This window comes from Bradyrhizobium sp. USDA 4341 (genome assembly GCF_054063755.1).
The window spans coordinates 6127982-6184057 of record NZ_JBSSGO010000002.1 but is presented as its reverse complement, the minus strand read 5'-3'; the positions used below and the strand labels follow the sequence as shown (position 1 = coordinate 6184057).

54 protein-coding genes and 1 tRNA gene (1 of these 55 running past the window's edge) are annotated in these 56076 nt (G+C 65.5%); 20 read left to right on the top strand and 35 right to left on the bottom strand.

The features are described from left to right. Positions 1 to 61: 61 nt before the first annotated feature. Entirely contained in the window at positions 62 to 1162 is a 1101-nt protein-coding gene (locus ACVIGB_RS35360) for an LLM class flavin-dependent oxidoreductase (protein ID WP_092122775.1), read from the bottom strand. Between the two features lie 223 nt (positions 1163 to 1385). Continuing rightward, entirely contained in the window at positions 1386 to 3725 is a 2340-nt protein-coding gene (locus ACVIGB_RS35355; RefSeq protein WP_456719190.1) for a mechanosensitive ion channel domain-containing protein, read from the bottom strand. Positions 3726 to 4052: 327 nt separating this feature from the next. Between ACVIGB_RS35355 and ACVIGB_RS35350 the strand changes: the two genes are divergently transcribed. The 4 genes from ACVIGB_RS35350 to ACVIGB_RS35335 all read left to right on the top strand — a co-directional run bounded on the left by ACVIGB_RS35350 (position 4053) and on the right by ACVIGB_RS35335 (position 6379). Next, entirely contained in the window at positions 4053 to 5783 is a 1731-nt protein-coding gene (locus tag ACVIGB_RS35350) for an ATP-dependent Clp protease adaptor ClpS (RefSeq protein WP_456749259.1), read from the top strand. A 67-nt stretch (positions 5784 to 5850) separates the two neighbouring features. Beyond that, positions 5851 to 6033, top strand: coding sequence for a type II toxin-antitoxin system RelE/ParE family toxin (locus ACVIGB_RS35345; RefSeq protein WP_456719192.1), 183 nt, complete (start codon positions 5851 to 5853; stop codon positions 6031 to 6033). Next, entirely contained in the window at positions 6012 to 6101 is a 90-nt protein-coding gene (locus ACVIGB_RS35340) for a type II toxin-antitoxin system RelE/ParE family toxin (protein WP_456749258.1), read from the top strand. The genes ACVIGB_RS35345 and ACVIGB_RS35340 overlap by 22 nt, the downstream gene beginning before the upstream one ends. After that, a complete protein-coding gene (locus tag ACVIGB_RS35335) occupies positions 6098 to 6379 on the top strand; it encodes a helix-turn-helix domain-containing protein (protein ID WP_456719193.1) in 282 nt (93 codons plus the stop codon). Before ACVIGB_RS35340 ends, ACVIGB_RS35335 begins: the two co-directional genes overlap by 4 nt. Before the next feature lie 43 nt (positions 6380 to 6422). Here ACVIGB_RS35335 and ACVIGB_RS35330 read toward each other — a convergent pair whose 3' ends face one another. Continuing rightward, entirely contained in the window at positions 6423 to 8501 is a 2079-nt protein-coding gene (locus ACVIGB_RS35330) for a tetratricopeptide repeat protein (protein WP_456725001.1), read from the bottom strand. 298 nt (positions 8502 to 8799) lie between these two features. Here ACVIGB_RS35330 and ACVIGB_RS35325 point away from each other — a divergent pair, with 298 nt between their 5' ends. The 3 genes from ACVIGB_RS35325 to ACVIGB_RS35315 all read left to right on the top strand — a co-directional run bounded on the left by ACVIGB_RS35325 (position 8800) and on the right by ACVIGB_RS35315 (position 12451). Next, positions 8800 to 9264 (top strand): Rrf2 family transcriptional regulator, encoded by a 465-nt coding sequence (locus ACVIGB_RS35325; protein WP_097674443.1) that lies wholly within the window; start codon positions 8800 to 8802, stop codon positions 9262 to 9264. After that, on the top strand, positions 9251 to 10069 hold the full coding sequence (locus ACVIGB_RS35320) for a class I SAM-dependent methyltransferase (protein ID WP_456719194.1): 819 nt from the start codon (positions 9251 to 9253) through the stop codon (positions 10067 to 10069). Before ACVIGB_RS35325 ends, ACVIGB_RS35320 begins: the two co-directional genes overlap by 14 nt. Positions 10070 to 10351: 282 nt before the next feature. Then, positions 10352 to 12451: an Ig-like domain repeat protein gene (locus ACVIGB_RS35315; RefSeq protein ID WP_456719195.1), complete on the top strand. Its 2100-nt coding sequence runs from the start codon at positions 10352 to 10354 to the stop codon at positions 12449 to 12451. 58 nt (positions 12452 to 12509) lie between these two features. Here ACVIGB_RS35315 and ACVIGB_RS35310 read toward each other — a convergent pair whose 3' ends face one another. The 8 genes from ACVIGB_RS35310 to ACVIGB_RS35275 all read right to left on the bottom strand — a co-directional run bounded on the left by ACVIGB_RS35310 (position 12510) and on the right by ACVIGB_RS35275 (position 18396). Continuing rightward, entirely contained in the window at positions 12510 to 12686 is a 177-nt protein-coding gene (locus ACVIGB_RS35310) for a hypothetical protein (protein WP_342708355.1), read from the bottom strand. Between the two features lie 90 nt (positions 12687 to 12776). After that, the gene (locus ACVIGB_RS35305) at positions 12777 to 13061 is read right to left on the bottom strand and encodes a hypothetical protein (RefSeq protein ID WP_456719196.1); all 285 of its coding nucleotides are present in this window, start codon (positions 13059 to 13061) and stop codon (positions 12777 to 12779) included. 77 nt (positions 13062 to 13138) lie between these two features. After that, positions 13139 to 13567: a DUF3597 domain-containing protein gene (locus tag ACVIGB_RS35300; protein ID WP_171947961.1), complete on the bottom strand. Its 429-nt coding sequence runs from the start codon at positions 13565 to 13567 to the stop codon at positions 13139 to 13141. 281 nt (positions 13568 to 13848) lie between these two features. Next, entirely contained in the window at positions 13849 to 14349 is a 501-nt protein-coding gene (locus tag ACVIGB_RS35295; RefSeq protein ID WP_456719197.1) for a Rab family GTPase, read from the bottom strand. Beyond that, a complete protein-coding gene (locus ACVIGB_RS35290; protein ID WP_456719198.1) occupies positions 14349 to 16100 on the bottom strand; it encodes an OmpA family protein in 1752 nt (583 codons plus the stop codon). The genes ACVIGB_RS35295 and ACVIGB_RS35290 overlap by 1 nt, the downstream gene beginning before the upstream one ends. 1 nt (position 16101) lies before the next feature. Then, complete coding sequence (locus ACVIGB_RS35285) at positions 16102 to 16464, bottom strand: hypothetical protein (RefSeq protein WP_231168749.1); 363 nt, start codon at positions 16462 to 16464, stop codon at positions 16102 to 16104. Between the two features lie 158 nt (positions 16465 to 16622). Next, entirely contained in the window at positions 16623 to 17279 is a 657-nt protein-coding gene (locus ACVIGB_RS35280) for a response regulator transcription factor (RefSeq protein WP_050406118.1), read from the bottom strand. Between the two features lie 46 nt (positions 17280 to 17325). Continuing rightward, entirely contained in the window at positions 17326 to 18396 is a 1071-nt protein-coding gene (locus ACVIGB_RS35275; RefSeq protein WP_456719199.1) for a sensor histidine kinase, read from the bottom strand. 248 nt (positions 18397 to 18644) lie between these two features. Here ACVIGB_RS35275 and ACVIGB_RS35270 point away from each other — a divergent pair, with 248 nt between their 5' ends. The 5 genes from ACVIGB_RS35270 to ACVIGB_RS35250 all read left to right on the top strand — a co-directional run bounded on the left by ACVIGB_RS35270 (position 18645) and on the right by ACVIGB_RS35250 (position 21792). Further along, a complete protein-coding gene (locus tag ACVIGB_RS35270) occupies positions 18645 to 18950 on the top strand; it encodes a hypothetical protein (protein WP_244549755.1) in 306 nt (101 codons plus the stop codon). Between the two features lie 225 nt (positions 18951 to 19175). Beyond that, entirely contained in the window at positions 19176 to 19628 is a 453-nt protein-coding gene (locus ACVIGB_RS35265) for a MarR family winged helix-turn-helix transcriptional regulator (protein WP_456719200.1), read from the top strand. 40 nt (positions 19629 to 19668) lie between these two features. Beyond that, the gene (locus ACVIGB_RS35260) at positions 19669 to 20244 is read left to right on the top strand and encodes an isochorismatase family protein (protein ID WP_456719201.1); all 576 of its coding nucleotides are present in this window, start codon (positions 19669 to 19671) and stop codon (positions 20242 to 20244) included. Then, positions 20231 to 20560 (top strand): hypothetical protein, encoded by a 330-nt coding sequence (locus tag ACVIGB_RS35255; RefSeq protein ID WP_212316957.1) that lies wholly within the window; start codon positions 20231 to 20233, stop codon positions 20558 to 20560. Before ACVIGB_RS35260 ends, ACVIGB_RS35255 begins: the two co-directional genes overlap by 14 nt. Further along, a complete protein-coding gene (locus ACVIGB_RS35250) occupies positions 20557 to 21792 on the top strand; it encodes an MFS transporter (RefSeq protein ID WP_456719202.1) in 1236 nt (411 codons plus the stop codon). Before ACVIGB_RS35255 ends, ACVIGB_RS35250 begins: the two co-directional genes overlap by 4 nt. A gap of 158 nt (positions 21793 to 21950) precedes the next feature. On the opposite strand, the gene ACVIGB_RS35245 is transcribed toward ACVIGB_RS35250, so the two are convergent. The 6 genes from ACVIGB_RS35245 to ACVIGB_RS35220 all read right to left on the bottom strand — a co-directional run bounded on the left by ACVIGB_RS35245 (position 21951) and on the right by ACVIGB_RS35220 (position 28525). Then, entirely contained in the window at positions 21951 to 23168 is a 1218-nt protein-coding gene (locus tag ACVIGB_RS35245) for an acyl-CoA dehydrogenase family protein (protein ID WP_092122728.1), read from the bottom strand. A 90-nt stretch (positions 23169 to 23258) separates the two neighbouring features. Continuing rightward, entirely contained in the window at positions 23259 to 23687 is a 429-nt protein-coding gene (locus ACVIGB_RS35240) for a phasin family protein (RefSeq protein ID WP_143046799.1), read from the bottom strand. 23 nt (positions 23688 to 23710) lie between these two features. Continuing rightward, positions 23711 to 24661: a poly(3-hydroxyalkanoate) depolymerase gene (phaZ, locus tag ACVIGB_RS35235; RefSeq protein ID WP_456719203.1), complete on the bottom strand. Its 951-nt coding sequence runs from the start codon at positions 24659 to 24661 to the stop codon at positions 23711 to 23713. Next, positions 24654 to 26357: an alpha/beta fold hydrolase gene (locus ACVIGB_RS35230; RefSeq protein ID WP_456719204.1), complete on the bottom strand. Its 1704-nt coding sequence runs from the start codon at positions 26355 to 26357 to the stop codon at positions 24654 to 24656. Before ACVIGB_RS35230 ends, phaZ begins: the two co-directional genes overlap by 8 nt. Beyond that, a complete protein-coding gene (locus ACVIGB_RS35225; protein WP_456719205.1) occupies positions 26354 to 26830 on the bottom strand; it encodes a MaoC family dehydratase in 477 nt (158 codons plus the stop codon). Before ACVIGB_RS35225 ends, ACVIGB_RS35230 begins: the two co-directional genes overlap by 4 nt. A gap of 42 nt (positions 26831 to 26872) precedes the next feature. Next, complete coding sequence (locus ACVIGB_RS35220; protein ID WP_456719206.1) at positions 26873 to 28525, bottom strand: fatty acid--CoA ligase; 1653 nt, start codon at positions 28523 to 28525, stop codon at positions 26873 to 26875. Positions 28526 to 28909: 384 nt separating this feature from the next. On the opposite strand from ACVIGB_RS35220, the gene ACVIGB_RS35215 reads away from it, so the two are divergent. Then, the gene (locus ACVIGB_RS35215; protein ID WP_456719207.1) at positions 28910 to 29950 is read left to right on the top strand and encodes an AraC family transcriptional regulator; all 1041 of its coding nucleotides are present in this window, start codon (positions 28910 to 28912) and stop codon (positions 29948 to 29950) included. A 46-nt stretch (positions 29951 to 29996) separates the two neighbouring features. Here the strand turns inward: ACVIGB_RS35215 and ACVIGB_RS35210 are convergent, their stop codons facing one another. From ACVIGB_RS35210 to ACVIGB_RS35135, 16 genes are all read right to left on the bottom strand, one after another. Then, a complete protein-coding gene (locus ACVIGB_RS35210) occupies positions 29997 to 30173 on the bottom strand; it encodes a hypothetical protein (RefSeq protein ID WP_224924689.1) in 177 nt (58 codons plus the stop codon). A 115-nt stretch (positions 30174 to 30288) separates the two neighbouring features. Further along, positions 30289 to 30705 (bottom strand): hypothetical protein, encoded by a 417-nt coding sequence (locus ACVIGB_RS35205; protein ID WP_456719208.1) that lies wholly within the window; start codon positions 30703 to 30705, stop codon positions 30289 to 30291. A 109-nt stretch (positions 30706 to 30814) separates the two neighbouring features. Next, a complete protein-coding gene (locus ACVIGB_RS35200; RefSeq protein WP_456749257.1) occupies positions 30815 to 31687 on the bottom strand; it encodes a lytic transglycosylase domain-containing protein in 873 nt (290 codons plus the stop codon). A 60-nt stretch (positions 31688 to 31747) separates the two neighbouring features. Further along, positions 31748 to 32278 (bottom strand): YbjN domain-containing protein, encoded by a 531-nt coding sequence (locus ACVIGB_RS35195; protein ID WP_456719210.1) that lies wholly within the window; start codon positions 32276 to 32278, stop codon positions 31748 to 31750. Between the two features lie 13 nt (positions 32279 to 32291). Continuing rightward, positions 32292 to 33347 (bottom strand): peptidylprolyl isomerase, encoded by a 1056-nt coding sequence (locus ACVIGB_RS35190; protein WP_456719211.1) that lies wholly within the window; start codon positions 33345 to 33347, stop codon positions 32292 to 32294. Then, entirely contained in the window at positions 33344 to 33937 is a 594-nt protein-coding gene (locus tag ACVIGB_RS35185) for a hypothetical protein (RefSeq protein ID WP_456719212.1), read from the bottom strand. Before ACVIGB_RS35185 ends, ACVIGB_RS35190 begins: the two co-directional genes overlap by 4 nt. Positions 33938 to 33939: 2 nt before the next feature. Then, on the bottom strand, positions 33940 to 35838 hold the full coding sequence (locus ACVIGB_RS35180; RefSeq protein WP_456719213.1) for a putative porin: 1899 nt from the start codon (positions 35836 to 35838) through the stop codon (positions 33940 to 33942). 62 nt (positions 35839 to 35900) lie between these two features. Further along, a complete protein-coding gene (locus ACVIGB_RS35175) occupies positions 35901 to 36710 on the bottom strand; it encodes a TonB C-terminal domain-containing protein (RefSeq protein ID WP_456719214.1) in 810 nt (269 codons plus the stop codon). Next, complete coding sequence (locus ACVIGB_RS35170) at positions 36707 to 37240, bottom strand: hypothetical protein (protein WP_456719215.1); 534 nt, start codon at positions 37238 to 37240, stop codon at positions 36707 to 36709. Before ACVIGB_RS35170 ends, ACVIGB_RS35175 begins: the two co-directional genes overlap by 4 nt. A gap of 20 nt (positions 37241 to 37260) precedes the next feature. After that, positions 37261 to 37665, bottom strand: a complete 405-nt coding sequence (locus ACVIGB_RS35165; RefSeq protein ID WP_092122695.1) for an ExbD/TolR family protein — start codon at positions 37663 to 37665, stop codon at positions 37261 to 37263. 5 nt (positions 37666 to 37670) lie between these two features. After that, entirely contained in the window at positions 37671 to 39704 is a 2034-nt protein-coding gene (locus ACVIGB_RS35160) for a DUF2341 domain-containing protein (RefSeq protein ID WP_456719216.1), read from the bottom strand. Next, positions 39704 to 41407: a ShlB/FhaC/HecB family hemolysin secretion/activation protein gene (locus ACVIGB_RS35155; protein ID WP_456719217.1), complete on the bottom strand. Its 1704-nt coding sequence runs from the start codon at positions 41405 to 41407 to the stop codon at positions 39704 to 39706. Before ACVIGB_RS35155 ends, ACVIGB_RS35160 begins: the two co-directional genes overlap by 1 nt. 353 nt (positions 41408 to 41760) lie before the next feature. After that, positions 41761 to 42747 (bottom strand): FecR family protein, encoded by a 987-nt coding sequence (locus ACVIGB_RS35150; RefSeq protein ID WP_456749256.1) that lies wholly within the window; start codon positions 42745 to 42747, stop codon positions 41761 to 41763. Between the two features lie 463 nt (positions 42748 to 43210). Continuing rightward, positions 43211 to 43753 carry an RNA polymerase sigma factor gene (locus tag ACVIGB_RS35145; RefSeq protein WP_229171442.1) on the bottom strand — a complete coding sequence of 181 codons (543 nt, stop codon included), beginning with the start codon at positions 43751 to 43753 and terminating at the stop codon, positions 43211 to 43213. A gap of 200 nt (positions 43754 to 43953) precedes the next feature. Continuing rightward, on the bottom strand, positions 43954 to 44682 hold the full coding sequence (locus ACVIGB_RS35140; RefSeq protein ID WP_456719219.1) for a TonB family protein: 729 nt from the start codon (positions 44680 to 44682) through the stop codon (positions 43954 to 43956). Further along, positions 44679 to 45449 carry an STN domain-containing protein gene (locus ACVIGB_RS35135; RefSeq protein WP_456719220.1) on the bottom strand — a complete coding sequence of 257 codons (771 nt, stop codon included), beginning with the start codon at positions 45447 to 45449 and terminating at the stop codon, positions 44679 to 44681. The genes ACVIGB_RS35140 and ACVIGB_RS35135 overlap by 4 nt, the downstream gene beginning before the upstream one ends. 418 nt (positions 45450 to 45867) lie before the next feature. On the opposite strand from ACVIGB_RS35135, the gene ACVIGB_RS35130 reads away from it, so the two are divergent. From ACVIGB_RS35130 to ACVIGB_RS35105, 6 genes are all read left to right on the top strand, one after another. Then, positions 45868 to 46575 (top strand): TetR/AcrR family transcriptional regulator, encoded by a 708-nt coding sequence (locus tag ACVIGB_RS35130; RefSeq protein WP_456725002.1) that lies wholly within the window; start codon positions 45868 to 45870, stop codon positions 46573 to 46575. Positions 46576 to 46593: 18 nt separating this feature from the next. Continuing rightward, positions 46594 to 47565 carry an ABC transporter permease gene (locus ACVIGB_RS35125; protein WP_207833677.1) on the top strand — a complete coding sequence of 324 codons (972 nt, stop codon included), beginning with the start codon at positions 46594 to 46596 and terminating at the stop codon, positions 47563 to 47565. A 40-nt stretch (positions 47566 to 47605) separates the two neighbouring features. Then, on the top strand, positions 47606 to 48622 hold the full coding sequence (locus ACVIGB_RS35120; RefSeq protein ID WP_092122674.1) for a sugar ABC transporter substrate-binding protein: 1017 nt from the start codon (positions 47606 to 47608) through the stop codon (positions 48620 to 48622). A gap of 78 nt (positions 48623 to 48700) precedes the next feature. Next, the gene (locus ACVIGB_RS35115) at positions 48701 to 50824 is read left to right on the top strand and encodes an ABC transporter permease (protein WP_456719221.1); all 2124 of its coding nucleotides are present in this window, start codon (positions 48701 to 48703) and stop codon (positions 50822 to 50824) included. Continuing rightward, positions 50821 to 51918, top strand: a complete 1098-nt coding sequence (locus ACVIGB_RS35110) for a hypothetical protein (RefSeq protein WP_456719222.1) — start codon at positions 50821 to 50823, stop codon at positions 51916 to 51918. The genes ACVIGB_RS35115 and ACVIGB_RS35110 overlap by 4 nt, the downstream gene beginning before the upstream one ends. Continuing rightward, positions 51915 to 53411: a sugar ABC transporter ATP-binding protein gene (locus tag ACVIGB_RS35105; RefSeq protein ID WP_456719223.1), complete on the top strand. Its 1497-nt coding sequence runs from the start codon at positions 51915 to 51917 to the stop codon at positions 53409 to 53411. The genes ACVIGB_RS35110 and ACVIGB_RS35105 overlap by 4 nt, the downstream gene beginning before the upstream one ends. 553 nt (positions 53412 to 53964) lie before the next feature. Here the strand turns inward: ACVIGB_RS35105 and ACVIGB_RS35100 are convergent. Continuing rightward, positions 53965 to 54041 (bottom strand) — tRNA-Arg (locus ACVIGB_RS35100). 152 nt (positions 54042 to 54193) lie between these two features. Beyond that, on the bottom strand, positions 54194 to 55672 hold the full coding sequence (locus ACVIGB_RS35095; RefSeq protein WP_176534089.1) for a sensor histidine kinase: 1479 nt from the start codon (positions 55670 to 55672) through the stop codon (positions 54194 to 54196). 364 nt (positions 55673 to 56036) lie between these two features. Between ACVIGB_RS35095 and rpmH the strand changes: the two genes are divergently transcribed. Next, a protein-coding gene (gene rpmH / locus ACVIGB_RS35090) for a 50S ribosomal protein L34 (RefSeq protein ID WP_008542748.1) crosses the window boundary here: on the top strand, positions 56037 to 56076 show its beginning. 95 nt of this gene lie beyond the right edge of the window; the window shows 40 of its 135 coding nt (coding positions 1-40); the start codon lies at positions 56037 to 56039; the stop codon falls past the right edge of the window.

The window sequence follows — 56076 nt, the reverse complement described above, 5'->3', positions numbered from 1 at the left end:
ATCCTTCCGCTAAAGATATGCGAGGCAGGGTGCGAGGCAAGCCCCGCACCCCGCCTATCTGTCATGCAGCTTTCTCGAACTCGGCGCCGAGGTGCTTGAGCCGCGGCATCACCTCGTTCTTGAGCAGATCCAGCGAGTGCCGCCAGGCCTCCGGCTTGTGCTTGTAGTCGAAGCCGAACACGCAGAGCACGCCGAAGCCGCCGACCTCCCGGTAGATCTTCTCGATCTTCTCGGTGACCGTCGCGGGCGAGCCGACGACCCAATTCCGGCGCGCGCAATATTCGACGGTGACGTCGCTGTCGGGCACGTCGGGCGCGTGCTTCAGATAGTCCTTGAAGCCGAAATGGCCGAGCAGCGGCAGGAAATACTCGCCCATCATCCGACCCATCATGTCGCCGGTCGACAGCCTCCACGCCTCCTCATCGGTATCAGCCACGAACACCTCGCGCACCAGCCGCCAATCCCTGCGGCTCGGCTTGCGGCCGGTCTTGGCCGCGCCGGCTTCCACCGAGTCCCAGTGGCTGCCGACATAGGCCGGGTTGAGGTTGAGGCTCATCGGGATGAAGCCGCGCTCGCCTGCGAGCTTGAGCGTGTCGGAATTCTTCGACAGGCCGGCGACGCCGATCGGCGGATGCGGGCCCTGTAACGGCTTGATGTGGGGCTTGAGGAAGTCGAACATCGTGTCCGGCTTCGACACCGTCCAATACTTGCCCTTGTGCGTCCAGGGGCCCGGCTCCGACCACATCTTCAGGATGATCTCGAGCGCCTCGCGGGTCATGTCGCGGTTCTGGCCGGACATGCCGTCGACATTGAACATCGCCCAGTCGCTCGGCAGGCCCGAGGCGGCGACGCCGAAGTTCAGGCGGCCGTTCGAGAGATGATCGAGCATCGCCACGCGGTTCGCGAGCTCCGCCGGGTGATGATACGGCAGCAGGAAGCCGCCGGGCCCGATGCGGATGTTCTTGGTCTGCAGCAGCGCCTGCGCGACCAACAGGTCGGGCGACGGATGCGGCTCCCACGGCGCGGTGTGATGCTCGCCGATCCAGGCTTCCTGATAGCCGAGCTCGTCGAGCCAGCGCAGCGTCTGCAGGTCCCAGTCGTGGCCCTCTTTCAATCCGCACTCCGGCGGGTGCGAGGGCATGGTGAAGTAGCCAAGCTCCATGTGCGTTTCCTTCCTTCGCTTGTGTTTCAGTCATGCAATGCGTCTTGCCGCGCATTCGAAGATGCGTTGAGCAAGCGCTGTGCCAGCGTGGAAATCGCAGGAGAGCAGGAGAAAGGCGGCGTTTTCGGCCAGGTGCAAGCCATGCCTCGGGCCCAGCGAGGCCCTTGCCGTCTCACCGTCGCGAGACGGTGTCGCAGCGATGAGACGGACGCGGCGTCGGAAATCAACCGGCCGCGCGGCGCGGCAGCTTGTTGGAATCCGGCTCCGACGGCGCGGGAAGCTGCATCAGGATGGTCTGGCCCATCGAGGCGATCTCGATGCCCTCCTCCTGGAAGCGCCGCTTCATGCGGCGGTTGAATTCGCGCTGCACCGACCAGCGCCCGCCGTCGGTGCAGCGGATCTGGCCGACGATGGTCACGACCGAGCCGTCGACCTTATCGACGCCCCACAATTCGAGATCGCCGCGGATCAGCGCGCGATACGCCGTCTCCTGGCGCATCCCGGCGACGATGTCCTTCAGCACCTCGCCGGCGCGATCGGTGTCCTCCTTGTAGGACACGTTGACGCTGACCGCGGCATTGCCGGCGCCGCGGCTGGCATTGGTGATCGTCGTCACCGCGCTGAACGGCACGATATGCACCGAGCCGTCGCCGGCACGCAGCCGCATGGTGCGGATCGAAACGTTCTCGACCACGCCCGACAGGCCCGACACCGTGACGGTGTCGCCGACCTGCACGGTGTTCTCGAGCAGCAGGAACAGCCCGGTGATCAGGTCCTGCACCAGCTTCTGCGAACCGAAGCCGATCGCGATGCCGACGATGCCGGCGCCGGCGAGCAGCGGCGCGACATTGACGCCGATCTCGCTGAGCGCGGTGAGCCCGACCACCGCGACGATGATGCAGAACAGCGCGGTGCGCAGCATCGGCTGGAAGGTGCGCAGGCGCGCGGCGCGGGCGAAATGCCCCTCGCGCGACAGCGTGTCGATCTGCCGGTCCATCAGCGCATTGGCGACTTCCCAGATCACGGCCGCGGCGAGCGCGGCAATGCCGATCGTCACCAACGCCGAGATCAGGCGAGAGCCGATCTGGCCGCCATAGAACCAGACGATGGCATCGACGCCCCACACCTCGAGCAGCGCGACGAAGCCGACCAGGGCGATCACCGCCGTGACCACCTTGCGCAGCAGCGGCAGATAGCGGTTGGCGCGGGTCTCGAGCCCCGGGAAGCGCTGCATCAGGTCCGGACTGATGCGGAAGCCGCGATCGATCAGGCTCAGCACCACCATGGTGACGAGCCGGGTGACCAGCAGCACCGCGACGGTGCCGACGAAATATTGCAGCAGCAGCGAATAGCCGTTGCGGATGTTCAGCGCCCACACCGCCCACAGCGCGAGATCGAGCGCGATCGCCAGCACATGCCAGAGCGAAGCGAGACGATTGCGCGTCCGCGCCGCGAGGCCGGTGCGATCGGCCGGCGCGCGGATGACGTCGGCTACCTGGCGGCGGCACTGCAGGATGATGACGACGACGAAGAGGTGCACCACCAGCATCACGAGCCGGAGCAGCGCGGCGTAGCCGGCGTGGGACAGCCCAAGCAGCAATGCGACATTGGCCAAGCAGATCCCCGAGACCCCGACGGCGACGATGCGCCGCGCCCATATCTCGATATAGGCTGCGGTCTCGGCACGGACGCGGACCAGGCCGAACGGGCCGGCCAGCGCGCGCACCGCACAGATCAGCGCGCGCGAGAAGGCATAGGCGTTGATCACCGCGAGGATCACGAGCCGCGTGGTCGACTGATTGCCGATCTCGGTGCTGAGCAGCGCGGCGGCCACGCTGAGAAACACGACCACCGGCAGCAGCTCGAGCACGAGGCGCCCGAGCACGAAAGGCAGCCGGACCAGCGACTGCCAGGCCCGTGCAAGGCTGAGCCGGCGGCGATGCAGATCGCCCTCCGGCGTGACGTCGGCAACCGACGACGGCGGATCGGCGCTGGCGAGCGCCTGCACCGGCACGCGCGCGGTCTGCGGCAGCCGCGCTTCAAGGAACGCGACCGGCCGCTTGATCAGGCGGAACACCACCCATTCGGCCGCCAGCGCGCAGCCGAGCACCAGTGCCAGCTTCCAGGCGATGTCGATCATGAGGCCATAGGCGGTCGGATCGTTGGCGGTGCGCAGGAACCAGTAATAGAACGCCGGGAAATGCGTCAGCGTGCGCGCCACGTCGGCGACCTCGCGCGACATCTCGCCGACCTGTTCCGACACCATCAGCAGAAGCTGGGCACCAAGGCTGTCCGCGCTGAGCGGGATCGGCGAATGCTGCTCGGGCGCCGGCTGCGCGGCCGCCTGCGGCGAGGCATTGGCGATGGCGCGCAGCGTGTTGATGATCTCGCCGCGCTTCTTGTCGTCCTGCAGCGTCTCGAGCGCGCGCTTCGCCTGCTCGGGCGTCAGCGCGTCGCCGGTAGCGGGTTGCGGCGGCGCCGGCTTGGCAGCGGGCTGCGCCAGCGCGGGCGAGACGAACAGGCTGAGGACGAGAAGGATCGCAAAGCGAAGTTTGTGCGACACGAGGGCCTCTTATTAAAATAATTGCGCGACCGCAGATCCCCGGGGGGACTCTGCTCTCGCGCTCGCGCCATGTCGGATCGCCCCTTTTCGCCTTGATGATGTGTCGGAAGTTTGCTGCTGCGACGACCATCTCTTGGCATTTGCCGCAACACGATCGTCACAAGTGTTGAGCGCCGTTTACGCATGGCGGGCGGGGCAAGCCGAGCCGGCCAAATCGGCTCGCCACACGCCAGGGCTGAGGCCGGACAATCTTTCGCTTGACGCACAGCCGCCGCCATGATGTTCTTATTTTGTTCTTTCTGTTTCCAGTTGCGTTTCGGAGGCCTCATGCACGACGTCTTTGCCGATGACGGTCCGGTCCAGCTCTTCATTCACGACGACGGCGAGACGCCGCTGGAATTCGTGCAGGACCTGCTGCGCACGGTATTCGGGAAATCCCAGCAGGAAGCCATCGCTACCGCTGCACTGATCGAGGCCAGGGGCGCTGTTCCGTGCGGCCCCTATCCGGGCGCCGTCGCTCGGGCAATGTTCAACAGCGCCAAGTGGCTGATCCGCTCCAACGGCCACCCGTTGATGATCACGAGCGAGTCCGCCGATGCCAGCCGCCCCTGCGATCTGTGCGAAGCCCCGAAGGCCGTGACGGAGATTATTCTCTCCGGCACGACGGCCTCGCTATGTACGGACTGCCTGCTCGCCGCGCGTCGCAGCTCGGAAGAATTGCCGAGCCACGAGTTTCGATACGCCTTTGTTGCGCTCGACTGGCATTTCACCGGCGTGTCGCGCAACCTGATCGTGACGCGGGCACGCCAGTTTCCAGGCCACATGCGTGCCGACGTTCAGGTCGCGATCGACAAGCTGCTCACCGACCCGATCCACTTCTTCGGGATCCATGAGGAATACCGTTACGAGACGATTGGATTTGCGTCCCTGATGAAGGACAGCCGCAATGCGCCGGCGATCGCGCCTCCTCAGTATCAGGACGTCGATATCGGCGAGCCCGAGCCGGTGAAATGTCTCGTCAACGGTTTGTGGCTGTGCCGGTCAGGCACGTTACGCTACGCCGTTCTGCTGACCTATCATCGTGAATATGACCGCGAACCCGCCGTTCGGATCGAGATCGCATTGCCGGCAGGCACGGCCGGCGATGCCTTCGTACAGCCGACCTTTGCCGCGCTGGAAGCCGCTGTCCACGCCGCGCGATCCTACCGCGGCAAGATACTCTCGCTCGAGGGTGGTTCGGACTATCGCGGCCGTTCACGCGGCGTGACCGTGCATCGCCTGCCGACGGTTGCCCGCGATGACGTGATCCTGCCGGAGCGGACACTGCGGCTGCTCGACCGCAACGTGCTCGGCTTTGTCCAAAGCCGCGATCTGCTGCGCAAGCTCGGGCAGTCGACCCGCAAGGGCATCCTGCTCTACGGCCCGCCCGGCACCGGCAAGACCCACACCATTCGCTATCTCGCCACCAATCTGCCTGATCACACCACGCTGATCATCACTGCCGAACAGGTCGGCCTGCTCGGCGCCTACATGAACCTCGCCCGCCTGCTGCAGCCGGCCATGGTCGTGATCGAGGATGTCGACCTGATCGCGCGCGACCGCGAGGACATGGGCGGGCCGTGCGAGGAATCCCTGCTCAACAAGCTGCTCAACGAGATGGACGGCCTGAAGGAGGATTGCGACATCCTGTTCCTGCTGACCACCAACCGCCCCGAAGAGCTCGAGGGCGCGCTGGCCGGCCGGCCGGGCCGCATCGACCAGGCGATCGAAGTGCCGCTGCCCGACGAGACCGGCCGCGGCAAGCTGGTCCGGCTCTACGGCAAGGGCCTGCCGCTCGAACAGCCCGTCATCGACGAAGCCGTACGACGCACCGAAGGCGTCAGCGCCGCCTTCATCAAGGAGCTGATGCGCCGTCTCGCCCAGGCCAGCATCATCCGCGACGGCGGCGGGCGGGTCACGACCTCCGACCTCGACGGCGCGGTCAGCGAAATGCTGTTCGACGGCGGCCGGCTCAACGCCAAGCTGCTCGGCGGCGCGCAGGGAATGAGTGCGGGGTGACGAAGGCACAGCGCATCCAAGGCGGATTGCCGCTTTCCCCTATCTCAAAAATGAGATATCCTCCGCGATGTCCTGGAGCGTCGAAATCCTCAACGAGGTCGTCGTGGAAGAGATCGCGGCGCTGCCAGCCGACATGCAGGCGCGTTTCATCCGCCTTTCGGAGCGCATTGCTGCCGCTGGGCTGGAAAGTCTGGGTGAACCGCATGTGAAGCATTTGGCCGGCGCGTTGTGGTCGTCCGCGCGTTCGTGAAGAAGTCCCAGAAGACGCCACCGGGTGAGATCGAGTTGGCGCTGCGGCGGGCAAAGGAAATCACATGACGATACCGTTCGAAAAACTCAAGGCGCGCCTGTTGGCCAATCCGAAGGTTCGGGCGGAATACGATGCGCTCGCGCCTGAGTTCGAAATCGCTGCCGAGTTGCTCAAGGCGCGTCGGCGCGCCGGACTGTCGCAGTCCGAGCTGGCGGCCAAGATGGGCACTAGTCAGTCAACTATCGCTCGCCTCGAAAGCGGCCAGACGCTTCCAAGTACCAAGACGTTGTTGCGATTTGCCAAGGCAACCGGCAGCAAGTTCCAGATCCGGCTCTCAGCCGCATAGGGTCTGCTAAGGCCGCACACAGCGCGGGCAACCGGTCGATCCGTCACCGCGGCAGCAGCAGGTCCCGCTCCCCCCGCGCGACGCGTGCAAGCTCGTCGGACATCCGCGTCAGCACGCCCTCCCAGGCCTGCGGTCTGTCCTGGCGGAACAGCCGCATGGTCGGATACCACGGCGTGTCGGCGCGGCCGCGCAGCCAGCGCCAGTCGAGCGCATAGGGACACAGCATCCAGACCGGGCGGCCCAGCGCGCCGGCGAGATGCGCCACCGAGGTGTCGACGGCGATCACGAGATCGAGCGCACAGACGGCCGCGGCGGTATCGGCAAAATCGCCGAGCATCGGTGCAAGGTCGACGATATCGGCACCAAGGCCGCGCAGCACCGGGGCATCGTCCGGCCGCGGCTCCTTCTGCAGGCTGTAGAGCTGGACGCTAGGTGTGACCAGCCGCGGCAGCACGGCATCGGCCGGCAGCGAGCGCTGGCGGTCGCCCTTGTGCCTGGCATTGCCGGCCCAGACCACGCCGACCTTCAGCGCGGGCTCGCCGGCGAGCGCCTCGCACCAGCGCGCGAGCTTGGTGGCGTCCGCCTGCAGATAGGACACGGCAGCGGGAATGGTCTCGACGGTGGTGCGGAAGATCCGCGGCAGGCTCAGCAGCGGCAGTTGCAGGTCGAACGGCGGCAAGGGCTCGCCGCGCGCGAACATCGCGACATCGGGCAGCATCGGCCGCAGCAGCGCGACCAGCGCCGGCTGCACCTGCAGAATGATCCGGCCGCCTTTGCCCGCCAGCATCGGCACATAGCGGACGAAATTGATGGCGTCGCCGAGCCCGTATTCGGCAAACAGCAGCAGCGTGCGTCCCGCCAGCGGCTCACCCTGCCATTCCGGCTCGTCGAACACGGGATCGCCTTCGCTGAGCATCTTGGTCTTGCGGCGCCACTGATACTCCTCAAAACCCTCCTCGAACTCGCCGTTCATCAGGAGGAAATGCGCGTGGTTGTAATGCGCCAGCGGCTGTTCGGGATCGAGCGCGATGGCCCGGCGCGAGGCCACGAGAGCCGCATCGATCTCGCCGGCATTGCGCAGCGCGACCGCAAGATTGGCGTGGCCCTTGGCGTAATTGGGTTCGAGCTCGATGGCCCGCCGATGCGCGGCGACCGCCGCCTCGACCAGATTTTGCGCCTCGAAGATGATTCCAAGATTGGCGTGCGCGGCGGCGTAGTCCGGCTTGAGCGCCAGCGCCAGCTCGGCGCAGGCGATGGCGTCATCGACCTGTCCGAGCTCGAACAGGCAGGCGCCGAGATTGTTGAGGATGACGTGGTCGGACGGATCGCGGGCCGAGACCTGCCGATAGATGCGGACCGCCTCCTCGCGCTCGCCCAGCTCGTGCAGCACCATGGCGAGCAGGCGCCGCGGCGCGAAATTGTCGGGCTCGAGCGCGATCGCGCGGCGATAGTGCAGGACCGCGTCCTCCAGCCGACCCAGGCGGTAGAGGGCCGCACCGAGGCCACTATGCAGCCCGGGATGATCGGGATCCGCGCCGAGCCCGCGGCGATAAGCGGTGGCGGCGGCGGCGTGCTTCTTCTGATCGGTCAAGGCATTGCCAAGGTTGAGCCAGACGCCGCGATAGGCCGGATCGCGCGCGATCACCTCGCGATAGGCCTGCTCCGCCTCGACCGGCCGCTGCTGCCCGGCCAGCGCAACCGCGAGGTTGAACCGCGCCCGCGTCAGGCCGCCATCGAGGGCGATCGCGCGGCGAAACGCCGCCTCGGCCTCGTCGAAGCGTGACAACTCGCACAGCGCAACGCCGAGCTTGATGTGCAGGCCGGCATCCTTCGGCCGCAATGTGATGCCGCGCTGGAACGCCGCCACCGCGCCCTCGTGCTCGCCCTTCACGGCGAGCGCATCACCGAGCGTGGCGAACGCCGGTCCGTGATGCGGATCGAGGCTGAACACCCGGTTCAGCAGCACCGCGCCTTCGGCGGCGCGATCGGTCACGAAGGCGATGACGGCGGACAGATGCAGCGCCGGAATATGGTCGGGATCGGCAGTGAGGATATCGCCGCACAACGTGCCGGCCTCCGTCGCGCGGCCCGCGCCATAATGCGCCACCGCATCCAGCAACATCCGATCAACAGCCACACTGCCCACGATACTGCCCCCGCCTCTCAAGACCCCGATGGGGATTAAACGGGCGGTGGCGAGAATTCCGGCACGCGAATCCCGATTGCTCTCTTACCTCCCCTTGAAAAGGGGAGGTCGCTTTGCTCGGCAGAGCAAAGCGGGTGGGGATCAGCTCTCTCCGCGAACAGCGGTGCCTGTTGGCTGGACCCCCATCCCGACCTTTCCCCTTTCAGGGGGAAGGAGAAGAGATCAGGGCCTGCACCTCTTGACGTTCACTCCATCATGTAACATATGAAGTTACATGATACGCGATAGCCGTCTATCCGGGGTGCTGCACGGCCTGCTCCACATGATCGGAGCGGGCGAACCGGTCACGTCGGAGCAACTTGCACAGGCGATGGCCACCAACCCGGTGGTCGTGCGCCGCGTGATGGCGGGCTTGCGCGAGCAAGGCCTGGTCCGCTCCGAGAAGGGCCATGGCGGCGGCTGGACGCTCGCCCGCGATCCCGCCGACATCACGCTGGCCGACATCTATCGCGCGGTCGGCGCGCCTACGATCGTCGCGATGGGCCATCGCTCGGAAAATCCCGGCTGCCTGGTCGAACAGGCCGTCAACGACGCGCTGTCGGGCACGTTTCGCGAGGTCGAGGCGATCTTCCTGAAGCGGCTCGGCGCGGTGACGCTCGACGCGCTCGCGAAGGATTTCAAGCGCCGGCTCGCCAAACACAAACAAAGTCTCGAGGACCAGATTCATGCAGCAAAGTGAACCGGCGAGCCGCCTTCCGTTCAACGATCCCGCGCACTGGGACAAGATGGTCGCGACCTACGAGGCGCAGTCGCAGCCGTTCACGACACACTTCGCCGAGGCCGCGGTCGCGATGCTCCCGATCGGCCCGTCATCGAAGGTACTCGACGTCGCCACCGGCACGGGGGCCGCGGCGCTTGCGGCCGCGCGCAGGGGCGCTGACGTCACCGCGATCGACTTCTCGGCCGGCATGGTGGCACGGGTCCGCGCGCATGATGTGGCGAATATCGCGGCACGGCAGATGGACGGCCAGGCGCTCGACTTGCCGGATGCCGCCTTCGATGCAGCGGTGTCCATTTTCGGCGTGATGCTGTTTCCGGATTGGCGCGCGGGACTGCGCGAGATGGCGCGGGTGACGCGGCCAGGCGGATCGGCGGCGATTGCGGTCTGGAGGAGCGCCGACGGCGCCGCCGTGTATCTGCTGCTCTCCCAGATCATCCGGCGGCTCTACCCCGATGACGTCACGCCGATGCCGTGCACGGGCCTCGCCGAACTCGCCGATCCCGGCCGCCTCAGTGCGGCGATCGCCGCGGCCGGCTTCTGCGATCCTGTCGTCGCCGAGATCACCCACGATTTCCAGCTCAATGTCGTCAATCCCGCCGACGTCGACAAACTGTTCGAGTTCATGCCGCATTGGAGCGGGCTCGATGCGGACCAGAGCGCGGCAGTCGCGCGCGCCTTCCGCAGCGAGATCGAGCGCGGGCGGGTCGGAGACACCTTCGCGATTCCCTCGACCGCACTGATCGCGACAGCCCTGCGTCCCTAACCATCATCTGCTTTGCTGCGCCGAATGAGAAAGGCCGCCGCGCGATCGCCAGATCGCAACCACGGCACGCGCTAACGCCTTCTCAGATTGTGCAATGACGTAGCGGCCCGGCAACGGCGCGTCACAAAAGCAGATGCACGCGGAGATTCCGCGACGCGCCTGCCGAGCCTCGTACTACAGTGAACCCGTATTTTTTGGGATATGCGCCGGCCCTGCTGCGGACCGGCGCGACGGGGGTTACCTTTGTTGCCGATTGCAAACCTTGCGCGGGCTCGTTTCCGCTTGGCCACCTCGCGTCTTGCATCCGAGCTTCGCAACAGACTGCCGTCGAAGGCGATCGCGCGACGCGCCGGATGGCGTCTCGTCCTGATCGCCGCCGCGCTGTTCGGCTCGGTCGCCGCGGCCAGCGCGCAGGCACCGGCGGTGGCCTCGATCTCCCCGACATCAGGTCCCGCCGCGGGCGGCACCACGGTCATCATCTCGGGCGGCAGTTTCAGCACTGCCACCGCGGTGCGCTTCGGCGCCGTCAACGCAACGAGCTTCGTCGTCAATTCGAGCGAGCGGATCACCGCAGTCGCGCCGGCAGGGACCGGCACGGTCGATGTCACCGTGACCAACCCGTCCGGGACGTCATTCGCGTCTCCCGTAGATCAGTACACCTATACGGCGTCCGCGCCGACGGTGACGTCGATCTCGCCGACCGCAGGCCCGACCAGCGGCGGGACGACGGTCATCATAACAGGCACAGCTTTCACCGCCGCGACGGCCGTGACGTTCGGCGCAACCCCCGCAACCGGCTTCACCGTCAATTCCAGCACCCAGATCATAGCGACCGCGCCGGCGGGGACCGGCACCGTCGACATCACGGTGACGACGGCAGTCGGGACATCAGCGACATCAGCGGCGGACCGCTTCACCTTCGCAGCCGCAACGACGACCCAGACCGCGCTAACCTCGTCGCAGAATCCGAGCAGTCTTGGCCAATCGGTGACCTTCACGGCGAACGTCACCGCCTCAGCAGGAACGCCGACCGGCACAGTGACCTTCAGCGACAATGGATCGCCGATCGGCACCGCGACGCTCGCCGCAGGCACCGCGAGCTTCGCGATCTCGACCCTCAAGATCGGCAGCCACACCATGACGGCGAGCTATGCCGGCAGCGGTGCGTTCAACGCCAGCACCTCGCCGGCGCTGGCGCAGAGCGTGAGCGTCCCGGCCGACAGCGTGAAGCTGCGCGCATTGCAGATCGACATCACCAAGCTGGTGGCACAGAACTCCGGCCAGGCGATCTCGGGCGCGATCGACAACGCGATCTCGGAAGGGTTCAGCGACGGCGGCAGCTTCATGACGCCGAGCGGCGCCGGCATGCGCTTCAACTTCGCGGCCGGTCCGGAGAATGGCGTGGCGCAGGCGGACACCGGGAATCGTGGTGCCTACGCCTCGGATCGCAATTCGGGCGCGCGCAGCGGCGGCAGCTCGCGAATCGACAATGCGTTTGCGGCGATCGATCGGCAGATGCCGACCAAGGCGGCGCCCAAAACCCAGACGACGATCAATCGTGAACCACGCGACTGGCTGTTCTGGATCGATGTCAGGGGCAGCGGCATCGACCGCTGGTCGTCGCCGACCTCGCCGGGCGTCGGGACAACAGGTTCGTCGATCTACGGCGACCAGCTCAATGCCCTGATGGGACTGACCTACCGGGCGATGCCGAACCTCCTGGTCGGCGCGGTCGCCGGCTATGAGACGTTCAACTACACGGCCCAGGACATCAACGGAAAGCTCACCGGCGACGGCTGGACCGCAGGCAGCTATCTCGGCTGGATGATCACGCCGACGCTGCGCTACGACGCCGCCGTGACCTTCTCGCAGATCGGCTACAATGGCGTGGCCGGAACGGCGCAGGGCAGTTTCAACGGCGACCGCTGGATGTTCGCGACCGGGCTGACCGGCAGCTACAAGATGAGCAACCTGCTGATCGAGCCGTCCGCGCGCCTCTACACGCTGTGGGAGCATGAGAATGCCTATGTCGACACGCTCGGTACGCTGCAGACGGCGCGTGACTTCGTCACCGGCCGCGCATCCGGCGGCGTCAAGCTGAGCTACCCGCTGGCAACGACCGACGCCGCGGTGGTCTCGCCCTATCTCGGCGTCTATGGCGACTACTATTTCAGCAGGGACGATGCCGCGGCACTGGCCGTGAGCGGCATCCCCGTCAACCCGACGCTGGTGCTGGAGGGCTGGTCGGCCCGCGTCACCGGCGGGCTGAACGCCAGGCTCGCGGGCGGCATGATGCTCGGCCTCGGAGCGGAGTATGGCGGGCTCGGCGCCACGGCCCGGATCTGGACGTTCTCGGCCAGGGCGCGCGTGCCGTTCAACTGATCGAAGACGGCACCCCTGGGCCCGCATCCTCGGCGATGCGGGTCCACGAGCGGCATGCTTACTTGCGTTGGCGCTTGTCGTCGGCTTGCTTTTCTCCGTCACTCGGCGGCTGCAGGCCGGGGCTGTTGGCCCAGCGGTCGAGGTCCTCGATCACCCGCCGGTGGCTCGGCCGCAGCGACGGCGGACCGCCGGGCTCTTGCGACAATTTTCGGGGCAGCTTGACCTGTTCTGGCATGGTGAGGCTCCAGAGCTGGGCGGTGTGCGGGCCGCTCGCCGCGACCGTCACGCAATGCGTGGATCGCCGGCCGCAACGAAGGCGCGAAGATTATTTGTGATCTGCCGGATTCGCCGGTGCTGCGACCGGCTGCACGGGAGCGGCCTGCTCCCACGGCGCCGGCAGGATGACCCGGGCCGGCGGCAGGTTCTGCGCGGCGCGCTGCGCACTGGCATCCGCGTTCGCCGGCCGCGGCTCCTCGCTGGCGCTATCGGCGCGGGCGACGGCGATGGTGATGCCCATCGCCATTACCGCGAGGCCGAGTCCCGCGCCGATCGAAGCGGCGACGACGCCGGTCCGCGGCCTGTTCAGGATGGCAAGATGAGATGAGGTCATCACAACTGCTCCTCACGCAATACACATGGTTCGGAGCCGTGCGGGACGCGACCGTCGCGCACGGCTCAAGGCGGTGATCAGGTCTTGATATCGGCCGGGAGCTTGCCGCCATTGGCGGCGAGCTTGGCCATCACCTGCTGATGCAGCCAGACATTCATGGTGGCGGTATTGTTGGTATCGCCGGTGTAGTGCAGCTCCTTGGCGAGCTCCTTGCGCGCAGCAAGGCTGCTGTCGAGGCCAAGCGCCTTCATCAGGTCGACGATCGAGGTGCGCCAGTCGAGCTTCTCGCCGGTGGCAGCCGCGGCCTTGTCGACGATCGCCGCGACGTCGACCGTTTGCGCCGCGGATGTGCCGGGTGCCGGCGATGCAGATGCAGACGTTGACGTCGATGCCGGTGCGGCGCCGGGTGCAGCCGTCGCTGTGGTCTCAGCGGTTTTGCCGTCAGGTGTCTTGGCCTGGGCGCCGTGGCCGAAGATTGCACCCATGATGCTTCCAAAAATGCTCATGATCTCTCACTCCGTACGCCCGGGACACCGTTGGTCCCGTGACTGGTTCCAGTGACGGGTGGACGATAGGCAGGCCATTGGCCGAGCGGAAGATGACCATCGTCACTATCGGAGTGTGGGACGGCGTGGTGCAGTCGGGGAGAGATTCGTGCGGTCGTGCACCGCATGTCGCGCGCGTTTCATCGTACGCCCCACGTGCGATGAAGTCAGCCGTCCCGGCCCGATTCGCCAGCCCCGAGAAGTCGGGGCGGCTGACACAAACGTGTGCGGAGTTATGTGAACTAGAGCTGACGGCGGCGGATGGTCTGGGCCAGCTCGACGAAGCTTTCGGCGATGCCGACGCCGGTCTTGGCGCTGACCGGTTTGACACTCGACTTGGCGAGCTCGGCAATCGCGCCGGCGCTGCCGGCAGCTTCCGGCAGGTCGATCTTGTTGAGCAGCGCCCGGTAGGGCCGGCCCGGGAAGCGCTGCTCGAAACCGCGGACCAGCTCGACCATGCGGGTCACCGTCTGCGGCCGCGTGACATCGGACACGATGATGGCAGCGGATGCACCGGTGACATAGACGGTGTCGAAAATCTGCGTACCGAAATCGCCGTCGGTGTCCCACAGCACGAGGCGCATCGGGTCGCTGCCATCCGCCGGCACCACGTCATGGCTCAGGATCTCGACGCCCAGCGTCGATTTATACTGGCCCTCGAACCGGTTGTAGATCAGCCGATAGAGGATCGAGGTCTTGCCGACCCCCATATCGCCGAGCAGCATGACTTTTGCGGTGAGCATCAGCGGGCCACTTCGCCTCGGTAGACCGTCTCGAACGCCACGCGGCGATTGCCGCCGGCGGTGGCGTCGAGCCGGTCGGTGATCGGCATCGTCGCGGCACGCGACACCAAGATCAGCCGCGACGGATCGACCCCGAGCGCGGTCAGCTTGCGCTGCACCTGCTCCGCCCGCTTGCGCCCCAGCGTCTTGTTGGTGCCTTCGGTGCCGCTCTGATCGGCGTAGCCGACGATCCGCAGCCTGAGATCATTGTTCGTCAGCAGTCCGGCGAGCTCGTGCAGCTGCTGCTCGGCCTGGTCGTTGTCGAGGATCTCGTCCGAATTGTTGACGAAGAAGATCGCGGTCGTGGCGATGAAGCGGTCGAGCCGCGCCGCCGGACCGTCGGCGACGGATTGCAGCTTCGCAGCTTGCTCGCTCAACTTCGCGTACCGCTCGCCGAGCTTGTCATATTGCTCGGCCAGCGCGGCATATTTCTGGTCGCCCGACTTCGCCTGCGCACCCATCGCCTCGCCCATCTGGTCGAGGCTCGCCTGCAGGCGCGTCAGGCTCTGCTGCAGGCCTGCAATGCCGGCCTGCGATGCCGCCGCCTGCTCCGGCGTGGACACCAGTCCGATGCGGTCGACCACCTTGTAGGGAGCCGCGGCCGCAGCGAGCGCGTCGATCAACGGCGCCGTCTCCAACTGGCTCGGCTCGATGCCCGAGACGGCCACGCTTCGGCTGCCGTGATCGAAGTCGAGCCGCAGCGGGAAGGTGACGAGCAAGGGCTGCTTCGCGGCGAGCTGCTCCAGCGCAGCATGGGTCCGCCGTTCCAGCAGGGCGCGCGTCACTGTGGTCGCGGCAAAATAAAGCAACAGCGCGGCCACAGCGGCGAGCACGGCGAACAGGATCACCTTGCCGCGCCGGCTTGCGATCCGCCGCGGTGTGTCGTCGGTCTCGATCGCGGTTGCGAGCGAGGCGAGCATCGGCGCATCGCAATCCGCGCCGCGATCGATACGTTCGATCGCATCGAAGAACAGCGAATTGATCCTGGCATTGTCGGCGGGGCGCAGCGGCCCCAGGCACTCCGCCGCCAGGATGAAGCGGGGCGATGCGCGCAGCGCGAGCTGTCGTCCGCCGAAATCGAGCGTTTGCAGATTGCCTTCGCCGGCCAGGGCCTGCACGGAGAATTCGAGGATCGCCGCAACCATCGCGCTGAGCAGGTCGGCGCGCTCGTCGACGGTCGCCTCGCGCTTCCAGTCGGCGACCAGGCGGCCATTGCCGCGTTCGATGATCAGGAGCCGGTTGATCTGCGGCGGACTGTCGGCGAGCACGAACTCGCTGATCGGACGTCCCGTCACCAGCGACTTGACCCGCCCGACCCACAATTGCGCCGAGGTCAGCGCATTGATGCGCTGCTCGAGCGAGGCAACCAGTTCCCGGAACGCGTTCGCGACCGCGGCGCTGACCAGCCGGCCGACGATCGGATAGAGCGCCTCGATCATCTGCTCGCGCGAATTCTTGATCTCGCTGCGGATCGCGGAGACCACGACCGGCGCGATCGCGGTGGCGAGCTCGCGCGGCCGGTTGACCTCTGCGCGCTCAAGCGCTTCGACCAGAATGCCGGCGGTGGCCGTCTCCAGGCGATCAGCGTTGCCGACATAGCGCTGCAGCGAGTCGAGGTCGGCTTCCAGCGACGTCAGACGCGTCGCCTCGGGCTGAAACAGCAATGTCTTGAGCTGCTCGATCTCGCGGTTCTGGCCGGCAGCAGCTGCCATGCTATTTGCCCGTGCGGCCGGATCCCAATCCGCTGATCGCAGCGCCGAGCTGGGTGATAGCCGCACCGACATCCTTCAGCGAGTCGAGGCGCTTCTGCTCGGTATCGCGTTCGAGGTCGGAGAGCCGCGCCTGCAGCGCGGTGAGCTCGTTGTTGAAGTCCGCCTGCATCTGCTTCAGCGATGCCTGCATCTCCTCGCGCAGACCCGAGAGATTGGTCTCAATCGAGCGTTGCGCGCCGCCGAACAGGAGATCGCGGACCTGATCGATCGCCGCCATGCCATGCGCCGCGGCGTCCGCGCCATTGCCGGCCGCCGCGTTTGCCAGTCCATCCGTATCCTTGGTCTGGCGCTCGATACCCTTCATGGTCATTCCCTGTTTAGTCAAAGCCGCGCAATCCGGACCTGCCAGTCAAAAAGCAAATCCGAAACAATCCTATAGCCAATTTTGTCGGCGCGGCCCAGAGAAAGGCGAGCAATCTCAGCCGGATCAACCGCGTGGTGTGCAATTGGGGGCAGTTATTTCTAGTAAGTTATTGCCTTTATTGCCAGTTCCGTACGGTTCTTGACCTGGCATTTCTCCAGGATGGTGCTGACATAGTTCTTCACCGTGCCCTCGGCCAAATGCAGCCGCTCGCCGATCTCGGTGTTGCTCTTGCCCTCGACGATCAGCGTGAGAATTTCATTCTCCCGCGCCGTCAGCCCGTCGCGAACCGGCAGTTTCGCCGAGACGCGCGGGCCGCGCAGCCGCTTGAACTCGTCGAGGATACGGGCGGCGACGCTGGGCGACAGCCCGGACTGGCCGTTGATCACTGCGCGGATGGTCGATGCGATCTCCTCCATCCTGGCGTCCTTGAGGAGATACGCCTTGGCGCCGGCGCTGACCGCCTCGAAGATCAGGTCGTTGGTCTCGAATGTCGTCAGCACGACGATATGGGTCTGCGGCAGCTCGCGCAGGATCCGCTGGGTCGCCGCGATGCCGTCGACACGCGGCATCTGCAGGTCCATCAGGATGACGTCCGGCCGATAGCGCCGCGCGAATTCGATGGCCTGCTCGCCGTCGGACGCACCGGGAAGGATCTCGAAATCGTCGTTCTGCTGGGCCAGCAGTGTGGCGATACCTTCCCTGATCAGGGTCTGATCCTCGGCGATCAGCACCCGCACCTTCTCAATTCTGCTCACGGGCTTTCGTTATCCTCTCGAAGGTCTTGAATTGGCGGCAACGACATCAATCGGCCAGCAGGCCGGCAGACGCTGCCGGCGGCACCGCCACGGGGAGCGATATCCGGACCAGCGTTCCCTGTCCGGGCGCGCTCTCCACCGCGCAGCTTCCGCCGACGAGTTCAGCAAATTCGGTCATCCCGATCAATCCGAAATGTCCGGGAGTGGGCACCGCGAGATCGAAGCCGCGGCCGTCGTCGCGGATCTCGACAACGAGCTTGCGACCGACCGCGGCCGGCGCTTCGAAGGCGTGAAAGGAGACACGGCGTGCCTTCGCATGTGCCTGAACGTTGCGCAATGCCTCGCTGAGGATGCGTTGAACCGTCAAGCCGCAATCGCGCAAGCCGGGACGCGCCTCTTCGTCGATCTGGATCGACACCCTGACGCCGCTGCGCGCGGCGAAGTCGCTGAGCAGTCCCTCGACATCGGGATCAAGCTTCAAGTCGTCCGGCGTGCGCAGCCGATCGATGGCCTCGCGGGCACGCGAGAGGCCGCTCGCTGCGGCGTCTTCAGCGGTCGCAAGGCTGTCCGCCACACGCGCCGGGTCGGCCGAAAGATAATGCCTGATCAGCCGGATCTGGGTCAGCAGCGCCACGATCGAATGCACCAGCGTATCGTGCAGGTCGCGCGCCAGCCGCAGCCGCGTCCGCGCCAGCGAGGCAAAGCGCACTTCCGCGCTCGCCGCCTCGAGCTGCTGCTCCATCAGGCGGCGGGCCCGGCGCTCGCTGCCGAGCAGCGTTTCGACCTGACGTCCCGCGAAGTCCGGCATGGCGATCACGAAGTAATGCGACTGCGCGTCATTCCACAGCACGACCGCCGTCATCGGCTGCGCGATGTCAGGCGAGGCACCGCGGACACCGGCCAGTGCGATCATGTCCCGCTGGCTGCGAGCCAGCGCCGCCAGCTCGGCCTCCATGCCGACCAGCAGCATGCATTCGCAGCAATCGACGCCGATTGCGGGAAGCCACTCGACCAGCCGCCCGATCTTCCGCTGCATGCTTCGGTCGGCACCGATGACGGCGAGACCGATGACGTCGGCTCCTGCAGCCGCAAGCAAATCCGCGCTCAAATCGATCATGCGTTGCCCATCAACTCAGCGAGCAGCCCACTCTGGCGTAAGCCGGCAGCGGCCGCAAACGAATATGACTTTCGTCATAACTGATCCTGACTTTCGTCAGATGCCACTACTGCTCGAAATGCGGTTCTGTCTTACGAATGAGCAACAGCGCAAGCCATGATGTGCCACATGCCGGCGTCCATGGCGATGCCGGCCGGGCGCCGCGCCTCGCGGAAGGTCGCGCCAGTCGGCCGGAGTGTGAGCTGACAATGAAGGCCGCGCCACGGAAATCGTTGGGTATCGAGCTCATGTTGGCGGAAGCGGAAAAACCTGCGCGGCGCCGGCGCCTGAGCGCGACCCAGAAGCTGGCGTTGCAGGAAGCGCTCGCCGGCCGCCTGCAGCTCTACCCGCGCGGATATGCCGCGAGCAAGACCGGCCCGTTCCACTCGCGCCGCGCCATCCTCGGACTGGTGCGCGCCGGCCTGATGAGCCTCAGCGCGACCGCGCGCTATGCGGCGGTGACCCGGCGCGCACGGGACATGTACACGGCGCCGGCGACCAGCGAGAGCGAGTAGCGCGCGTCATCGCGCCACGACGCAGACGCTGCTCATATCATTTCCCTCAAAACCCGTCCGGCTCACCCGCGCAGGGAACTGTCGCGCGCGTCGCTCTGACTCAGCCGCAAGATACCGTCGAAACGGACGGCCTACCCCGGCCCGCGACGAACGCTCGCGGGCTCCGCAGATAAACTGCAAAGATAATCTTTACAGTTTACCTTCATATATGCTAGGATGACCGGCATGAACAATGCAGCGGCCCGTACCGGATCAGCGCGCACATCGGCGCTCGCCGAGGATCTTCGTTTGTTGATCGGAACGCTGAAGCGCCGGCTGCGCGAGCAGGGCCAGCGTGAGGATCTTCCGCCGTCCCAGGTCGCGGTGCTGCTGCGCCTCGAAAAGGACGGCCCCGCGACCGTGTCCAGCCTGGCGCGGTCGGAAGGCATGCGTCCGCAGTCGATGAGTTCGGCGATATCAGCGCTCGAGGCCGCGGGCCTGGTGCGCGGCACGCCCGATCCGGACGACGGCCGCCAGACCATCATGTCGCTCACCGATAGCTGCCGCGAGCGGCTGCGCACCGGCCGTGCCGCGCGGCAGGACTGGCTGTCGCGCACCATCGCCGCGCGGCTGTCGGCGCGGGAACAGGATGAACTCGCCGCCGCCGTCGGCTTGCTGAAACGGCTGGTCGCGGATTGATGCCGGCCGCGCCGCGCCAATCGCGAGACAGGAGACGATCATGGCTTTGACGACGCTCGATCCGATCACCGCCCTCATTGTCGTCGATCTGCAATCAGGGCTCGTCGGCGCGCCCTTCGTCCATCCGTTCGCAGACGTCGTGGTTCGCGCCTGCGCCCTCATCAATGCGTTTCGACGGCGTGGATTGCCGATCGTGCTGGTCAATGTCGACGGCACGGCACCCGGACGAACCGAGCGGCCGCGCCACAGCGGACAATTTCCCGACGGCTGGACCGACTTGATTCCGGAGCTCGATCGGCAGCCGGGCGACATCGTCGTAACCAAGCGAACGTGGGGTGCGTTCGCCAGCACCGATATCGAGAAGCAGCTGCGCGCCCGCGGCGTCACGCATGTCGTGGTCGCCGGCGTTGCGACCGGCACCGGCGTCGAATCCACGGCACGGCAGGCCTATGAGGCCGGCTTCAACGTCACGCTTGCGATCGACGCCATGACCGATGCACGGCCCAACGCGCATGACTACAGCATCGAACAGGTGTTCCCGCGGCTCGGCGAAACCGGCTCGACGCAGGCGATCATCGATCTGCTTGAAAGGACCAATGCGCATGAACTGGCTTGACCTCGTCGCCTATTTCTTCGGCGGCGCCTTCCTCACCAACGCGATCCCCCACGTCGTCGCCGGCATGATGGGCGAACCGTTCCAGAGCCCGTTCGCGAAGCCGCCCGGTGAGGGCCTGTCGTCATCGACCGTCAACATCGTGTGGGGCTTCTTCAACCTCGCGGTCGGATATCTCCTGGTCTGCCGCGTCGGCGACTTCGGCTTGAGAACCACCAGCGACGTCGCAGCGCTCGGTCTCGGCGGCCTCCTGATCGGCCTGTTCCTGGCGCGGCGGTTCGGACGGTTTCACGGCGGGAATGAACCGCAGAGACCATGAGACGCGTCTTTCGATCGCTCGCAAGCTTCAACTACCGGGTCTGGGCGGCCGGCGCGCTGGTGTCCAACGTCGGCACCTGGATGCAGCGCGCCGCCCAGGACTGGCTCGTCCTCACCCAGCTGACGCAGCATAGCGCATCGGCGGTCGGCATCGTGATGGCGCTGCAATTCGGGCCACAGCTATTATTGATGCCGTGGAGCGGCTTTGCCGCCGACCATTTCAACCAGCGCAAGCTGCTGATGGCGACCCAGGCGACGATGGGCGCGCTCGCGCTGGTCCTCGGGATTCTCACCGTCACCGGACTGGTGCAGCTCTGGCACGTCTACACCTTCGCCTTCCTGTTCGGCTGCGCGGCAGCGCTCGACGCGCCGGTGCGCCAGACCTTCGTGGCCGAGCTGGTCAGCGACACCAACCTGTCGAACGCGATCGCGCTGAACTCGACCTCGTTCAACGCCGCGCGCATGATCGGCCCGGCCGTCGCCGGCCTGATCATTGCCTCGGTCGGCACCGGCTGGGCGTTCCTGTTCAACGGCGCTTCGTTCCTGGCGGTGCTGACCTCGCTGACCTTGCTGCGCACCTCCGAGCTGCGCCCGAATGCGCGCGCCCATCCCACCAAGGGCAGCGTCATGCAGGGCTTCGACTATGTGTGGTCCCGCCCCGATCTGCGGGCGACGCTGATCATGCTGTTCCTGATCGGGACCTTCGGGCTGAACTTTCCGATCTTCATCTCCACCATGGCGGTGGGCGTGTTCCACACCGATGCGCGCGGCTTCGGCCTGCTGTCCTCGGTGATGGCGCTCGGCACGATGTCGGGCGCGCTGCTCGCCGCGAGCCGCGACCAGCCGCGGTTCTCTTCGCTGATGCTGGGCTCTGCGATCTTTGGCCTCGGCTGCACGCTCGCCGCATTGGCGCCGAGCTATTGGCTGTTCGCCGCCGCGCTCGTCGTGATCGGCGTCGCCGCGCTGACCGTCGCCAACACCTCGAACGCGCTGATGCAGCTCTCGACCGAGCCTGCGATGCGCGGCCGCGTGATGGCGCTGCGGCTCGGTGTGGCGCTCGGCGGCACGCCGATCGGCGCACCGATCGTCGGCTGGGTCGCCGATCACCTCGGCCCGCGCTGGGCGCTCGGGGTCGGCGCTGCAGCCGGCTTTGCCGCCGCACTCGTTGCCCTCGGCATGCTGTCGCGGACAAACGCCGAAGCCGGCCATGGCAGCCTGCCCCCGGCGGAGTGAGCTAGGGTCTCCTTCGGACGTGTGACCAGTAGCGTGGGTGGCTGTGTCCCCGTCATTGCGAGTGAAGCGAAGCAATCCATCTCACCACTTGTGGAAACGTGGATTGCTTCGTCGCTGACGCTCCTCGCAATGACGGAATTGGATGCTTTCGCAACGCCTCAGACGAAGGCGCTCAATCCCGTGATCGACTTGCCGACGATCAGGGTGTTCATCTCGCGGGTGCCCTCGTAGGAATAGATCGCCTCGGCATCGGCGACGAAGCGGCCGATATGATTCTCGAGCAGGATGCCGTTGCCGCCCAGCAGCTCGCGCGCATAGCCGACGGTCTCACGGCACTTGACGGTACAGAACGCCTTCGCCAGCGAGGCATGCTCGTCCAGCATCACGCCCTCGTCCTGCATCTGTCCGAGCCGCAGCATCATCGCCTGTGTCGCGGTGACGTTGCCGAGCATCCGGACCAGGAGATCCTGCACCAGCTGGAAGCCGCCGATCGGTCTGCCGAACTGCTGCCGCTCGGTCGCATAGCGCAGCGCATGCTCATAGGCGCCCATCGCGCAGCCGACGGCGAACCACGCCACCCCGGTGCGGGTCATGCGCAGCACCTTGGCGGTGTCCTTGAAGGTGTTGGCGTTCTGCAGGCGGTCCGCCTCGGGCACGCGGCAGTCCTTCAGCGTGATCAGGCCGTTCTGCACCACGCGCAGCGCCATCTTGGTCTTGATCTTCTCGACCGAGAAGCCGGGATTGTCCTTGGCCACGACAAAGCCCTTGACCTGGTTCGAGCCCTCCTCGCGCGCCCAGATCACGTTGATGTCGGCGAAGGTGGCGTTGCCGATCCACTTCTTCTGGCCGTTGAGAATCCAGACGTCGCCCTCGCGCCGGCAGGTGGTCAGCATCCCGCCCGACGTCGCGGAGCCGACCAGCGGCTCCGTGAGACCAAACGAGCCGATCTTCTCGAAGCGCATCATTGCAGGCAGCCAGCGCTGCTTCTGGGCCTCGTCGCCGCACAGATAGATCGAGCCCGCCGAAAGCCCGGTGTGCACGCCCCAGAAGGTCGCGACCGAGGAATCGACCCGCGCCAATTCCATCGCGACGAAGCCGTTCAGCAGCCAGCTGCCGCCGGCCGCGCCATAGCCCTGGTAGCCGACGCCGCCGATGCCGATCTCGGCCATCTTCGGGATGATCGCGAACGGAAATTCGTCGCGGCTCCAGAACTCTTCGATGACCGGTGCGACCACCCCCTCGGTGAATGCGCGCACACGCTGCACCAGCGCGCGCTCCGTGTCGTTGAGGACGGTGGCAATCCCGTAGAAGTCGCCGTTGATCGGCGGCGGCGCGTAATCCGGCTTGGCTGACCGTGTCGCCTGCGCGTTAGCCATGGTGTCCTCCCTGATGCATGGCGATGCTTCGCCTTTGTCTCGCGCTCCCGACAGGACCGACGCCCTGCCGGGATTCGTCTCATCGTGACGTCAGGTTGGCTTGTTCGGGCGGACGCTGGCGCGGAACTCCTCGAAGTTCTCCTTCATCCGGTCCTGGATGATCTTCACCGCTTCCGTGGTCGACTGCCGCGCCGTCGACGCGCTGTCCTGCGCGCCCTTGACCGCGATGTCGAACACCTTCCGCGCGAATTCGGTTTGCAGAGCGAGGTTCTCATGAATTTTGCCGAGCGGCTTGTACTCGCGCGCCAAGGTCGAGGCCTCGCGCAAGCCGGCCTCAATCACCTCGCGCTGCTTCTGCGCCACCGATTGCGCGCCCTGGGCCGCAACCTTCGCGCTCTGACCGAGCGCCTCGAGGTTCTTCTTCTGGGCTTGCAGCAATTCGTCCACGTTCAGCTTCGGCAAGCCGAGATCACTGCCGAACTTCCGCAGCATGTCTATGTAAGAGGTATTGTCGGTCACGATATCCTCCCTGGTTGCTGTGTTTAGGGCTTCTGCTGTCCGCCTCCGGACGTTGGAACGAGATCCCTGAAGTAGCTCGTCGTTCGCGAGAGCAGGGATGACGACACGACCTGACGGCTCTCGTCAGCCAGAAACGCTTCGATCAAGTCGGCGGTTTCCTTTGGCCGCGTCACCATGAACAGATGTCCGTCGTCGATCAGGCGCAGCTCGGCGTTCGGGATCAGGCTCGCCATGATCTGACCGTTGACCGGAGGGACCAGCGGATCGTCGCTGCCCATCAGGATCAGCGTCGGCTGCGGCAGCGACCACAGCCAGGGCAGGCTGGTCCAGCCGGTCATCGCGAGCAGTTGATAAAGATAGCCCATGCTGCGCGCGCCGTGCATCGCGGCCGCATGCCGGCCAATCAATGACGGATCGTCGCGAAACGCCCCGCCATAGATGTCGGCGGCGATCGATTTCATATAGCCCTTGTCGGTGTAGCGGCGCGGCGTCGCCATCTTCCACAGCACCGACGGACTTGCCGGCACCATGGTGAAACCCGGCGCGGTCGCGGCAAGCACCAGGCGGCGGCAGCGCTTTGGAAACTGATGCGCGAATTGCTGCGCGATGCCACCGCCCCAGGACACGCCGGCGACATCGACCTCGGCGTAGCCCAGCTCCGCAACGAGCCCGGCGGCAAGCCGCGCCAGGGTCGACGGACGATAGGGCCATGCCGGCCTCGGCGATCCGCCGACGCCGGGCACGTCGAAGATGATGGCGGTGGTGCCGGTCAGCGCGTCGAGGAACGGCTTCGCCAGCTCCCAGTTGGCGCCGATCCCGTTGAACAGCAGTAATGGCGGGCCGCTGCCGCCGCCGTGCCGGATCGCAACCTGAAGCAGCTGACCGTCGACCGTGACCTGCCGCGTCTCGATCGTGCCGCGCTGCGCAACCGCCGCCGGCCCGGCCTCGTCAGCGCTGGTGAGATCGTCAGTCAAAGACGTAGGTCCCCGGTGCCGCGGCAAGAGATGGATAGCGCCCGCTGCCGAGCGCGGCGGGCGCCGCCACCTCGTCGCCCGAACGCGCCTGCAGCCAGTCGCGCCAGTCGAGCCACCAGCTGCCCTTGCGCTTCTCGGCCGAGGCCATGAACGCATCGGGCTTGTCCTTGGAGATCGGCCCGATCATGAAGGACGCCTTCGGATTGCTCGGCGGATTGAGCAGGCTCTGCAGGTGCCCGCTGTTCGACAGCACGAAGGTGGCGCCCTCGCCCATGATCTGGGCGGTCTTGTAGACGCCCTTCCACGGCGTGATGTGGTCGGTCACCCCTGCGACCACGTAGCTGTCGGCCTTGACCTTGCTCATGTCGATGGTCTTGTCGTTGAGCGTCAGCTTGCCGGCGTTGACGAACGGGTTGGAGAAATAGAGATCGAGATAGTCGCCGTGCAGCGCCGCCGGCAGGCGGGTCGTGTCGGCGTTCCAGTACAGGATGTCGAACGCCGGCGGCTGGTTGCCGAGCAGGTAGTTGTTGACCCAGTAGTTCCAGATCAGATCGTTGGGCCGCATCCAGGCGAACATCCGCGCCAGGTCGTGGCCATCGACGATGCCGCGCAGCTGCGACGTTGCCTTGGCCGCCCGCATGGTCTCCGGCGTCATCAGGCAGCCGAACGTGCTCTCCTCGGCCGAATTGGGATCGAGCAGGCAGACCGCCAGCACCAGGTTCTTGATCTTCTTCTCGGCGGCACTGCCGAGCGTCGCGAAATAGGCCGTCGAGGTGATGCCGCCGGAGCAGGATCCCATCATCGAGATGTCCTCGCTGCCGGAAATCTCGCGGGCCGCGTCGACCGCCTCGTCGAGCGCGGCGACATAGGTGTCGAGCCCCCAGTCGCGATGCGCCGCCGTCGGGTTGCGCCAGCTCACGGCGAAGACCTGGAAGCCGCTCTCGAGCAGGAAGCGGACCATGCTCTTGTCCGGCGACAGGTCGAGCGCGTAGTACTTGTTGATCTGCGGCGGCGTGATCAGCAGCGGCCGCTTCCTGACCGTCGGCGTCGTCGGGGTGTACTGGATCAACTCCAGCAGCTCGTTGCGGAAGATCACCGCGCCCGGGGTGGTCGCGAGGTTCTCGCCGACTTTGAACGCGCTCATATCCACCATCGACGGCATGCCGCGATTCTGCGTCAGATCGCCGATGTAGTTCTTCAGGCCGCTCCACAGGCTCTGCCCGCCGGTGTCGATGAACTTGCGGACCGCCGCCGGGTTGGTGAGCATCGTGTTGGTCGGCGCGACCGCATCGATCAGGATATCCGTGATCAGATGCGCCCGCTGCTTGTCGATGTCGCTGAGGCTGGTCTTGTCGACCAGGCCGTTGACCGCCTCGCCCCACGCCAGATAGGCCTTGAGCAGGCCGGAGTGCAGCGAGCTCTCCTTCCAGGTCGGATCGGCAAACCGCTTGTCGCCGGCCTTCGGCGCGCGCTCCGACTTGCCGGCAGCGATCGAGCCGAGCTCGCCGACGAAGGACAGCCACTGCTCGGTTGCGACCTTCGGCTCGTTGATGACCGCCTTGAACAGGATGCCGGCGCCCTCGACCAGGTCCTGCCCCTGGATACCGACCAGCGGATTGAGTGCCAGCGTGTTGCGCGACGCGGCCTCGGACATGTCAGACGCCGGGGAATCCGGACTGCGATTTTCCGTGCTCATTGCTTTGCTCCCGCCGCGGGGATCAGAAGGGCCAGCGTTTCGGCGATCAGCGCCGGCTTCTCCGATCCTTCGACCTCCAGCGTGTTCAGGGTTTTCATGATCACCTGGCCACCGTCCTTCGGCTCAACGCCCGACAGCACGACCCGCAGCCGCACCCGCGCGCCTGATGGCACCGGCGCCAGGAAGCGCACCTTGTCGACCCCGTAGTTCAACCCGGCGGCGGCATCGCGCGGGATGATGCCGACCTGCATCGCCAGCGGCGCCACCATCGCGAGCGTCAGATAGCCATGGGCGATCGGACCGCGGAACGGACTCTCCCGTTTCGCGCGTTCGACATCGACGTGAATCCATTGATGGTCGCCGGTGCAGGCCGCGAACGCGTCGATACGCTGCTGATCGATCGTGACCCAATCGGAGAGCCCGAGCTCCTTTCCGAGGTGTTCGCCCAGGCCGGCAAGTGTGAGGTTGCTCATGACATCGTCCTCCACGATCTTTTCTCGACTGCACCCGAGCCGTCACATGTCGCCGTACAGCTCGCGCAGCTCCTTCTTGTTGATCTTGCCGACGCTGGTCTTGGGAATGCTGTCGATGAACAGGATCTTGCCGGGGATGCCGTATTTCGAGATCACGCCCTTGTCGGCGAACAGCTTGAGATGATCCTTGATGGCCTCGTCGCTGAGGCCGTCGGCACCGGACGGTTTCTTGACCACGAGCGCGAGCGGCCGCTCGCCCCATTTCTCGTCCTTGACGCCGATCACCGCGGCCTCGGCCACGCCGGCGCATTGCGAGATCAGATCCTCGATCTGCAGCGACGAGACCCATTCGCCGCCGGTCTTGATCACATCCTTGATCCGGTCGGTGATCTGGACGTAGCCGCCCGGGCTGACCACGGCGATATCGCTGGTGTGCAGATAGCCGCCTTCCCAGAGCTGCTCCGAGCCTTCGGGATTGTTGAAGTAGCCCTGGGTGAGCCAGGGTGCCCGCAGCACGATCTCGCCGGGCGACTTGCCGTCATGCGGCACGTCCTTCATGTCGGGATCGACGATGCGCAGGTCGACCAGCGGGCCGGCCATGCCGGCGCGGGTGCGGAATTCGACCTCGCCGTCAGGATCGCCACTGAGATCCCTGGATTGGACATGGGACACCGCGGCAAGCGGGCCGGTCTCCGACATGCCATAACCCGCGAAGATGTCGATGCCGGCCTCCATCGCCTGCTTGGCGAGCGCCTTCGGCAACGCAGAGCCGCCGATCACCATCTTGAGGCCCTTGAGATCGACCTTGGCCGCGGCGGCGGCGTTGAGCAGCATCTGCAGGATGGTCGGCACGCCGTGGGTGAAGGTGACGCCTTCGCTCTTGATCAGCTTGACCAGCATCGCCGGCTCGTAGCGGCCGGGATAGACCTGCTTGGTGCCGGCCAGCGTCGCCGACCATGGAAAGCCCCAGGCGTGAACGTGGAACATCGGCGTGATCGGCATGTAGACGTCGTCGCGCGAGAAGCGCCCCTGCGACCCGGCCATGCCGAACAGTGCGAGACCGGCGATCGTGTGCAGCACGAGCTGGCGGTGGCTGTAATAGACGCCCTTCGGCAGACCGGTGGTGCCGGTCGTGTAGAAGGTGGTGGCCTGGGTGTTCTCGTCGAAATCGGGAAAGTCGTAATCCGGCGAGGCCGCCGCAAGCAGGCCCTCATACTCGCCGATGAAGGACAGGCTGCCGGTCTGCGGCGACGGCTTGTCCGACATCACGATCATTCGCTTGACCTTGGGCAGCTGCGCCTTGATGCCTTCCAGCAATCCGACGAACTCTTCATTGACGAGCAGCGTCGATGCGCCGGCATGATCAATCGTGTAGGCGATCTGCTCCGGCGACAGGCGGACGTTCACCGTCTGCAGCACGGCCCCCATCATCGGGATCGCGAAGAAGGCTTCGAGGAAGCGATGGCTGTCCCATTCGAGCACGCCGACGGTGTCGCCGGGCTCGACGCCGGCCTTGCTGAGCGCCGAGGCGAGGCGGCCGATCCGCTCTCGGGTCTGTCGATAGGTCTGGCGCTTGAGATCGCGATAGACGATCTCCTGGTCCGGCGCCTGGACGCTCGGCGTGTGCCAAAGCTGCTTGAAGATGAGCGGATAGTGATAGGCGGATTGGGCAGTCTGAATCAGCCTTCCAACCATGGAAGCCTCCCTCGACCTGGCATGTCCTCCGACCGTTGCGTCCGCAGTTCTAAGCGAGCGGATCGTGTGGTCTGCCGTGCTGCATCACGACGGTCTGACCGTGTGACATTAGGACGAAGCCTCGCGTGACGCCCGAGATTTGTGAAGGTCCGAAACGGACATCGGCGGGGTCTCAACCGGACAAGGTGCTCTCATCAATGGCGGCGGTCTTGCTGCTGCGCAGCAAGGGAGGCCCATTGATGAGTCTTGGGTTTTGGCGCGAACCGGCTATGTTCCGAGGGCTCGCGAACGGAAATCCACTCGGGCCAGGTTTGCGGCGCACTGCTTTCCGACCGAAGGAAAGGCTGGTTCACTTTGCAACCAACCACGCGACTGAAGAGGCCTGTGGGCTCCCGCAACGATATCCTGACCGTCGGCACCGGCGACAAGGTCTATGAGACGACCAAGCTTGGCGCTGTCTTCGACATGCTGGCCGGCGCCGGCGTCCCGGCCGACGCCATCCTGCGCGACACCCGTATTCCGCTGGCCGATGTCCACTCGCCGCAGGCGCGGATCTCGCTGACGCAGCTGATGACGGTTTGTCAAAACGCCCTGCGCCTGTCGACCGACCGTCACCTGCCCTATCGCATCGGCGCATCGATCCACATCTCGACCTACGGAATGTACGGCTATGCGCTGCTGTGCTGCCCGGACTTTCGCAAGGCAATGGAATTCGCGATGCGCTACCACGCGCTCGCCGCGCCGCTGGCGACGATCGAATTCACCGAGGACAAGGCCCATGCGAGATGGACCATCGAGCCCAATCTGCACGCACTTGCCGATTCCGCCCTGTACCGGTTCGTCGCCGAGATGCAGATCGGCATCCACATTTCGCTGATGCGCGACATCATGGGACCAGGCTTCGCTCCCTTTGAAATCACGCTCGCCTATCCGCAAGCACAGGACTTCGATCTTCCGCTCGATCACGTCGGGTGCCCGGTGCGCTTCGATCAGCCGGCCAACCAGATCGTCTTCAAGGCGCAGTTGCTGGACCGGAGAGCGGATCTCGGCAACAAGACGACATACCCGACCATCGTCGCACTCTGCGACGACTTGCTCGGAGACTTGAGATTGCGCACCGGCATTGCCGGAAAAATCCGCGCCATCCTGCTTCGCGACATCGCAAACCCGCCGACCTTCGAGGCCATCGCCAAGCAGCTCGGCGTGAACGACCGGTCGTTGCGCCGCCAGCTTCGTCAGCAGGGCTTTTCCTTCCGGGGGCTGCACGACGAGCTGCGGACCCAGATTGCGCTGAAATATCTCCGCAGCACGACGCTGGCCAATGACGACATCGCATTGGCGCTCGGCTTCAGCGATGCGGCGAACTTCAGGCGTGCGTTCCACCGCTGGACCAACAAGGCCCCGAGCGATATCCGCGGCGAATGATTGCGGGCCGCGACCGTTGACCGCCTCGCTTGCGCGGACGTCGGCGCTAATACGCGTAGGACGTCTTGCCCGGCTGCACGGTCAGCCGAAAGGCAACATCGGTCGAACCGTCCATCAGCTCGATCAACTGGTCACACACCAGGCATCGAAACTCGCCGGCGATGCCGCCCTTCGATGTCAATTCGATCCGGCGATAGCCGGCCTGGCAATGGGGGCACGTCACGTCAGATTTTCGCATGGAATCAGCAAGCCGTTGCTCTCTCTATTTTCCATATGCCCATCGTCAGAAATGTGACGGCGTCACGATCTGTGCGAAACAGACGGTCTCTTCGCGCGTGTTATCGATGACTGTAAACGGGTGCTGGCGGGCGATAGGGAAACGCCGAGACCCCGAAGTTGCGGCCATATTGCTGCTGCACCGCCGGGACGTTGACCACACCCACCTTGAGATCCTGCGATTTCGCATCGATCGGCGGCGTGTTGGTCACGGGTGGATTGACCTGATCGACCTGCTTCTTCAACCGCTCGTTGATGCAGCCAAGCGAGCCCGCATCGCCGCAGCGCTCGGCGGGCGCGCCGCCGCTGCCTCTTGCCGCAGCCCGGCCGGTGCCGCCACTGGTGTCGCGGTTAAGGTTGAGCGCCGGCGGCGGTGTGCCGACGACAATTTCCGGCAGCGGCGTGTGTTGCTGCGTCTGCGCCTGCGCCTGCATCGCCGACAATCCGGCAACGGCGACCGCCAACATGATCACTTTCATCGGTGCTGCTCCTTGCAGAACCACAACTGTTTCAAACGATAGGAAGCCAAGGACAGATATCAAGCGAGGATATCAAGGCAGCGATATGAATCCGGGCGGCGCGGCCTTGCTATTTCCCTCCCCGCACCTGGATCACAAGCGCGTTGAGCCGCGTGTTGAGCGCGGCGAGATCGACGCGGCCGATGCGTCCGCCGCCGCCGAGGCATTTGCGGCCACATCCGCCGCCACCGCCGCCGGCACGGCCCGGTTCGCCGAAGGTCGCGACCGGTACGGTGCCGGTCACCCGAAAGCCGCGGGCAAACAGCCGGGCGCGCACCGCCACGCAATAATTCACCGACAGATAGGAGAAGCGGGTCTCGCCATGACCGGCGCGGTACTTCATGACCGCGGTACACAGGTCGCCGCCGGCAAGACGCCATGCCTGCGCAAGATACATGACGCCGAAGTGAATGTTGTTCTCGGGAATCGCGAGTTCGGCAAGGGAGCCGGAAAAGCCGAGCATGCGCGCGGTCGACGGCAGCAGCTGCATCAGCCCGATTTCACCGACGCCGCCGATCACGTCGGGATTGTAGCCGCTCTCCACGCCCATCACCGCCTCGGCGATCTCGGGCGCAAGCCCGCTTCCCGCCGCCTCCTTCTCGATCAGCGCGCGATAGCGCATGCGCGCGTCCGACACCGCGGGCTGGCTTACCGGCGGAGGTGGGAGCGTTTTCCCGCCGGCGTCCTTCGCCGCATCTTTGGCCGGCGCGGCCGGCTTCGCCGTCGCCTCGGCCGGCGGCTTTGCTGTGGCGTCGGCTGAAGGGTCTGCCGACTCGACGGCGGCAAAGCGGGTGCTGAAGGACGACGCCGGCGTCTCTCCCTCGGCATGCGCGGGCTGAACAAGACAAAGCGCAAGCACAAGACCGCCGGCTGCGATGCGGCTGCCCCGGTGACGAGCAGGATCAAGCAGCTTCCGCCATCGGCTGAGGCTGCCCGCCTTCATCGTTGAGGCACCGTCATCCATCGGTCGCTTACGGCCCTGATCGTCGCGTGTCCGCATGATCTACTGGATCGTGGGAACTGCCCCCGCTTCCGCGGCGTGCTCATGGGACGGCTGCTGGGCCGGCGCACTCGGCTGCGGGACAGCCGCCGCGCCATTCCGGGCGACGATCTTCGGCAGCTCCTCGCGCAGATAGGCGATCAGCTCCTGAACCAGCCGGTCCCAGACCTCGATCTGCGCCCGCACAAAGTTCGGCGCCACGCCGCCGGCCACGGAGACATCGACGCAGAACATCAGGAATGGTTGGCTGAACTGCAGCCGCCCGAACCGCCGTGTCGTGTTCCAGCGATTGACGAGGTCGAGCGGCAGCTCGCCCTGCACCTGAAGCGTGGTGACCAGCGTGGCGTCGACAAAGCTGTGCTCCTCGCCGACGAGCTGGTTTCCCGGCCGGATCTCGAAGCCGAGCCCCGCCGTCGCCGAGCGCAGATAGATCGTGTTGACGACCGGATCGGTCAGCGTTTCGACGCGATAGCCGACATTCTGGAAGCTGTCGCGCAACCCGTCGATGGTGAGCTTGGTGATGATCTCGGACATCTTTATCTCCGTATTACTTCTTCGACGCGTCGAGCAGGCTCGACAGGGCAAGCTCGTTGAGGACGGGCGGATGTTGCTTCAGCAGCTCGGCGAGATAGGCCCGCCGCATCATGTTCGACCGCTCGGAGCGGATCTGCAGCACCAGCTGGTCGCGCACTTCCGGCAAGGTGCGGGTATAGGACGCCTTGGTGTCGAGCAGCTTGATGATGTGCCAGCCGTCGTCGAGCTTGATCGGCTCGGACACGCTGTTCTTGGCGAGCCCCATCACCTGGTTGCGGATCTCCGGACGGATCTGGGTCTCGGCAACCCAGCCGAGGTCGCCGGCATCCTTGGCGGCGTTGTTGTCGCCGCGTGCGATCGCCGCGAAGTCGGCTCCCGGCGCCTTCAGCTTGCGCTGCACGTCGTCGAGCTCCTGCTTCGCCTTGTCCTCGGCGGCCTTGTCGCCCTCCTTCGGAGCGGCGACGAAGATCTGCGCGAGCTGGAATTGCCGCGGCATCAGGAATGCGGCGCGATTGGCCTCGTAGACCTTCTGCAAATCGTCCTCGCTCGGGAAATTGGCCGGCGGCGTCGACACCGATTGCAGGTAGAGCTCGACCACCGCCCCCTCGCGCGCCCGGTCGAGCTGCGCGGCGACGGCGGGTTGCTGATCCCATTTCTTCGCCACCGCTTCCTGCAGCACGAGGCGGTTGGCGAGCAGCAGCCGGACCGCCTGGCTGAGCATGGCCGGATCCTTGGCCAGCGCAGCCTGCTCGCGCGGCGCGAGGGCTGCGACATAGCTGCGGAGATCATCGGCGGAGACGTTGGTGTCGCCGACCCGCGCGATGACATTCCCGGGCGCGGTGGGCTTCGGCGCGGCCGCGACCGGGGCCGGCGCGGGCGTAGCGGCGGCTTGCGCCTGCGCCGCAGGCTGTGGCTGCGGTTTCCTGACCGGAGCCTGCACGGCGCGCGGCGCGGGAGCCTGGGTCTGGGTCTGGGCCTGCGCCGAGACATCGAGCGGCGCAACGAAAGCCACAACGGCGGCGGCGAGACCGATCGACCAAAGCGGCTTCACGATAGTGGCGGTCGTCATGGATTCACCTTCTGATCGAGGAATTTGTCCTGGCTTTCCTGCAGCTGATTCTGGATTTCGACGCGGCGCTGCTGAATCATCGGCTCGCGCGAGACCACGATCTCGCCGATGGTCAGGTCCTTGTAGCGCTGCACCATCTCCTTGCCGGCCTTGATCAGCTGGGTGTTCTTGGCAATGCAGCTCTTGGTGCTGGCCTTGTAGGCGGTGGCCTCGCCTTCGAACTTGGCGCGCTCGGCGTCCTTGGTGCGGGCAACGGTGGCCGCCTCCTCATACGCCGACTTCCACTTCTCCAGCGTCTCGTCGCGTTCAACGAGCCGCTGATTGAACTCGTCGACGGCGTCGCGATGTTCCTTGTCGGCCTTCTTCAGCTGCGCCTTGAGGTCGTCGACCTCCTTCTTGGCCGCCGCCTTTTCGCGATCGGCGTCGGCGACTTTGGCCTGCAACGCCGTGCGCTGGTCTTCCAGCGCGCGGGTCTGTGCCGTCGCGCTACGCAAGGCGTCGCGCAGGCGGTCGGTCTCGGACTGGGCGAATGCGGTGCCGGAGCTCAGTGCTCCGATCACCATCATCAGGACGAAGAGTGCGATGCGCATGGTCAGAACTTCGCGTTGAGGTCGACTTGCAGGACGTCGACGGCATACGGGCTGCCGGCGATGCTGTTGGCGCTCATCCAGCGCAAGGTCGCCCAGACATTCTCGCCGAGACCGATATTGCCGCCGACGAAATAGCCCTTGAGGTTGGTGCCGCCGAGGCCGAAGTCGGAGTCGGCGAAGGCGTCGATGGTGGCGTCGGATTCGAGATATTTGTAGCCGGCGTGGACGTTCCAATCCCAGAGATGCTTGATCTCCCTGTTGCCGACTGTGACGCGGCCGAGCCAGCCCTGATTGCCGCCGTTGAACGGGCCGGGCGTGGTGCCGCCATCCGGGCTCGGCCCGCGATTGTTCATCAGCACGCCGTAGGTTGCCGCAGCCGCGTTCATGAAGGAGCGGCTGAACGCGGTGTTGTAGACATACTCGCCGTCGAGCACGATGTGGGTCGGATGGAATTGTCCGAGATCGAGCTGTCCGCTGACGACCACCGGCCGGTACTGGCTGACCAATCCGAAATATTCGAACTGGTTGATCGTGCCGCCATTGTTACCGGTGCCCGGAGGATCGGCGATGATGTTACGCAGCGGGAAATAGGTATTGCCCTTCTGCGCGAAGGACGGCCGGGTCAGGTCGGTGTCGCAGACGTCGGATGCGGACGAGACCCTGCAGGGGCTCGAGAACTGGCCCTGAACATTGTCGAAGTCGTAGAAGGCAACGCCGAACCGAAATGAGTATTCCGGGCTGAACCGGGCATTGAAGCCGACCTGGCCTCCGAACAGCCACTTGTCGTGGCTGGCAAACTTGCTGGGCGGCGAGTTCAGGTTGCTCGGATCGGCCGGTAGATTGCTGCCGGCATTGAAATCGGTGTTGTAGATCGGGAACGCACCGCCCACGGCAAACGGCGTAAAGCCTTCCCAAACCTCGTGCTTGGCCTGAACGGCAAAACCGTCGAAGCCGAGCTCCCTGTACCAGACCAGATCGGTCGGCGACCAGAATGGATTGTCGATGCGACCTGCCGAGATCCTCAGATCGTCGCCCCAGGTCTGCCAGTTGATGTAGCCGCGATCGAGCCAGACGCCATACTTCGAGAAGTTGCCGCCACCGCCGCCAAGGGTCTGGTTGGTCGACACCGGCGAGCTGTTCTCGCCGGTCGCAATGCGCAGGCCGGCGGTGAACCCGTACAGCAGGTCGGCCTCCATGCCGAGCCGGCCGCGGAAGCGGAACTGGTTGCGATCCTGCGTGGCGTCGTAGGTCGGACCAAACGCAGTGCTCGAAATGTCATACGGCGGCCCGGTATTGATCGCGTTGTAGTTGGCCGCGCCGGCCTGGTCGTTGCCGGTCGGGAAATAGTTGCCCTGATAGCGCACGCGTGCATCGCCGTAGAAGCGGATGCGTTGCGCCCATTCCGGGTAGGTTCCGGGCGACGCCCAGTTCTCTTTCTGCGCCTTGGCCATCACCTCCTGCTTAATCTCTTCGCGTAACTGTCTTTTGACGACTTCGGGAACGTAGGTGACGTGCCGCGTGCCGGGCGGCTGCGCCGCCGCGGCGGCGGCGGTTGCGGCCTTGGTGGCGTCGTCGGCCTTGGTCGTGGCGTCCTTGGCGGCCTGGCGGGAGACATAGGCCTCGTCCTCGGCCTGCTTGATCAGTGCCTGGGCCTGCTCCTCCTTGAGGACGCCCTGCTGCACCAGCAGATTGACGAGGTTGACGGTGGCATTCGACGATGTCGGCTTGGTGCTCGACACCTTCGGCTTCTTTGCGTCGGTCCGCCTCGCCGCGGCGGCGGGACCCTGCTCGGCAGCCTGGTCCGCGGTCTGGCCCACGGCCGGCGTTGCGCAGGCGAGCGCGCTCAGCGACACCGCAAGCGGCAGCGCGCGCCATTCTGCGTGAGCTCGTTTCTTAAACATCAGTCCCCCAGTTCTCACTCGCACATTGAATTTCGAAGGTGGTCGTTCGTCAGTCGGTCTCGTCAGCTCGGCCGTCGCGCGGTGACGCGCGTGACCACCGGCATCGGCATGTCCTTGGGTGGCGGTTCGCGCAGCGTCAGGCTGCCGATCACCTCGTTGCGAAGCGCCGCATCGATCTCCGGATTGCCGGAGGACGGCGTCAGGACGACGCGGGTGACGTGGCCGGAGCCGTCCACCCACAGCCGCACCTGGATTTGCGTCGCCATGTTGCGGGTCTTCGGATTGGCGCGGATCGCCGCCTCGACCTGCGAGGTGATGATCGTGGTGTACCAACCCCAGCGGCTGCCACCGCCGCCGCCTCCGCCATACGGGTTGCCGCCGGGCTTGCCGCCGAGATTGAACAGATCGCCGGGTCCCGTCGGCTTGGCATCGAGCGACAGCGGACCGGGCGGCTCGTCGTTCTTGGCGTCCTTGGCCGGCTCGTCCTTCGGCTTGTCGACCGGCTTCTCTTCCTTGAACTCGGGCTCCGCCATCTTGGGCTGCTCGATCATCTTCTGCTCGGGCTGCGGCTGTGGCGGCGGAGGCGGAGGTGGCGGCGGCAGCGTCACATTGACGATGGTGAGATCGCGCACCTGACGCGGCGGCGGCAGATCGTCGTGACCGAGAAAGAAATAGACGATGCCGCCAAGGAACAGCGCGACCACCGCCACCACCGCGCCGTAGCGCAGCAGCGCACTGCGCTCGCCCTTCCGGGCGGCCGTGTTGCGGGCAGCGGTCGGCGGCGCCGCGGCTGTTGCGGGCGTGACGGCAACATCGTGATCGTCGGCTGACGGCGCGGCACGCGCGTTCTGGTCCCGCATCGGCGCGTTCATGGCGCGGCCTCCACCGAGGCGCGATCGAGCAGCCTGTCATTGACGTATTGCATGACGAAGCTGGCAAGCGCGTCGAAGTCCGTGGTCTTCAGGATGACCTTGGTGTCGGGGCCTGCTTCGATCGCTGCGTGAAAGGTCTCAACCTCGCTCAAATAGTCGACATAGGCCATCGCGTCGATCGACAGGCGGGCCCACGGGCATCGCGAGATCGTCAGCCGCAGCGGTTTGTCAGCGGGCTCGCGGCCTGCGACGTGCCGGCGCAGCACATCCGCGAGCTTGACCAGCAGGGCCTCGCCATGGACGGGAAATGCGACCACCTCGCCGCGCGGCTCCTCGCGCACGTCCGCGGCGACCGGTACCACACCGAACTCCGCGCCAATACCGGCGCGGATCGGCACCTGCGAGACGGGCTCGGCGCGCGTGACGTCCGCGGCACCGCAGCCGTGATCGAATGATCGCATCATGCCGCTCAGCCACGACCGCAGCGTCCTGCGCTCGGTCAGCGGGAAAGGTGATGGCTGCGTGATCATGGCGTCGCTTTCCGACCGGCTCACTTCACGAGCGGCTTGGTGGCGAGCCCGACCTGGCTCAGGCCGATACGGCTGAGCAGATCGAACACATCCATCACGCTCTGGTACTGCGCCTGCGCATCGCCGCGCAGCACCACGGGAAACTCCGGCGTCAGCGCCTTCTGCTGGATCAGCCGCTGCTCGAGTTCGGCCAAGGTCACCGGAATGGTGTCGAGGAAGATCTTGCCGTCATTGGCGACCGTGATCGCCTTGGTGGTCTGGGTCGCAAGGCTCGGCGCCGCCGAGGCCTTCGGCAGATTGACCTTCTGACCCTGCACGGTCGCCGTCGTCATGATGATGAAGATCACCAGCAGCACGTAGGCGAGGTCCAACATCGGCGTGATGTTGATGTCGTCATAGGGCTTGGAGTCGGCCTGGATCTGCATGGCCGTTACTCCGCAGCGATGCGGTGTTCGACCGGGTCCGGCCGGTCGGCGGAATAGAATTCCGCCATCTTGGTCACGAACTCGTCGACGAAGACCTGGATGTCGTTGGTCAGGTCCTTGATCCGGGAGATCAGGTAGTTGTAGCCGAACAGCGCCGGGATCGCGACGCCGAGACCGGCGACGGTTGCGACCAGCGCCGCAGCGATGCCGGGCGCGATCGCGTTGACGTTGACGTCGCCGCTCGCCGCGATCGCCGCGAAGGTGATCATGACGCCGACCACGGTGCCGAGCAGGCCGAGAAACGGTCCGCCGGAGATCGCGATGGTCAGCACCACCATCAGGCGGTTGAGGCGCTGCATCTCCTTGACGACGCCGCTATCGAGCGCCGCGCGGATCGCCGCGATCGAGACCGCCGACAGCACCGGCGCGCGCTGCGAGTTGCTGAAGCGGTGGCGAATTTCCGCGGCGCCGATGTGGTAGATGCGGTAGAGCGAAGACGAACGCATCATCTTGGCGTCGGCCTCGGTGAGGCGTCCGCCCAGCGTCGAGATATCGTCGGCATCGCCGCGATCCAGCATGGTGAGATCGGCCGCGATCTCGCGGAACCCCTTCATGAACTGGGCATTCGCCCTGGCCTGCTTGCTGAGATACGAGGCTCTGTCGAACATCACCACCCAGCTGACCGCGGCCATGATCAGGAGAATGCCGATCACCACCCAGCCGTCGAGCGTCACCGACTTCAGGATCACCGCGAAGTAGCCGGACAGCCAGCTTGCAGTCTCCTCATCGACGCTGAAAGCCATCAGCTTGGCCTGGTCGGGGCCCTGCCCGATCGCCATCACCTTGATGAGTCCGGCGGGCCGCGCGACCTTGCTGATCTGCAGCTCGTCGAAGTCGCCGACGAAGCCGGCCATCGCGGCGGCTACGGGCGCCGGCGTTGCCGCCGCATCCGGCGTCGCCGCGGGCGCGGCGCCACCGTCCGCAGCCGGCGCATCAGGGGGCACTGATGGTGTTGCTGCGGACGGGGCCGTCGCAGGCGCGATCGGAGAGGCACTGGAGGTCGACGAGTCTCCTCCGATCAGGCCAACGGTATTGAGGGCGGGCAGGCTCGCGCTGAGCGCGGCGTAGGACACGCCGTCGAGATAGAGCGTGACCTGACCGTTTCCGGCAACGACGGCGACATGATGCCAGCTGCCGGCCGCCACCGGCGCTCCGGCGCTCGAGCGCTGCACGGAGCCCGCATTGGTGACCTCCACAAACGGGCTGCCGTTATCGATACCGACCACCAGTGCGTTGGCGCCGTCACGCCGGCTGAACAGCGCAGCGTTGGGCTGCAACGCGGCCGGCTTGATCCAGGCCGACCAGGTCAGCGCAGCACCATCCGGCGACGCGAGCGACGGCGAGGCCGGCACGGTTACCGGCGCGCGGCCGTCGAGCCGCAAGCCGGTCCCGATCAGCGAACCGTCCGCCGGCTGGCCGACGCTTTGGGCGTTGTTGGCCCACACCGAGGAATCGATCGCCGGCGTACCGCGCTCGTTGAAGTGATAGACCGTCAGGGTATCCGGATCGTAGGTGCCCTTGGGGTCACTGGTCGCGACGGCTTTCTTGTTGCCGTAATAGAGCCAGATATCGGTCCGCGCGCCCGGCGCGATGTTCGGCACCGCGACCCAGACCAGGCCCTCGCCGAGCAGCGAATCGAACTTCTCGATGTGATGCTTCAGCGGCGTCTTGTCGTCACCGGCGACAAACCGCAGATCGCTGCCGTCGTCCTTCGCCGAGCTGAAGCGGAAGTTGCCGACATGCAGCCGCACCAGCACCGGCACCCCGCCGATCGGATCGGTGACGTTGGCGCCCGACGCGCTGACGTCGACCGTGATCTTCTTGCGCAGCGACCATTCGTCGTTCCACCACGCATTGGCCGGCGCGAGCGACGCCACCAGGGCGACGAGCCCGAACAACAACGCCGTCGCGACGTTCGCAACGCCTCGGCGCAGCGCCGCCCGGCGCGTGCGTCGCTCGAGAGTAAGATCTATCGCCATCAGAATTCACCCCAAATTCGGAAGTTCACGCGCGGACTGTTTGCGTGCGTGTATTGTTGAGCGACCCCAGGCACCGAAAGCGCGACCATCCCGTTGAAATATTCGAAGGTCTTGAATCGCGTGCCGAGGCCGTAGCTCCATGCGACGAATGACGATTGCTGATCAGGCAGCGGCTGCTGAATCGACGCGTAACCGGCATCGAAGAACGTGAAGAAGCGCCAATCGTTGAAGGTGATGAAGCGCGGCTTGCCGTCGCCGGTTTCGCTCTTGAGCTCGCCTTGCAGCATGCTGCCGACATTGGGGGTGCGCAGCTCGAAATTGGCGACCGCGCCGTTGTCGCCGAGCACCTCGGACTCGAGATAGCCGCGAACGGTATCGAGACCTCCGAGGCTGAACTGCTCGCTCGAGACCAGCGGGCCGTCGGCAATCTGCCCCTGCACCTTGCCGTAGAGCTGGAATCCTTCCGGCAGCTCCTGGGTATGCGAGACGTCGAGGTTGAGGTGGGTGAAGCTCGGCGAAGCCTTGAAGCGCTTCGCGTCGAACTCGTCCCAAGGGCTGCTCAGCGTCCGGATGTTGTAGGTGACGCCGGCATTGAACTGCGTCGTGAACTTCTCTTCCTGGAACGTCGCCCCATAAGTCGCGACGACGGGATAATAAGTGACAGGTGACGAGAACCCGTCGGTGCCGAGCTTCACGGTCTGGTCGAAATGCTTGTAGTCCATGCCGACCGACAGCGTGTGGAACAGGCCCTCGCGCGTCGGCAGCGTGATCACGGCGCGCTCGCCGATGATCGTGCCGGGACCGACCACATTGGTGCCGCCGATCGTCGCGACATTGCTGTTCGACTTGACGCTGTAGAACAGCAGATTGAGCCAATCGGCGTTCGGCACGCGTGCCATATACGAGCCGGAGAACACCTCGGCATCGCTCGGGCGCTCCGGCGCGACCTGATAGGTGAAGCTCAGCGAATGCCCGAGCTGCCACAGATTGTCGTAGTGCACGGTGGCGGAGACGCGGCTCGCCGTGGTGGACGGCGATTGCCGGTTGTTGGCTTCGAGGCTGGCGTGGAACGGCGCCTTGTCCTCGACGTTGAGATCGACGTCGACGGTGCCCGGCGCCACGCCGGCACGCAGCGCCGGAGTCACGCGGCGATCCGGCCACTGGTTGAGCGAAACGATGTCCTTGGTGACGTCACCGAAATTGGGAACGGTGCCCTCCTTCAGCGAAGGCGCGCTGTCCTTGATCCGGTCGAGATCGAAATAGCGCGAATTCTTCACGCGCAGCCGCCCGACCTTCAGCTCGGTCACCTTGAGGGTGACCACACCGCCGGTCACGTTCTGCTGCGGGACCGCGACGCTGACGGTCTGGAAGCCCTTGTCGTGATACGCCTTCTCCAGCGCGGCCCGCGCCTTCTCGACGTCCTCCGAGGTCTTGCCCGGACCGAGGAACGGATAGATCGCCTCCTCGATCTCGACTTGCGGCAGCCTATCGGCGCCCTGCAGGGCGAAGTCGTCGATGTCGAAGCGCTGCAGCGGCGCCGACGGCTTCTGCGCCGGTGCATTCGCCTGCGCCGGCTGCTTGTCCGCCGCCGGCGCTGCGGCCGTAGCCGCAGCCGCATCTTTCGCTGCTTCCTTCGCCGCGCGCGCCGGAACGATAGCTGCTACGGAGCCAACCACGGTGAGCGCCGCAGCCGACACGCGCAACCCGATCCGGCATCGCTGACGATGCCCAATAGCCCAATGATCTCTTCGACTACGCACAGACGTCCCACTTACTTCGCGCAGACGCGCGCCATCGCGACAGGAAGGCCGCGATGACGACGCCTTACTCTGAAGACGACTGGGCGAACGCAAACCCGCAAAAGAATCTGCGGCGGCGCAAAAGAAATTTTTGGTTTGTTAGGAAATCGAGCGGCGCGGCGCCGATTCGTTCGACTTTAGCCCCGTTCCAATTGCAGCGGATGGGGCTAAATATCTCTTTGATGCGTCTGCTTCACGCGAACCGGTATCCATCCCGCATCAAGTGCGGGACAGGCTTCGCTCGAAAACGCTCCAGGTCAACTCATCAACACCACACCGCCGGGTAGCGATGTGATCCGCGCGCCGAACAGTTGCTCGACCTGGGCGACGAAATTGTCGAGCTTGTCGACCTGGAAAGTGCCGTTGACCAACCGGCGTTTCAGTTCCGCGTTGGTAATGATGATCTTTCCGGCGCGGTACCGGTTCACTTCGTCGACGACGCTCGCCAGCGGCCGGTCGCGGAAGATCAACAATCCGGTCTGCCAGGCCGCGACCTGCTTGGCGTCGACCGGAAGCGATGCCTGCAGGCCCGCGCGCGAATAGGTGACCTGTTCTGCCTTGCGAAGCTGTACGGAACGGCCGTCCTGCTCGACGGTGACGATGCCGTCGAGGCACGTCACCGAAACCACGCCATCGAGGCAGCGCGCGTTGAAATCGGCCTGCAGCGCGCTGATGCATCCGTCGCGCGCCAGCATCACCAGCGGCGTCGACGACGACGACCTGCGGGCGACCACCGAGGCCTCGCCCGAAATCAACTCGACCCGCGTCTCGTTCGGCGAGGGCCGCAGCGCAAGGCTGGTCTGGGTGTTCAATTCAACCGAAATGTCGGGCGCCAGCATCACCTTGCGCTGTTCGCCCTTTCCGGTCCGGTAGTCGGCCGAGAGCTCCTCGATCGACGGCCACATGTCGAGTGGCGGGTGGATCATCACATAGCCGGCTGCGGCTGCGATCGCACCGCCGAGCACGATGCGGCGCGTCAAGAGGCGTGATGGCCGGGGCGTCAACGCCACCACGGGGGCCGCGGCGGCCTGCTCATCGGCGAGTTCCTTTGCCGCGGCGCTGGCGCTGCGGAGCAGCCGGGCAGCCGCCCTGAAGGCATCCTCGTGGTCGGGACTTTGCGCGCGCCAGTGTTGCAACGCGTCGACGTCGGCGCGGGTCGGCGCGCCGGCTTTCAGCCGAACAACCCAGTCAAGCGCCTCATCCAGCAACGGATCGGGCCCGGAAGTGCGGGTCGGCTCGGTCACGACGGATCGCTCATCACCCTGCTCGCCAAACCTCAACCTCCCGATCGCGTCGAGCACATAGCGAAAGTCGCTATATAAACGATTCCGACGGCAGCAGGGCACCGCAATCGGCTGTTGCGCACAACGCAGGCAGAAACATCCGGTAATCGCAGCTTGCTCCAGGTCGCGCGCCGGGAGGCCGCGCGGCGATCGCATGCCGGGCCGATCAGGTCTGCACGTGTTTTCAAGCGGCGCAACACTTCCGGCGAACCTTTCCCAGGCACCCAAACGGTCCTTATGAGATCGCTCTCTACCCTATAGACGACGGAAAGCCCGCTATCCCGCAGAACAGAGGTTGAAAATCCCGCAGCTTGTGCCCCCTGATTTCAGGTTAAGCGCCTGCAGTTGTTGGAAATAGTTCCCGCAACAAATTTCGACGGCCGGCTCCGCGTGACGGCGCGCGTCGCGGCCGCGGCGAATGCGATCACGTACGGGGACGAGGACCGCCGAGACGACGGATCAGAGTATAGTCGAGGCAATCGGCACAATGGCTCAGAGCCAACTTCAAATCGCTTTCCACCGTTCGCACGCTGACACCGAGGCGGGTTGCCACATCGCTCGGCGTCCGTCCCTCGATCGTAATACTATAAAGCACATCGCGCGGCCGCTCCGGTAATTCGGCCAAGGCACGCTTGAAGGCATCAATATCGGAGCGCGCCTCGACGATTCGCGCCGGGCTCGGTCCGTCGTCGCTGACGTCGAGCAATGAATCGATTTCGGCCGCGCTGACGCGGAGATTCTGCGCCTTCTGGCGATCCCGGGCGATATTGATCGCGATACGGAAGATATAGTCGGCGGGGCTGCGGATCGGCACCGCGTCAGTGACCCGCTCCAGCCGCAGGAACGTCTCGTGCAGGGCTTCGTAGGCGAAGTCCGACGATCCCAGGCGGCGGGTCAATTTCTTGACCAGGCCGTCGTAGTTATCTGCAAGCTGGCCCCGCAGCCGCACTCGATTGATTTCAGCCACGTTCCGCGGCCTCCCAGACACCAGCCCGATATCCAGATTGAATTGTTCTTGAAGCTGCCCATCTCGTAACGGCCGCGCACAACACATTTATGACGGCAACAAGTCGACACCGAGCGACACGCAAGCTGGTGCATCGCGGTCACATCCAAACAATGAACTGCCGCTTGCGCTTGCGAAGCTGAACGGGCCGCGCAATCGGATCAGGCCGGGTCGAAGACCAAAGTGATCTGAATATTGAGCCGGTCGGGCAGCGCCGACGGGATCAACGGCAGCGGCTGCGCCCGCCGGATCGCATCGACCGCAGCCTTGTCGAGCACGGCCTGTCCGGAACTGGTCTTGACCCAGACTTCGAGCAGGGTGCCGTCCCGCTGCATGGAGAACAGCGTCTCGACCGCCCCATGCAGCCGACCAAGCCGCGCCGCGTTCGGATAGCGCTGGTAGCGTGCCACGTGACGAAGCAGCGCCTGCTGAAATTTCACGGCGACACTGTTGGGCGGCGCATCGGCGGGCGACGGCGTCGGACGCAGGCTCGGCACGGCCGGCTCCGCCGGCATCGGCTCCCGCGCCGGGGCCGCGGTCAGATTGTCGAGCGGCGGATCGGAGCTCTCCAGTGACACCTCGGTCCGGCTTGCGAGGGTCGCGGTTTGCGGCTGCGACACGGGCGCAACCGGAATCGGCGCAGGCGATGGGCTCGGCAACAACCGAACCTGGACGATCGAGCTCTGCTCCCGGTTTGCCGGTCCAGCCGGCGGCTGCAACCGGATCCAGTAGATTCCCCCGACGAACAACAGGGCTGCGATCGCCGGCACCAGGAGCAGACGCAACACCTCGCCCGAGGTCCACGCGCTCGGATCCTCGGGATGAAACAGCAGCGTCATCGGCCTCAAGCCGCGCACGCCATCCGCTCCGCTGGTGTCGTTGTCAATCATTGGAACGATTTCACCCGGATCGCGATCCGCACCGGCTGCGACGCATTCGCGGGCGTCGTTCGGCTGACGGTCAATCCTTGCAGCGCCGCGGTCACGGCGGCATCACGGTTCTGATCGCCGGTCGATCGCAACAGCTGGGTTCGCTGGATCGTGCGCGAGGGATCGATCCACAGATCGACAACGAGCTGATAGCTGCCGCCGCGAGACCCGATATTCTTCTGCAACGCTTTCTGAAGGTCGAGCTGCAGGCTTTCGCTGTAGTCGCGCAGCGCGCCGGTATCGTTGCCGTCACTGGTCGCCCGCACCTGCAGCGTGCCGAGCGACAGATCCGCGGTCGCAAGCGGGCTCGCCGGCGGATGGTCGGCGCGCGCGGCGCGCGAAGCAAGCGTGATGGCATCTGGACGAATGTACTGGACCTTCAGATCGGTTCCCGTCAGCAGCACATTCAATGCATCCTCGGGCGTGAGGCTGCCTTCGACCGATGTCGACTTCCGTCCCGTCGCAGAATTGCTCTCATAGAGCACCTGAACGCCGGTTCGTTCGCCATAAGCCTGCAGCGCGCTCGCAAGCTGCTGGGCCGGGATGTTGAATTCGATCGCTGCGGATGCCGTGACCGTGTCGCGCTGCTGCGCGGCAACCGCGCAGATGCTGCCGATCAGCAGCGCAGCACAAATCCCGAACAGATACCGCGACGTTGCGGAGGCTCGCGGAGCGTCAGCGCCGATCGCAGCGCCCGCGCGTGCACCATATGATCCAACTGCCGTCATAACCTTGCTTCGGCCCAAAGTGACCGTGGGTGAAATTCGGCCAGCATGTCTGTGCGGTTGACCTTCCGGCCAGCGAGCCTGCGTTCTTTATATCTGGAATGTGACGGCCGTCTAACCGGCAGCATGATCGGCCGGAGTGCCGGGAATTTGTGCTGACCTTTCAGCGCGAAAAGTTCCCGAACAGCGCCGGAGCGGCGGCGAGCTCCAGGCAAGCGACGCGGCGCGGGCCAAAAAACGAGCGAGCGCTCTCTCAGAAAAATTGATCATCCCCCTTTTCCGAACGGCAGTTCGTGGGCTAGGAATTAAGCAAGGGCGCAAAGCCCGGCCCGGATCGGCAACCAAATGAATGGTCCGGGGACATAGCCAGGGAGGCAACGTGGGTCTCGCGCGTCAGCGGCCGGGGACGAATGCGTTCGCGATGGACGTGCTTTGCGCACGCATTCTCGAACGTCATCGGGATTCCATCCGGGTCCAGAAGCCGCATCTCGCCGTTCCGAACCTCACGCGCATCATCGGCGCGACGCTCACGCTGTCCAACAAGCACGGCTTTCACGCCACCACGCTGCGCCAGCTCGCAGAGGCCTCCGGCCTCAGCATGGGCGGCCTCTATACCTATTTCGACAGCAAGCCGACGCTGCTGTCGATGATCCTCGGCGAGGTCGCCGAAACGGCCGCCGAGGTCCTCACCGCACCGCCCGCCAGCGTGAAGCAGGATGCGCGCAAGCACCTGCACTGGATCATCGCCACCCACGTTCGCATGAGCGAGGCGATGCAGCCCTGGTTCGTGTTCTCCTTCATGGAAGCGAAGTCGTTTCCGCCCGCGGAGCGCCAGCGTGCCATCGAGATGGAGGTGATGACCGAGAAGATCATCGCCGACGTCCTCAAACAAGGCGTCGCCAGCGGGGCGTTCGCCATCGACCAGGTCACGCTGACGGCCTCGCTGATCAAGCCGCTGCTGCAGGACTGGTACGTCAAGCGCGCGAAGTACCGCAGACGCGGCACCTCGATCGAGGCCTACATCAACGCCGTCGGCGCCTTCGTCGACGCCGCGGTCGCCGGCAGGACGCGGCCGAGCCGCGTCGCGACCGGCTCCCGCACGAGATCCAGGCCGACGGCGCAGCCATAGCAGCAGGAAGGACGAGGAATGAAGCGATTGCGGTTCAATCAACAGGAGATCGTCTTCGCCGTATTCGCCGTGCTCTTCCTGGCGTTCTCGATTTTCCTGCGCGGCTTTCTGACGCCGGAGAACATGCTGACGCTGCTGCAGAACGTGGCGGTGCTCGGCATTCTCGGGCTCGCCATGGCGCTGGTCGTGATCGGGCGCGGCATCGACATCTCGCTGATCGCTGCCCTCGCGGTGCCTCCGGGTCTCGTGCTGCAGATGGTGCAGAACGGCCACTCGCTGCCGGCCTCGCTGCTCACGGCCGTGCTGCTCACGATCGCCTTCGGCCTGGTCAATGGCTGGCTGATCGCCTACGCCGAGGTCCCTTCGCTGTTTGCAACGCTGGCGACCGGCCTGCTGCTCGCCGGCCTCGGACAGGCCGCGCTGTTTCAGCTCGACGTCGTGCAGTGGAGCGACGGCATGCAGGGCTTCGAACGGCTCGGACAAGGCACCATCCTCGGTATCCCGACCTCGATCGTGATGTTCGCGATCGCCTGCGTGGTGGTCGCCTTCCTGCTGCGCCAGACGCGCTGGGGCGCCTATATCTACGCGATCGGCGACAATCCCTATGCGGCCCGCGTCACCGGCATCCCCTCGCGGCCGATCATCGTGCTGCAATATGTCGTCGCGGCCCTGATCGGCTGCTTTGCAGGCCTGGTGATGGCGGCGTCGGTCAACTCGATGCCGACCCGCGTCTTCAATTCGACCCTGATCTACGACGTCATTCTCGTCGTCGTGCTCGGCGGCATCGGGCTGTCGGGCGGCCGCGGCGGCGTGCTCAACGTCATCATCGGAACGCTGCTGATCGGCACCATGCTGAACGGCATGACCATCATGGACATCTCCTACGCCGGACAAAACCTCGTCAAGGGCGTCGTCCTGCTGCTCGCCGTCATCACGGATTCATTCCTGAATCCGCGCAACGAAGAAACGGCACAGCAGGGCGACATCTGAACCAGCTACAAAAAGATCAATCACGACCAAGGAGGAAGCAATGAAATACGCTGTCAGGACTGCCAAGGTGATCGCCGCAGCGCTCGGGCTCGCGGCCATCGCCGCCCCGGCTCTGGCCCAGCAGGGCCTGGACGAGCCGTTCCAGAAGCCGTTCAAGGAGGCGCTCGCCGGCAAGACGGTGGCCTACGTTCCGGTCGCCATGAACTTCGACCTCACCGAAGGCTGGTACGCCGGCATGAAGAAGGAGCTCGAGCCGCTCGGCGTCAAGTTCGAGATCCGCGATCCCAACTGGAACACCAATGCCGGCGCGCAGGCGGTGACCTCGCTGATCTCGGAGAAGCCCGCCGTGATGGTGATCCATAATCCGGACGTGCAGACCTACGCCAAGCTGCTGCAGCGCGCCGAGAACGAAGGCATCTACGTCATCCAGATCAACATGGGATCGGCCTATCGCTCTTCAGCCTTTGTCGGCGCCAACTGGATCGAGATCGGCGAGAAGGACACGGAAGCCGTCGTCAAGGCCTGCCAGGGCAAGTCGAACAAGATTGCCATCGTGCAAGGCGCGCTGTCGGCGGCGGCCAGCGCCTACACGCTCAAGGGCGTCGAGAACGTGCTCGCCAAGCATCCCGAGATCAAGGTGGTCTCGAGCCAGGCCGCCGACTGGGATGCGGCAAAGGCCAAGGCGATCACCCAGACGGTGCTGAAGCAGAATCCCGATCTCTGCGGCATCGTCGGCTTCTGGGACGGCATGGACATCGGCACCGCGGCCGCGGTGAAGGAGGCCGGCCTGACCGGCAAGGTGTTCGTCGCGACCTCCGGCGGCGGCGAGCGCAAGGGCGCCTGCGAGCTCGTGAAGTCCGGCGCCTTCGACCTCAACCTGAGCTACGACGTGCCGACCCAGGCCGCGCAGATGGCCGGCACCATCAAATGGCTGCTGTCATCGGGCGCCAAGGCCGGCTCGATCAAGGGTTCGGAATACACGACCCTGATTCCGATCACCAAGGAGAACGCGGACAGCCAGACCGCGTGCTGGAATCTCAGTGACCTGAAGAAATAATCCGGCCACGTCCGCTTGACGTCCCGGGTGCACCCCGCCCCGGGACGTCGATCTCCCAAAATCCAACGCCCTGCTGGAATGCCGATGCGCGATACCCTGACGAGCCTGCGTTACCGCTATTGGCCGGATCATCTCCTCGGCGAGATCCTGTCCAAGCGTTGGACCGAGACCGCTATTCCGGTGATCCTGCTTTTGATCGTCGGCTTCGCGCTCAGCCGCTCCATCGATCACTTCCTCTCGCCGGCGAGCCTTGCCGACACCGCGCGGCAGGCCGGCGAGATCGGCTTCATCGGGCTCGGCATGGCGCTGGTGGTCATTGTCGGCGGCATCGATCTGTCGGTCGGCTCGATCTTCGCGCTGACGGATTTCTGCGCGCTCTATCTGCTCGACGTGCTGAACTGGCCGGTGCCTGCGGTGGTGGTCGCCACCCTCGCCTGCGGCGCACTGCTCGGTGCCGTCAACGGCGTCCTGATCGGCTACTTGAGGCTGCGCGCCTTCATCACCACGCTGATCACCTTGATCATCTACCGTTCGGCGTTCGATCTGCTGATCCAGCGCTACTCCAATTCGATCGCCGCGGCCTTTCCCGACATCCCGTCCTGGAATTTCATCGGCGGCGGCGACGTGTTCGGCATTCCGAGCGTCGCGCTGGTCTACATCGCGATCGCGATCTTCGGCCATATCTTCATGACGCGGCTGCGCCCGGGCTGGCACATCACCGCGATCGGCGGCTCGCGCCGCTCGGCCTACAATTCCGGCATTCCGGTTCGCCGCACCATCGCGCTCTGTTACGTCGCAAGTGGTGTGCTGACCAGCATCGCCGCGCTGTTCTTCGCAGCCAGGCTCGGCACCGTCGGCGGCGACATCGGCGTCGGCCTCGAGGTGATCGTGCTGACCGCGACCGTGCTCGGCGGCATCACGCTCGGCGGCGGCAAGGGCTCGGTCGCCAAATCGCTGGTCGGCGTGCTGATCGTGCTCCTGATCACCAACGGCCTGACCACGCTCAATGCGCGCGGCGGCATCAACCGCATGGCGCTCGCAGGCATCCTGCTGATCGCCGCGATGGTCGACATCCGCTGGCAGAAGAACCGCACCCGCATCATCAGCAAGGTCTATGTCGCGCCGACCTATCACGCGTTGCCGCCGCCCCCGGCCACCGAGATCGGCCAGGGTGGCCCGTTCGAGCAGAACGACAAGCTGCGCGATGTCGAATTGATCGGTCTCGGCCGCATCGAGGCGCCGGAGGACGTGATCCTCGACCGCAACAACAATCTCTACGCCGGCTCGCGCCATGGCGACATCATGCGCTTCTTCGCGCCCGACTATCAGCGCATGGAGGTGTTCGCCCATATCGGCGGTCAGCCGCTCGGCATGGCGTTCGACCGGCAGGACAATCTCTATGTCTGCATCGGCGGCATGGGCCTGTACCGGATCACGCCCGACGGCACCGTGGAGAAGGCGACCGACGAGACCAACCGCAGCATGCATTCGGTGAACGACGACAGCCGGCTGCGGCTCGCCGACGACCTCGACATCACCGATGACGGCCTGATCTTCTTCTCGGAAGCCACCGTGCGCTACGAGATGGACGAATGGCCGATCGACGGCCTCGAGGCCCGCGGCAACGGCCGCATCATCTGCTACGACACCAAGACCGGCGCGACGCACACGGCGCTGCGCGGCCTCAAATTCCCCAACGGCATCTGTGTCGCCAGCGATGGCCAGTCGATCCTGTTCGCCGAAACCTTCGGCTGCTCGATCAAGCGGCTGTGGTTCGCAGGGCCGAAGAAGGGCCAGGTCGAGGTGGTGATGGACAATCTGCCGGGCTATCCCGACAACATCAATCTCGCCTCCGACGGCAATTACTGGCTGGCGCTGGTCGGCATGCGCAGCCCCTCGCTCGACCTCGCCTGGAAGATGCCCGGCTTCCGCCGCCGCATGGCCAAACGCGTCCCGGTCGACGAATGGCTGTTCCCGAACATCAACACCGGCTGCGTCGTCAAGTTCAACGAGCAGGGCAAGATCCTCGAATCGTTCTGGGACCTGCGTGGCGAGAACCACCCGATGATCACCTCGATGCGCGAGCATCGCGGCTATCTCTATCTCGGCGGCATCATGAACAACCGGATCGGCCGCTACAAGCTGACCAACGCGGACCCGAACTTCGTGCAGTATGACAAGCGTTGGAGGAAAGCGTCGTGATCGCGGCCGTCAGGGAATTCGCCAACCGCTTTCTCGGCCGCGGCGAGGCCACCATCACCGTGCCGTCGTTCGACGGCGCGCTCAAGCCGAACCAGAAACTGGAGGCCGCGACCACCTTGCTGGAATGCGAGGCGCTCGAGGATCTCGCAACCGACGGCCGCAACCTTTATGTCGCCGACGGCCGGCGCCTGCTGCGGCTCGACGGCCGCACGGCGACCGAGCTGCGCAGCTTCGAGCAGCCGATTTCCGCGCTCTGTGCGCTCGCCGACGGCGGCATCGCGGTCGCGCTCGGCGGCCGCGAGGTGCGCCTCTACGCCAATCCCTCATCGGGCGAGCCAAGCGTGACGTTCAGCGACGCCGCCTTCAATGCGATCAACGCGCTGACGCTGGCGGACGACGGAGCCTTGATCGCGACCGACGGCTCGACAAGTTGCGGCGTCGACGATTGGGCGCGCGACCTGATGGAGCTCAACCGGAGCGGCCGCGTGTTCCGGCTCGATCCCAGGAACCGATCGGTGAAGCCGCTGGCCTCGAAGCTCGGCTACACCTTCGGCGCCTGTGCGCGCGGCGATGGCGTGCTGGTCAGCGAGAGCTGGCGGCATCGTCTCGTGCTTGTTGCGGATGGCAGGCCGCCGCAAATCGTGCTCGGCCACCTGCCGGTGTATCCGTCGCGGCTGTCGAAGGCCACGGGCGGCGGCTATTGGCTCACGGCGTTCACCGCACGCACCCAGCTGATCGAATTCGTGCTGCGCGAGCCGGGCTACCGGCGCCGCATGATGGCCGAGATTGAGCCGGCCTATTGGGTGGCGCCGCGGCTGCGCTCGGGCTTCTCGTTCAAGGAGCCGATGCAGGGCGCGCACATCAAGACCATGGGCGTCATCAAGCCATGGGCACCGCCGCGTTCCTACGGCCTCGTGATCCGGCTGGGCGAAGACGGCAAGCCGCTCTATTCGCTGCATAGCCGGGTCGACGGCGTCAATCACGGTGTCGTCGCAGCGCTCGAGCTGGGCAGCGACCTTGTGCTGATCGCCAAGGGACCGGGCCGCGTGCTGAAACTGCCCCTCGCCGGGCTTGCCGAGGAGACAGGTTCATGAGCGACACCGTGCTGTCCCTGCACAAGGCCACCAAGCTCTACGCCGGCGTGCCCGCCATCGAGGGCGTCGACTTCGACCTGCGCCGCGGCGAGATCCACGCGCTGGTCGGCGAGAACGGCGCCGGCAAGTCGACGCTGACCAAGGTGATGGCCGGCGTCGTGACATTGACGTCGGGCAGCATGACGGTCGACGGCTCCGACGTCGCGCCGCGCACGCCGCTCGAGGCCCGCAATCTCGGCATCGCCATGGTGTTCCAGGAGAACAGCCTGGTGCCGACCATGACCGTGGCGCAGAACCTGTTTCTCGGGCAGGAGAAGTTCTACAACCGGCTGCGCGGCATCTACATCGCCGCCCAGCAATTCCTGCAGTCGCTGAATTTCGACGTGACGCCGACCGCGACCGTGAGCGGGCTCGGCGCGGCCAAGAAGCAGATGGTGGAGATCGCGCGCGCGGTCCTGCACAAGGCCAAGGTCATCATCTTCGACGAGCCAACCGCATCGCTGACGCCGGAAGAGAAGAAGTATTTCTTCGACCTCGTCCGTGACCTCAAGAAACGCGGCGTCTCGATCATCTTCATCTCGCATGCGCTGGAAGAGGCCTTGCTGCTCGCCGACCGGATCACCGTGCTGCGCGACGGCAAGCACGTCGTCACCGACGATGCGGCGAAGTTCGACCGCGCCGCGATCGTGCAGGCGATGGTCGGACGCGACCTCTCCAACACGCTGTATGGCGCCAGGAAGGCCAGCGTCCGGCCCGCCGGCGCGCGCGTGCTCACGGTGCAGAACCTCAAGATGGCGCCGATGGTGAAGAACAATTCGCTGTCGGTGTTTGCCGGGCAGATCACCGGCGTGTTCGGCCTGGTCGGCGCAGGCCGCACCGAGACCTTCAAGATCGTATCCGGCGTGCTGAAGCGCGACTTCTTCCATGGCGGCGAGATCCTGCTGCACGACAAGCCGGTGCGCTACCGGGTCCCGGCGCCGGCGGTGAAGGCCGGCATCGCCTATGTCACCGAGGATCGCAAGGTCGAGGGCTTCTTCGAGACCGCCTCGATCGCCCGCAACATCTATCTCGGCCTGCTCTCGAAGTTTCCAGGCGGCCGCATGATGCTGTCGCGGCGCGAGACCAACACGGTGGGCAAGACCTGGACCCAGCGGCTGAAGGTCCGCGCAATCGGCGACGAAGCCAGGGTGGTCGAGCTTTCAGGCGGCAACCAGCAGAAGGTGGTGATCGCCAAGTCACTGGTGCAGGAGCCCGAGCTGATCATCTTCGACGAGCCGACCCGCGGCGTCGACGTCGGCGCCATTGTCGAGATCCACGAGCTGATCAACCAGCTCGCCGACGAAGGCAAGGCGGTGGTGGTGATCTCATCCTATCTGCCCGAGATCATGGCCCTCTCCGACCGCATCCTGGTCTCGCGCCAGGGCAAGGTGGTCGAGGAATTCTCCGCGGTCGAGGCGACCGAGGAGAAGATCATGTATGCGGCGATCCATTGATGCCGCAATTGGCATCCGTCACGGCGGGCGCGCCACGCCGATGGCAGATGATTGGCGCTGGTCGGCGAGGCGCTGTCGCAAAAGGAGGAATCAGCACGTTTGGGCCGCAGCGCAAGGATCAGGTGCGCCGCGCCGGCGGCCTCCTTGTTGGCGTCCGTCATGAAGACGCCGAGCAGCCGTCCGGGCACCACGTTGCCGCGAGTCATGAAGCGCGTCGGGACAGCGAGCAATGCGCAGCGGATGCCGGCTCCGCTCATCCCGGTACTGCTGCCCTGCTCTGCGGCTGCCAGCGACGTACGCCGGTGAAATCGGGGCCAGTGCATCTAGGGTAGCGACGCCGCGAAACTGCTATCGACCGGGGAAACAAATGGAAACAAGGACACCGGTCGTACCGCCCGACAGCCAAGGAACTGATGGTGGTTCACTTCGGCCAGTGCCGGATTGCGCCTTGGCTTTCCGTTGATCGAACAACGTGGCAGTGCTTCCGCATCGAAATTGCCGTCTCATCCATCCTGAGCGCGACGCCGGTCGGGATTTTGCTGCAATCAGAAAATGGCGCGCCCGGAACGATTCGAACGTCCGACCCTCAGATTCGTAGTCTGATGCTCTATCCAGCTGAGCTACGGGCGCATTTTCGCAGGTGGGCTTAAGCCCGCACGGCTCCAGGAGCCCCGGAGCGTCGCGAAAGAGCGCTCTAGCTACAGGCTCCCGGTCCGGTTGGCAAGGTCTGCAAGCGCCAATTTCGGCCGAGGTTTTAGCCGCGCAGGGTTGCCGGAATGGCCTCAGGCCCTCGCCCGCTCACTGCGGACCGACAGCAGTTCCACCGGGCGATCCGGGATCGAGATCTGGAACGTGGCACCGATGGTGCCCTCGACCAGATGGATATGGCCGCCATGGGCGCGGATCAGCTCGGCGGCGATCGCAAGGCCCAGTCCGCTGCCGCCGGGGCGGCCGGAGGTCTGGAACGCCTCGAACAGATGCTCGCGCGCCTTGGCCGGAACGCCGGGGCCGGTATCGGAGACCTCGATGATCGCAACCGTCCCCTCGCGGCGGCCGGTGATGCGGATCTGCTGGGCACCGCCATCGCTGTCCTGCCGGCTTTCCAGGGCCTGCGTCGCGTTGCGCACCAGGTTGAGCAGCACGCGGAACAGCTGGTCCGGATCGGCGTCGATGGTGAGGCCGCGCTCGATCGCGCTGATCCAGGTGATCGAGACATCGGTCGCAAGCCCGGCAGACTCGCGCACCTCGGCAACCGCAGGCTCCACCATGATGACGCGGCGGTCGGGTGCCGCCTCCTGGGCGCGGCCATAGGACAATGTCGACTGGCAAAAGGCGATGGCGCGCTCCAGCGAGCGCAGCAGTTTCGGCGCGAAGCGCTGCACCCGCGGATCGGGCACGCTGGCGAGCTGGTCCGACAGCAGTTGCGAGGACGCCAGCAGATTGCGCAGGTCGTGATTGATCTTGGAGACGGCGAGCCCGAGCGCGGCAAGCCGGCTCTTCTGATGCAGCATCGAGACGAGGTCGCGCTGCATGTCCGACAGCTCGCGCTCGGCAACGCCGATCTCGTCGCCGCGCTGGCTGGGCACGATGATTCGCGCCGAACTCTCCGGATTCTCGTGGAAGCCGACCAGGCTCGCGGTCAGCCGCCGCATCGGGCGGACGAACAGATAATGCAGCGCCAGATAGACCAGGCCGGCGGTCAGGCCGGCGATCAGGAGCGCGACCACCAGAACGTTGCGCGAGAAGCGGTACATCGCCTGCCGCAGCGGTTTCTCGTCGATCACGACCTCGATGAATTGCGCCTGGCCCGGCGCGGGCCCGACCACGCGGATGGTCTGGTCACCGTGCTCGAGCATGATCTCGAAGGCATCGACGATCGCCGACCATACCGTCATGGCCCGCATGTCGACATCATGGTCGATCGCGGCCGGCAGGTCAGCGCTGGCGAGCAGGCGGCGCTGCTGGCCGAGCTTGATGGCGACGGCGCGGGCGCCGATGCTGGTCAGGATCTGCCGCGCCAGCGAATCCGGCACCAGGCCGGACGGGGCGGCATCGAGCACCAGCGCCGCGGTGTTGGCGGCGGCCAGGCGGTCATTGAGCCGGTTCATCCGGAAGTTGGCGATGGCCGGCACGTAGATCAGGAGCCCGGCGATCATCACCAGCGGAATCGTCAGCAGCAAAAGCTTGCCCGACAGCCCGAGCCGAAGGGGCGGCTTGGGCCGCTGCTTCTGCGCGGTCGCCTGATCGTCAGTTAGAGCCACAAGATAAGGCCTTGTTGGGCTTAGGGGTCGGAAGATGGGGCCCGGCCCCCAAGCCGGTCAAATTACGGATCGCTAATGTCGGCGGTTCCCCGAACGCCCCAAAGCGCTCCTCACCGGCAAAAACCCCGCGAAAACAGTTATATTCGCCCCAATTGCGACGTTTCAAAGAAGCCTCGTTGCGACGCCCTGTGACATTGACGAAAACAGGGCGCTCCCTTATAAGCCGCGCCAACTGTCCGCGATGGCCCGGTTCTTGACCGGGGGCGGCTCATTTGGGGCCGTCATCGGCTCGCTTGGGCCTGCCAGCATCATCGGACTCCATCTCAATACAACGGCAAATTGCCCGGTCAGCGGAGAATTACCCGTGAAGCGGACTTATCAACCCAGCAAACTGGTGCGCAAGC

Coding starts and splice junctions, on each gene's coding strand:
- ACVIGB_RS35310 (WP_342708355.1), bottom strand. CDS start 12,686: ATGCCAGAACAGGTCAAGCTGCCCCGAAAATTGTCGCAAGAGCCCGGC.
- ACVIGB_RS35285 (WP_231168749.1), bottom strand. CDS start 16,464: ATGAAGGGTATCGAGCGCCAGACCAAGGATACGGATGGACTGGCAAAC.
- ACVIGB_RS35295 (WP_456719197.1), bottom strand. CDS start 14,349: ATGCTCACCGCAAAAGTCATGCTGCTCGGCGATATGGGGGTCGGCAAG.
- ACVIGB_RS35360 (WP_092122775.1), bottom strand. CDS start 1,162: ATGGAGCTTGGCTACTTCACCATGCCCTCGCACCCGCCGGAGTGCGGA.
- ACVIGB_RS35335 (WP_456719193.1), top strand. CDS start 6,098: ATGACGATACCGTTCGAAAAACTCAAGGCGCGCCTGTTGGCCAATCCG.
- ACVIGB_RS35160 (WP_456719216.1), bottom strand. CDS start 39,704: ATGGCGATAGATCTTACTCTCGAGCGACGCACGCGCCGGGCGGCGCTG.
- ACVIGB_RS35270 (WP_244549755.1), top strand. CDS start 18,645: ATGAAGGCCGCGCCACGGAAATCGTTGGGTATCGAGCTCATGTTGGCG.
- ACVIGB_RS35220 (WP_456719206.1), bottom strand. CDS start 28,525: ATGGTTGGAAGGCTGATTCAGACTGCCCAATCCGCCTATCACTATCCG.
- ACVIGB_RS35320 (WP_456719194.1), top strand. CDS start 9,251: ATGCAGCAAAGTGAACCGGCGAGCCGCCTTCCGTTCAACGATCCCGCG.
- ACVIGB_RS35120 (WP_092122674.1), top strand. CDS start 47,606: ATGAAATACGCTGTCAGGACTGCCAAGGTGATCGCCGCAGCGCTCGGG.
- ACVIGB_RS35225 (WP_456719205.1), bottom strand. CDS start 26,830: ATGAGCAACCTCACACTTGCCGGCCTGGGCGAACACCTCGGAAAGGAG.
- ACVIGB_RS35290 (WP_456719198.1), bottom strand. CDS start 16,100: ATGGCAGCTGCTGCCGGCCAGAACCGCGAGATCGAGCAGCTCAAGACA.
- ACVIGB_RS35350 (WP_456749259.1), top strand. CDS start 4,053: ATGCACGACGTCTTTGCCGATGACGGTCCGGTCCAGCTCTTCATTCAC.
- ACVIGB_RS35325 (WP_097674443.1), top strand. CDS start 8,800: ATGATACGCGATAGCCGTCTATCCGGGGTGCTGCACGGCCTGCTCCAC.
- ACVIGB_RS35275 (WP_456719199.1), bottom strand. CDS start 18,396: ATGATCGATTTGAGCGCGGATTTGCTTGCGGCTGCAGGAGCCGACGTC.
- ACVIGB_RS35135 (WP_456719220.1), bottom strand. CDS start 45,449: ATGACGGCAGTTGGATCATATGGTGCACGCGCGGGCGCTGCGATCGGC.
- ACVIGB_RS35115 (WP_456719221.1), top strand. CDS start 48,701: ATGCCGATGCGCGATACCCTGACGAGCCTGCGTTACCGCTATTGGCCG.
- ACVIGB_RS35105 (WP_456719223.1), top strand. CDS start 51,915: ATGAGCGACACCGTGCTGTCCCTGCACAAGGCCACCAAGCTCTACGCC.
- ACVIGB_RS35180 (WP_456719213.1), bottom strand. CDS start 35,838: ATGTTTAAGAAACGAGCTCACGCAGAATGGCGCGCGCTGCCGCTTGCG.
- ACVIGB_RS35185 (WP_456719212.1), bottom strand. CDS start 33,937: ATGCGCATCGCACTCTTCGTCCTGATGATGGTGATCGGAGCACTGAGC.
- ACVIGB_RS35175 (WP_456719214.1), bottom strand. CDS start 36,710: ATGAACGCGCCGATGCGGGACCAGAACGCGCGTGCCGCGCCGTCAGCC.
- ACVIGB_RS35165 (WP_092122695.1), bottom strand. CDS start 37,665: ATGCAGATCCAGGCCGACTCCAAGCCCTATGACGACATCAACATCACG.
- ACVIGB_RS35230 (WP_456719204.1), bottom strand. CDS start 26,357: ATGAGCACGGAAAATCGCAGTCCGGATTCCCCGGCGTCTGACATGTCC.
- ACVIGB_RS35250 (WP_456719202.1), top strand. CDS start 20,557: ATGAGACGCGTCTTTCGATCGCTCGCAAGCTTCAACTACCGGGTCTGG.
- ACVIGB_RS35245 (WP_092122728.1), bottom strand. CDS start 23,168: ATGGCTAACGCGCAGGCGACACGGTCAGCCAAGCCGGATTACGCGCCG.
- ACVIGB_RS35345 (WP_456719192.1), top strand. CDS start 5,851: ATGTCCTGGAGCGTCGAAATCCTCAACGAGGTCGTCGTGGAAGAGATC.
- ACVIGB_RS35305 (WP_456719196.1), bottom strand. CDS start 13,061: ATGACCTCATCTCATCTTGCCATCCTGAACAGGCCGCGGACCGGCGTC.
- ACVIGB_RS35125 (WP_207833677.1), top strand. CDS start 46,594: ATGAAGCGATTGCGGTTCAATCAACAGGAGATCGTCTTCGCCGTATTC.
- ACVIGB_RS35200 (WP_456749257.1), bottom strand. CDS start 31,687: ATGAAGGCGGGCAGCCTCAGCCGATGGCGGAAGCTGCTTGATCCTGCT.
- ACVIGB_RS35190 (WP_456719211.1), bottom strand. CDS start 33,347: ATGACGACCGCCACTATCGTGAAGCCGCTTTGGTCGATCGGTCTCGCC.
- ACVIGB_RS35205 (WP_456719208.1), bottom strand. CDS start 30,705: ATGAAAGTGATCATGTTGGCGGTCGCCGTTGCCGGATTGTCGGCGATG.
- ACVIGB_RS35130 (WP_456725002.1), top strand. CDS start 45,868: ATGGACGTGCTTTGCGCACGCATTCTCGAACGTCATCGGGATTCCATC.
- ACVIGB_RS35255 (WP_212316957.1), top strand. CDS start 20,231: ATGAACTGGCTTGACCTCGTCGCCTATTTCTTCGGCGGCGCCTTCCTC.
- ACVIGB_RS35140 (WP_456719219.1), bottom strand. CDS start 44,682: ATGATTGACAACGACACCAGCGGAGCGGATGGCGTGCGCGGCTTGAGG.
- ACVIGB_RS35300 (WP_171947961.1), bottom strand. CDS start 13,567: ATGAGCATTTTTGGAAGCATCATGGGTGCAATCTTCGGCCACGGCGCC.
- ACVIGB_RS35195 (WP_456719210.1), bottom strand. CDS start 32,278: ATGTCCGAGATCATCACCAAGCTCACCATCGACGGGTTGCGCGACAGC.
- ACVIGB_RS35170 (WP_456719215.1), bottom strand. CDS start 37,240: ATGATCACGCAGCCATCACCTTTCCCGCTGACCGAGCGCAGGACGCTG.
- ACVIGB_RS35330 (WP_456725001.1), bottom strand. CDS start 8,501: ATGTTGCTGGATGCGGTGGCGCATTATGGCGCGGGCCGCGCGACGGAG.
- ACVIGB_RS35265 (WP_456719200.1), top strand. CDS start 19,176: ATGAACAATGCAGCGGCCCGTACCGGATCAGCGCGCACATCGGCGCTC.
- ACVIGB_RS35260 (WP_456719201.1), top strand. CDS start 19,669: ATGGCTTTGACGACGCTCGATCCGATCACCGCCCTCATTGTCGTCGAT.